This window comes from Bacteroides sp. Marseille-P3684 (genome assembly GCF_900291465.1).
In the GTDB taxonomy this organism is placed as follows: domain Bacteria; phylum Bacteroidota; class Bacteroidia; order Bacteroidales; family Bacteroidaceae; genus Phocaeicola_A.
Genome location: NZ_LT985808.1, coordinates 2,373,194 through 2,430,864 on the forward strand (window position 1 = coordinate 2,373,194; position 57,671 = coordinate 2,430,864).

44 protein-coding genes and 1 pseudogene (2 of these 45 running past the window's edge) are annotated in these 57,671 nt (G+C 50.9%); 14 read left to right on the plus strand and 31 right to left on the minus strand.

The window, feature by feature from the left end:
• A protein-coding gene (gene ppdK / locus C8275_RS09325) for a pyruvate, phosphate dikinase (RefSeq protein ID WP_106484928.1) crosses the window boundary here: on the plus strand, positions 1 to 2,660 show its 3' portion. Its footprint begins 67 nt before the window's first position; the window shows 2,660 of its 2,727 coding nt (coding positions 68-2,727); the start codon falls outside the window, past its left edge; the stop codon is at positions 2,658 to 2,660.
• Positions 2,661 to 2,745: 85 nt separating this feature from the next.
• Here the strand turns inward: ppdK and C8275_RS09330 are convergent, their stop codons facing one another.
• From C8275_RS09330 to C8275_RS09350, 5 genes and pseudogenes are all read right to left on the minus strand, one after another.
• The gene (locus tag C8275_RS09330; RefSeq protein ID WP_106484929.1) at positions 2,746 to 3,897 is read right to left on the minus strand and encodes an HIRAN domain-containing protein; all 1,152 of its coding nucleotides are present in this window, start codon (positions 3,895 to 3,897) and stop codon (positions 2,746 to 2,748) included.
• Positions 3,898 to 4,067: 170 nt separating this feature from the next.
• Entirely contained in the window at positions 4,068 to 5,216 is a 1,149-nt protein-coding gene (locus C8275_RS14980) for an NADAR family protein (protein ID WP_369861213.1), read from the minus strand.
• Positions 5,208 to 5,606: pseudogene (locus tag C8275_RS14860) on the minus strand (hypothetical protein); the annotation flags it as partial. The gene C8275_RS14980 and the pseudogene C8275_RS14860, both read right to left, overlap by 9 nt.
• 150 nt (positions 5,607 to 5,756) lie before the next feature.
• Positions 5,757 to 7,196 (minus strand): tagaturonate reductase, encoded by a 1,440-nt coding sequence (locus tag C8275_RS09345; RefSeq protein ID WP_022384523.1) that lies wholly within the window; start codon positions 7,194 to 7,196, stop codon positions 5,757 to 5,759.
• Between the two features lie 30 nt (positions 7,197 to 7,226).
• Positions 7,227 to 8,288, minus strand: a complete 1,062-nt coding sequence (locus C8275_RS09350) for a LacI family DNA-binding transcriptional regulator (RefSeq protein ID WP_106625787.1) — start codon at positions 8,286 to 8,288, stop codon at positions 7,227 to 7,229.
• 321 nt (positions 8,289 to 8,609) lie between these two features.
• On the opposite strand from C8275_RS09350, the gene uxaC reads away from it, so the two are divergent.
• The 5 genes from uxaC to cobC all read left to right on the plus strand — a co-directional run bounded on the left by uxaC (position 8,610) and on the right by cobC (position 13,015).
• The gene (gene uxaC, locus C8275_RS09355; RefSeq protein ID WP_106484930.1) at positions 8,610 to 10,016 is read left to right on the plus strand and encodes a glucuronate isomerase; all 1,407 of its coding nucleotides are present in this window, start codon (positions 8,610 to 8,612) and stop codon (positions 10,014 to 10,016) included.
• 113 nt (positions 10,017 to 10,129) lie between these two features.
• Positions 10,130 to 10,639: a bifunctional adenosylcobinamide kinase/adenosylcobinamide-phosphate guanylyltransferase gene (gene cobU, locus C8275_RS09360; protein ID WP_106484931.1), complete on the plus strand. Its 510-nt coding sequence runs from the start codon at positions 10,130 to 10,132 to the stop codon at positions 10,637 to 10,639.
• Between the two features lie 43 nt (positions 10,640 to 10,682).
• Positions 10,683 to 11,723 carry a nicotinate-nucleotide--dimethylbenzimidazole phosphoribosyltransferase gene (cobT, locus tag C8275_RS09365; protein ID WP_106484932.1) on the plus strand — a complete coding sequence of 347 codons (1,041 nt, stop codon included), beginning with the start codon at positions 10,683 to 10,685 and terminating at the stop codon, positions 11,721 to 11,723.
• A 1-nt stretch (position 11,724) separates the two neighbouring features.
• Entirely contained in the window at positions 11,725 to 12,483 is a 759-nt protein-coding gene (locus tag C8275_RS09370; protein WP_106484933.1) for an adenosylcobinamide-GDP ribazoletransferase, read from the plus strand.
• 4 nt (positions 12,484 to 12,487) lie between these two features.
• Positions 12,488 to 13,015, plus strand: coding sequence for an alpha-ribazole phosphatase (gene cobC / locus C8275_RS09375; protein ID WP_106484934.1), 528 nt, complete (start codon positions 12,488 to 12,490; stop codon positions 13,013 to 13,015).
• Positions 13,016 to 13,075: 60 nt separating this feature from the next.
• Here the strand turns inward: cobC and C8275_RS09380 are convergent, their stop codons facing one another.
• The 22 genes from C8275_RS09380 to C8275_RS09485 all read right to left on the minus strand — a co-directional run bounded on the left by C8275_RS09380 (position 13,076) and on the right by C8275_RS09485 (position 37,199).
• The gene (locus tag C8275_RS09380) at positions 13,076 to 14,524 is read right to left on the minus strand and encodes an ATP-binding cassette domain-containing protein (protein WP_106484935.1); all 1,449 of its coding nucleotides are present in this window, start codon (positions 14,522 to 14,524) and stop codon (positions 13,076 to 13,078) included.
• A gap of 52 nt (positions 14,525 to 14,576) precedes the next feature.
• On the minus strand, positions 14,577 to 15,146 hold the full coding sequence (ruvC, locus tag C8275_RS09385; protein WP_022384531.1) for a crossover junction endodeoxyribonuclease RuvC: 570 nt from the start codon (positions 15,144 to 15,146) through the stop codon (positions 14,577 to 14,579).
• A complete protein-coding gene (locus C8275_RS09390) occupies positions 15,143 to 15,448 on the minus strand; it encodes a DUF4286 family protein (protein ID WP_106484936.1) in 306 nt (101 codons plus the stop codon). Before C8275_RS09390 ends, ruvC begins: the two co-directional genes overlap by 4 nt.
• A gap of 448 nt (positions 15,449 to 15,896) precedes the next feature.
• Positions 15,897 to 17,231 (minus strand): nucleobase:cation symporter-2 family protein, encoded by a 1,335-nt coding sequence (locus C8275_RS09395; RefSeq protein ID WP_106484937.1) that lies wholly within the window; start codon positions 17,229 to 17,231, stop codon positions 15,897 to 15,899.
• Complete coding sequence (xpt, locus tag C8275_RS09400) at positions 17,231 to 17,800, minus strand: xanthine phosphoribosyltransferase (protein WP_022384534.1); 570 nt, start codon at positions 17,798 to 17,800, stop codon at positions 17,231 to 17,233. Before xpt ends, C8275_RS09395 begins: the two co-directional genes overlap by 1 nt.
• A gap of 191 nt (positions 17,801 to 17,991) precedes the next feature.
• Positions 17,992 to 21,081, minus strand: a complete 3,090-nt coding sequence (locus C8275_RS09405; RefSeq protein ID WP_106484938.1) for an AAA family ATPase — start codon at positions 21,079 to 21,081, stop codon at positions 17,992 to 17,994.
• Positions 21,082 to 21,116: 35 nt separating this feature from the next.
• Positions 21,117 to 22,328, minus strand: a complete 1,212-nt coding sequence (locus C8275_RS09410) for an exonuclease SbcCD subunit D (RefSeq protein WP_369861186.1) — start codon at positions 22,326 to 22,328, stop codon at positions 21,117 to 21,119.
• Positions 22,329 to 22,368: 40 nt separating this feature from the next.
• Positions 22,369 to 22,782: a secondary thiamine-phosphate synthase enzyme YjbQ gene (locus tag C8275_RS09415; RefSeq protein ID WP_106484939.1), complete on the minus strand. Its 414-nt coding sequence runs from the start codon at positions 22,780 to 22,782 to the stop codon at positions 22,369 to 22,371.
• Between the two features lie 24 nt (positions 22,783 to 22,806).
• The gene (locus C8275_RS09420) at positions 22,807 to 23,454 is read right to left on the minus strand and encodes a CPBP family intramembrane glutamic endopeptidase (RefSeq protein WP_022384538.1); all 648 of its coding nucleotides are present in this window, start codon (positions 23,452 to 23,454) and stop codon (positions 22,807 to 22,809) included.
• Entirely contained in the window at positions 23,439 to 24,638 is a 1,200-nt protein-coding gene (locus tag C8275_RS09425; RefSeq protein WP_106484941.1) for a hypothetical protein, read from the minus strand. Before C8275_RS09425 ends, C8275_RS09420 begins: the two co-directional genes overlap by 16 nt.
• A complete protein-coding gene (locus C8275_RS09430) occupies positions 24,635 to 25,279 on the minus strand; it encodes an ATP-binding cassette domain-containing protein (protein ID WP_106484942.1) in 645 nt (214 codons plus the stop codon). The genes C8275_RS09425 and C8275_RS09430 overlap by 4 nt, the downstream gene beginning before the upstream one ends.
• On the minus strand, positions 25,266 to 26,789 hold the full coding sequence (locus C8275_RS09435; protein ID WP_106484943.1) for a DUF4836 family protein: 1,524 nt from the start codon (positions 26,787 to 26,789) through the stop codon (positions 25,266 to 25,268). Before C8275_RS09435 ends, C8275_RS09430 begins: the two co-directional genes overlap by 14 nt.
• A 6-nt stretch (positions 26,790 to 26,795) precedes the next feature.
• Complete coding sequence (locus C8275_RS09440; protein WP_106484944.1) at positions 26,796 to 27,497, minus strand: 16S rRNA (uracil(1498)-N(3))-methyltransferase; 702 nt, start codon at positions 27,495 to 27,497, stop codon at positions 26,796 to 26,798.
• A 445-nt stretch (positions 27,498 to 27,942) separates the two neighbouring features.
• Entirely contained in the window at positions 27,943 to 29,127 is a 1,185-nt protein-coding gene (locus C8275_RS09445) for a class I SAM-dependent rRNA methyltransferase (protein WP_106484945.1), read from the minus strand.
• A gap of 4 nt (positions 29,128 to 29,131) precedes the next feature.
• Positions 29,132 to 29,776, minus strand: coding sequence for a 3'-5' exonuclease (locus tag C8275_RS09450; RefSeq protein WP_106484946.1), 645 nt, complete (start codon positions 29,774 to 29,776; stop codon positions 29,132 to 29,134).
• The gene (locus C8275_RS09455; RefSeq protein ID WP_022384545.1) at positions 29,777 to 30,337 is read right to left on the minus strand and encodes a DUF5063 domain-containing protein; all 561 of its coding nucleotides are present in this window, start codon (positions 30,335 to 30,337) and stop codon (positions 29,777 to 29,779) included.
• 89 nt (positions 30,338 to 30,426) lie between these two features.
• Positions 30,427 to 31,767 (minus strand): MATE family efflux transporter, encoded by a 1,341-nt coding sequence (locus C8275_RS09460; protein WP_106625789.1) that lies wholly within the window; start codon positions 31,765 to 31,767, stop codon positions 30,427 to 30,429.
• Positions 31,768 to 31,912: 145 nt separating this feature from the next.
• On the minus strand, positions 31,913 to 33,220 hold the full coding sequence (locus C8275_RS09465) for an acetyl-CoA hydrolase/transferase family protein (RefSeq protein ID WP_106484947.1): 1,308 nt from the start codon (positions 33,218 to 33,220) through the stop codon (positions 31,913 to 31,915).
• Positions 33,221 to 33,229: 9 nt separating this feature from the next.
• Positions 33,230 to 34,537 (minus strand): pyridoxal phosphate-dependent aminotransferase, encoded by a 1,308-nt coding sequence (locus C8275_RS09470; protein WP_106484948.1) that lies wholly within the window; start codon positions 34,535 to 34,537, stop codon positions 33,230 to 33,232.
• Between the two features lie 8 nt (positions 34,538 to 34,545).
• Positions 34,546 to 35,139: an indolepyruvate oxidoreductase subunit beta gene (locus C8275_RS09475; RefSeq protein WP_106484949.1), complete on the minus strand. Its 594-nt coding sequence runs from the start codon at positions 35,137 to 35,139 to the stop codon at positions 34,546 to 34,548.
• An 11-nt stretch (positions 35,140 to 35,150) separates the two neighbouring features.
• The gene (locus C8275_RS09480) at positions 35,151 to 36,749 is read right to left on the minus strand and encodes a thiamine pyrophosphate-dependent enzyme (RefSeq protein ID WP_106625790.1); all 1,599 of its coding nucleotides are present in this window, start codon (positions 36,747 to 36,749) and stop codon (positions 35,151 to 35,153) included.
• A gap of 198 nt (positions 36,750 to 36,947) precedes the next feature.
• Positions 36,948 to 37,199 carry a hypothetical protein gene (locus C8275_RS09485; RefSeq protein ID WP_106484950.1) on the minus strand — a complete coding sequence of 84 codons (252 nt, stop codon included), beginning with the start codon at positions 37,197 to 37,199 and terminating at the stop codon, positions 36,948 to 36,950.
• A gap of 95 nt (positions 37,200 to 37,294) precedes the next feature.
• Between C8275_RS09485 and C8275_RS09490 the strand changes: the two genes are divergently transcribed.
• Positions 37,295 to 39,022, plus strand: coding sequence for a glycoside hydrolase family 10 protein (locus tag C8275_RS09490; RefSeq protein ID WP_106484951.1), 1,728 nt, complete (start codon positions 37,295 to 37,297; stop codon positions 39,020 to 39,022).
• Here C8275_RS09490 and C8275_RS09495 read toward each other — a convergent pair.
• Complete coding sequence (locus C8275_RS09495) at positions 39,005 to 40,216, minus strand: hypothetical protein (RefSeq protein ID WP_106484952.1); 1,212 nt, start codon at positions 40,214 to 40,216, stop codon at positions 39,005 to 39,007. The two genes, C8275_RS09490 and C8275_RS09495, sit on opposite strands and share 18 nt — an antisense overlap.
• 827 nt (positions 40,217 to 41,043) lie before the next feature.
• On the opposite strand from C8275_RS09495, the gene C8275_RS09505 reads away from it, so the two are divergent.
• The 6 genes from C8275_RS09505 (at position 41,044) to C8275_RS09530 (ending at position 52,531) form a co-directional block, all read left to right on the plus strand.
• Positions 41,044 to 42,228, plus strand: a complete 1,185-nt coding sequence (locus tag C8275_RS09505) for an ATP-binding protein (protein ID WP_106484954.1) — start codon at positions 41,044 to 41,046, stop codon at positions 42,226 to 42,228.
• Between the two features lie 57 nt (positions 42,229 to 42,285).
• Positions 42,286 to 45,831, plus strand: coding sequence for a pyruvate:ferredoxin (flavodoxin) oxidoreductase (gene nifJ / locus C8275_RS09510; protein WP_106484955.1), 3,546 nt, complete (start codon positions 42,286 to 42,288; stop codon positions 45,829 to 45,831).
• A gap of 90 nt (positions 45,832 to 45,921) precedes the next feature.
• Positions 45,922 to 46,662 carry a hypothetical protein gene (locus C8275_RS09515; RefSeq protein WP_234395737.1) on the plus strand — a complete coding sequence of 247 codons (741 nt, stop codon included), beginning with the start codon at positions 45,922 to 45,924 and terminating at the stop codon, positions 46,660 to 46,662.
• 186 nt (positions 46,663 to 46,848) lie between these two features.
• Positions 46,849 to 48,915 (plus strand): putative porin, encoded by a 2,067-nt coding sequence (locus C8275_RS09520; RefSeq protein WP_106484956.1) that lies wholly within the window; start codon positions 46,849 to 46,851, stop codon positions 48,913 to 48,915.
• An 18-nt stretch (positions 48,916 to 48,933) separates the two neighbouring features.
• Positions 48,934 to 49,761 carry a transporter substrate-binding domain-containing protein gene (locus tag C8275_RS09525; RefSeq protein WP_106484957.1) on the plus strand — a complete coding sequence of 276 codons (828 nt, stop codon included), beginning with the start codon at positions 48,934 to 48,936 and terminating at the stop codon, positions 49,759 to 49,761.
• 124 nt (positions 49,762 to 49,885) lie between these two features.
• Positions 49,886 to 52,531 carry a transglutaminase domain-containing protein gene (locus C8275_RS09530; protein ID WP_106484958.1) on the plus strand — a complete coding sequence of 882 codons (2,646 nt, stop codon included), beginning with the start codon at positions 49,886 to 49,888 and terminating at the stop codon, positions 52,529 to 52,531.
• 350 nt (positions 52,532 to 52,881) lie between these two features.
• Here the strand turns inward: C8275_RS09530 and C8275_RS09535 are convergent, their stop codons facing one another.
• From C8275_RS09535 to C8275_RS09545, 3 genes are all read right to left on the minus strand, one after another.
• Complete coding sequence (locus C8275_RS09535) at positions 52,882 to 53,283, minus strand: DUF1573 domain-containing protein (RefSeq protein WP_022384560.1); 402 nt, start codon at positions 53,281 to 53,283, stop codon at positions 52,882 to 52,884.
• A 36-nt stretch (positions 53,284 to 53,319) separates the two neighbouring features.
• Positions 53,320 to 53,859: a nitroreductase family protein gene (locus C8275_RS09540; protein WP_106484959.1), complete on the minus strand. Its 540-nt coding sequence runs from the start codon at positions 53,857 to 53,859 to the stop codon at positions 53,320 to 53,322.
• Between the two features lie 98 nt (positions 53,860 to 53,957).
• The gene (locus tag C8275_RS09545; RefSeq protein WP_106484960.1) at positions 53,958 to 56,174 is read right to left on the minus strand and encodes a bifunctional (p)ppGpp synthetase/guanosine-3',5'-bis(diphosphate) 3'-pyrophosphohydrolase; all 2,217 of its coding nucleotides are present in this window, start codon (positions 56,172 to 56,174) and stop codon (positions 53,958 to 53,960) included.
• A gap of 139 nt (positions 56,175 to 56,313) precedes the next feature.
• Between C8275_RS09545 and C8275_RS09550 the strand changes: the two genes are divergently transcribed.
• Positions 56,314 to 57,671, plus strand: partial view of a DUF4301 family protein gene (locus tag C8275_RS09550; RefSeq protein ID WP_106484961.1) — the 5' portion only. Its footprint extends 163 nt past the window's final position; the window shows 1,358 of its 1,521 coding nt (coding positions 1-1,358); its start codon is at positions 56,314 to 56,316; the stop codon falls past the right edge of the window.

The window sequence follows — 57,671 nt, forward strand, 5'->3', positions numbered from 1 at the left end:
TACTAGGAGGTAAAGGTGCTAACCTTGCAGAAATGAACCTCATCGGTGTTCCTGTGCCTCCCGGGTTTACAATTACGACTGACGTATGCAACGAATATTATGCCATAGGTAAGGAAAGAGTGGTAGAGTTGCTCAAAGATGATGTGACAAAAGCCGTCCAACATATTGAAAATCTGATGAACTCTAAGTTTGGTGATGTAGAGAACCCGTTGTTGGTATCTGTACGTTCCGGTGCACGTGCATCCATGCCGGGCATGATGGATACAATCCTCAACTTAGGTCTGAACGATGAAGTTGTAGAAGGATTGGCTCGTAAAACCGGTAACACACGTTTTGCATGGGATTCCTATCGTCGTTTCGTACAGATGTACGGTGACGTGGTATTGGGTATGAAGCCTACCAATAAAGACGATATTGACCCCTTCGAGGCTATCATCGAAGAGGTGAAAGAAGCCAAAGGTGTGAAGTTGGATAATGAGTTGGATGTAGAAGACCTGAAGGAGTTGGTAAAACGATTCAAGGCTGCCGTAAAAGCACAAACCGGACAAGACTTCCCGACCGATTCACACGAACAGTTGTGGGGCGCAATTTGCGCAGTTTTTGATTCCTGGATGAACGAACGTGCTATTCTGTATAGAAAGATGGAAGGTATTCCCGCTGAATGGGGTACTGCTGTCAACGTACAGGCTATGGTGTTCGGAAATATGGGTGACACTTCCGCTACTGGTGTTTGCTTCTCCCGTGATGCAGCTACCGGTGAAGACTTGTTCAACGGTGAATACCTGATCAATGCTCAGGGCGAAGATGTCGTTGCTGGTATCCGTACTCCGCAACAGATCACCTTGGAGGGTTCTCGTCGCTGGGCCGCTTTGGCTGGTATTGACGAGGAAACTCGTGCTGCCAAATATCCTTCGATGGAAGAGGCCATGCCTGAAATTTACAAGGAACTTGATGCCATCCAGACAAAATTGGAGAACCACTACCGCGATATGCAGGATATGGAATTCACGGTACAAGAAGGCAAACTTTGGTTCCTCCAAACCCGTAACGGTAAACGTACTGGTGCTGCCATGGTCAAGATTGCCATGGATTTGTTGCGTCAAGGCATGATCGATGAAAAGACAGCTATCATGCGCGTCGAACCGAACAAGCTTGACGAACTTCTCCACCCCATCTTTGCGAAGGAAGCTTTGGCCAAGGCTAAAGTTATCGCCAAGGGTCTGCCCGCTTCTCCGGGTGCTGCCTGTGGACGTATCGTCTTCTTTGCTGATGATGCAGCAAAATGGGCTAAAGATGGTCACAAAGTCATCATGGTTCGTATCGAGACTTCACCTGAAGACCTCGCCGGTATGCAGGTGGCTGAAGGCATCCTGACTGCTCGTGGCGGTATGACCTCACACGCTGCCGTGGTTGCACGTGGTATGGGTAAATGCTGCGTTTCTGGTGCAGGCATGCTGAACATTAACTATAAGGAAAGAACCATTGAGGTTGACGGATTAACATTGAAAGAAGGTGATTTCATTTCACTCAATGGAACTACCGGACAAGTTTATGAAGGTCAGGTGACGACAAAGGCTGCTGAAGTATCCGGAGACTTTGCCGACTTGATGGACCTCTGCAATAAATACAGCCGTCTGCAGGTTCGTACCAATGCCGATACTCCCCACGACGCACAAGTTGCACGTAACTTTGGTGCTGTAGGTATCGGCCTTTGCCGTACAGAACACATGTTCTTCGAAGGTGAAAAGATTAAGGCTATGCGTGAGATGATTCTCGCTGAAACCTCTCAAGAACGTCAAAAAGCTCTTCAAAAGATCCTTCCCTATCAGAAGGAAGACTTCAAGGGTATTTTCCGCGCAATGGATGGTTATCCTGTAACAGTCCGTCTGCTCGATCCTCCTTTGCACGAGTTCGTTCCTCACGATGACAAGGGCCAGCAGGAAATGGCAGATGCCATGCACGTAAGCTTGGACTACATCAGAAAACGTGTGGAATCTTTGAAGGAGCAAAACCCGATGTTGGGTCACCGCGGTTGCCGTTTGGGTAATACATACCCTGAAATCACTCAAATGCAGACTCGCGCCATTTTGAGCGCAGCTCTTGAGTTGAAGGCTGAAGGCATCAACTGCCGTCCGGAAATCATGGTACCGCTGACCGGTATCCGCTACGAGTTCGAAGCACAGGAAAAGATTATCCGTGAAGAGGCTGACAAGTTGTTCAGCGAAATGAATACTTCCATCGAATATAAGGTGGGAACCATGATTGAGATTCCGCGTGCAGCCCTTACTGCTGATCGTATTGCATTGCATGCTGAATTCTTCTCCTTCGGTACAAACGACTTGACCCAGATGACCTTCGGATATTCGCGTGATGATATCGCTTCCTTCTTGCCCATCTATTTGGAGAAGAAGATCTTGAAGTTCGACCCCTTCCAGGTACTTGACCAGAATGGTGTAGGTCAGCTTATCAAGATGGCTACCGAGAAAGGACGTTCTGTACGCCCCGACCTGAAATGTGGTATCTGCGGTGAGCACGGAGGTGAACCTTCTTCTGTCAAGTTCTGTCACCGTGTCGGTTTGAACTACGTAAGCTGCTCTCCGTTCCGCGTGCCTATTGCACGTCTGGCTGCGGCTCAAGCAGCGGTAGAAGATACTCTCTAAGAGTCTATTAGACATTAGCTTAGGCTGTAAATCTCTCATTATAAAGAGGCTTACAGCCTAAGTCGTTTTTAGGCGGCTGTACATTCTACATAATAATCATGTGCGTAAAAAACAACTCTTTCAATTTGCCAATACAATTTTCAGGCAGTTTTCCTTCTGGTTGGTAAGAACCGATTTCACAACTGTTCAAAAAGTCCAACTCCTGCAGATTAACTATAACCGGGCCTTTTACCAACGTCAATACATACGGTGCGCAGTCATCTACCATGTCCATTTCCTCTTCCGGGTCCTCCAAAAAAGGTATGGCATCCTCGCCTATGGCAATCGTGTGCATCAGATAGAGTTCAGCATCCGCCTCGCGTTTGTGGATGAATACGACCTTGTCACCTTTTCGGGGCAAATCTCTTTCCCAAGGAGGAAATCCACCCCAGCGGAAGCGTGCGACACCATCTTGATAAAGAAATCGCATAAGGTCTTTGGAGAAATTGCTGTTCACCTTTTGTATAAACCAGCTTTCCATACTGTCCTCCTTACTCTTAATATAGATGGTCATGCGCAAGCGTTCATCGTATGCACCACTATTCTTGACAGTGGTAAGTTCTGCAGTGAAAGCATCACCCCATCCCATATCCATCATGTTGGCAATCATTTCATTTTCCTTGCGTGGTACATAGCCGATGATGCAATCAAAGTCTTCCACATCACCGCCTATATCCTCAGCCAATGCCACGGCCACAGCATTACAGTCGTGCTTATTGGCACGTTCGCGGAGTAAGACAAGTTTCGCACCTTCGTACAACTCGTCCCAAAAGTCTTCGGGATGGTGGAAGCTCCAGCCGGCAACGGCACATTCCTTGAAAAATGCCCTTCTCTTTTTGGGTTCAGGAAAATTGAACATTCCTGCAGGAGGCGGTACAGGCATACCTTCTGTAAATTCTATTTTGTCATCATATTCGGATGGAGCGACATCGCCTAGGTCAATGAGGTTGTTGTCCGTATCACCGCCTGGATTGAGGTTTCTCACCATTTCCTCCATCTGCCGGTCAAGTTCAATATTCTCAATGCCTTTCTCCTTTAATTGCTTTTGCAGGTTTTGCAGCTCAGCGTCACATTGGGGGCATGTGCCTGCACAATTTCCTTCGTGATGACACTCTACAGGTTGGTATGTCAGTCCATACTGTTCGGTTATCCGCCTGCGGATTTCTCTGAGCAAGTTGCATTTATCTTTTCCGTTCATGTTACAGTCCTTTTGTTTGAGGGTAGTTCAGACCGAAGCGGACGGCCCATGAAACAGCCCAATGTGATGATTCCATGTCTGTCCGTTCCCATCCGTAAGCGGTCTATGGTGAAGATGGGAGTCATATAATACGTTTGATGTTTATTCAATGATTCCATATGGATGTTTCTTCATTTTATTTTACTGAGTTTTTCCCTCACATCCATCAATGCGAACCCAAGCAGGTTTTCTCCTTTCCATAGACGGGGATTCCGGCAGTCCGGGTCATCTTCTTTCATGCCAATTCCCCAGACTGTATCGTAGGGACTGGCCTCCACCAATATCTTGTCTCTTGTGTTGAGCAGAAATACTTTCAGCTCTTCATTGTCCATGAATTTATGCAGATTGCCGGTAATGACAACCTCCATACGGTACTTTTGCCATTTGAATTCGTCAAAATTCCGCACTTCTCTACCTAATGCTTTTATTTCTTTAGGGTCAGTAGAAGCCAAAATTCTATTTCTAGTATCTTCATCACCCATGATTCGCGCCTTCTCTGCCATCATGAACTGTTCCGCACAGTTGTAATGGATGCCATTTACGGTAAACTTACAAGGAAACCATTGGCTGAGACAGGCTTTGGTTGTTTCACCCGGCTTGCCGTGATGTCCCCAAAAGAACAGGAAATCCGGATTGGAAATCTCATAGAGACCTTCTTTCCTTAATCCTCCATTCACATTCGTATAGTCCAAAGCGCGGTACCATTCCCTGAAAATATCCGAATTCGCGAAATCACCTCCCCAATAAAGCCAGCGGTTAAGCAACAAGGCTTTCATGGACATAGGCACACCATCATCAGGACATAAATCGGCAAGTCCGCATTGTTTGTAATAATCCAAATCCTCTTCTATATGGGGATACTCTTGCGGAAATAGATTGAACTTCACCCAACATCGTTCATACGCAAATAACATGGCCTTCCTATGTGGATGAAAAGGACACAACCTTTCTCCTTTATAATAATGGCACTGTTCCAGCAGCATCAGCTTCTGCGATGGGAACTCTGCCGACATATACATACTGAACACCCATTCTTTATTGACCGGTTGGTGCATGAGATCATCAGTCAGCACCACTCCTCTTTCAAAGTCTTTGTGCAAGCCGTACTTTTCAAAATGCTCGTGCCAGTCATAATAGTCATAGCTATCCCACAAAAGTTCAAAATAGTGCTGATGTTCCCAAATACCGTGAGAAAGCGTACCTGCGGAATAGGGATTCCTTGCTTGCATCCGTTTTGCCAGCACATCTATGGCCGCCTTGCTTAGCGGACGGATTTGCATGATGACCTCCTCAAACGATTCCGGCAACACAATGTTCTCTTCCACTATCGCTTCTTTGAATAAGGGAGCGATGTCCTCTGTCTTGAATCCGGCAATTCCACAACCGATGGGAGTCACCAGAAAGGTCAGCTCCTTATGTTCCTTGGCAAAAGCAATGAACTCCTCTACATAGGGACGGATGGTTTCCACGCCACCTTGCATGGTCGGTATGGCGTAGGATTGCCCTTGTAACCCAACGCCCTTGCCCCAGATGGCACCGAACTTTTCGTATGCCATGCGGGCAGCTCCTCCGCCGTGCATTCCCTGCAGGTTGCTGCCAAACACGAATATTTCGCCTGGTTGAAGGCTTGTGATTCTTTCGGGTGTGTAGATAGGTCTAATGTATTCCATATTGGCATCTTCAAAATAATGAGAGTTACCCCATGTTCGTATACCTGTTCTCCCTTTTATCAGAAAGTATAAAGAAAAAGCTCCTGTACGCATGCGCCAAACGACACATTTGCAACAGGAGCTTATCCGTTAATTTCTAATCCTAATCTATTAGAGGATAGACTTTACAGTCTCCAGCATACCCTTTTCCTGGATAGAATTCAAGAAAGCAACCACCATATCGGTCAAGCCGGGAATTTGATTCAAGTCTTCATTCCAGATAGAAGTTGCGCCAAGTACACCTTCGGCTACCTTACGAGTATCACCGGTTGCCCACAGGTCTTTCAACAATTGCATAATTTCCGGTGCGTCATTCGGAACAATTTCAGCACCATCAGCACGTTTGCCACCTTTATAATAGGTAATGATAGCAGCCAAGCCCAATACCAGTCCCTTAGGCAACTCACCCTTACGTTGCAGATAAGTCTTCAGACCGGGGAGGTCACGAGTTTCAAATTTCGGGAATGAGTTCAGCATGATGGAAGTCACCTGGTGATCAACAAACGGGTTGTTGAAGCGCTCCAATACGTCTTTAGCAAACTTCTGAAGTTCCTCTTTCGGAAGGTTCAAAGTCTCCATCAATTCATGGAACATAACCTTATCAATGTACTTGCCTACCACCTCATGCTGACAAGCATCACGTACAATATTGATGCCAGAGAGATAAGCTACCGGAGAAAGAACAGTGTGCGGGCCATTGAGCAAGCAAACCTTTCTTTCATGATACGGAGCTTCAGACGGAACGAAGAGTACGTTCAAGCCAGCCTTGTCGGCGGGGAATTCTTTAGCAATCTCCTGAGGAGCCTCAATCACCCACAAGTGGAAGATTTCAGCTTGAACCACCATATTGTCATCATATTGCAACTTTTCTTTGATGGCATCAATGTCTTTACGCGGGAATCCCGGAACAATACGGTCAACGAGAGTAGCATATACACCGCAAGCCTCTTCAAACCAAGTCTTGAACTCTTCACCCAGGTTCCACAAATCAATGTACTGATAGATGCACTCTTTCAGTTTGTGTCCGTTCAAGAAAATCAGCTCGCAGGGGAAGATAATCAAACCTTTGCTCTTGTCGCCGTTGAAAGTCTTGAAACGGTGATAGAGCAACTGGGTCAATTTGCCCGGATAGGAAGAAGCGGGAGCATCATCCAGCTTGCAAGCCGGATCAAAAGCAATACCTGCCTCCGTCGTATTGGAAATCACAAAGCGCATTTCCGGCTGCTCAGCCAATTTCATGAACTCATCGTTCTGAGTATAAGGATTGAGCGCACGGCTGATGACATCAATCATCGTCAGGCTGTTTACAGTTTCACCCTTGTCAAGACCTTGCAAGTTAACATGGTAGAGGCAGTCCTGCTTATTCAGCATATCAACCATACCTTTTTCAATCGGTTGAACGACAACAACACTGCTGTTGAAGTCGGTCTTCTGGTCCATGTTGTAAATGATCCAATCGACAAATGCACGAAGGAAGTTTCCTTCACCAAACTGAATAATCCGTTCGGGGCGTTGTACCTTAACGGCTGTTTCTTTGTTTAACGGTTTCATAATATGTGATTTATATTAAATAAATGTGATTTACAAATTATAGGATTCAACATAGTAGTCAATGTTCTCCTTCATGAGAATATCGACAGGCATGTACCGGAGAGGTTCGACTTCACGTTTGAATACCACTTTGTCAGTCAGCATTTTGATACAGCTGTATCCTTGCATGGCCGGTCGTTGTCCGATCAGATAATCAATCACCCCATCCTTGAGTAATGCGATATTCTGCGGCAAAAGGTCATAGCCTATGAGATTCAAGGAACGCCCTCTGCTTTTCAGATATTCGCCGACCCGATAGACCCGTGAGTTAAATACAACTCCCCCACTGACACCGGGGTGATGTTCGAAAAAGGCATCCAATGTCCGGTAATTTTCCAAACCATCTCTTTTCAAGGTGATATCATGCAAGCAGATATTCAGATGACGCTCGTTCATATAGGCATTGAATCCTTCCAAACGACGCTGCATCTGTATTTCCTGTGCGTCCGGGTCCTTTTCGGTACGCAGAAGGACGACTTCCTGACCGTCAAACCCGGTATCACAGAATATACGGGCGGCAATATACCCACTTCGGAAAGAATCCTGTCCGATATAGGTCAATGCACCGGCGCCTTCGACATTGACATCAATAAAAGCAAAGACAGTGCCTTGTTCACTGAGCTGGCGTGTAAAATCCAACGTCTCCAGATTGTAATTGGGAGCAATGAGCACCGCATCGAATTTGCGACTGAGCAGTTTCCTGCTCTCTGCCACATAAGATGCCTTGTCAGAATGGTCGTAATAGATGAAATCAACACTGATATTGAAGGGAGCAACCTCGTCAAGTGCCTTCCTTACGCCACATGCCACTGTATACCAATAGTCGTTGGGCTCATATTTAGGAATGAAACAACCGAAATGATATTTCTTTTTGCGGGCAAGCCCGATGGCATACATGTTCGGTTGGTAGTCAATTTCTTTCAAAATGGCCTCGACCTTTCTTTTACTACTTTCGGAAACCTCGCCCCGCTGATGGAGCACCCGATCGACAGTTCCTGCCGAAACGCCTGCCATCTGCGCAATATCCTTAATCGTATATTGTTTTTCATCCATAGTAACTTCTTCATTCAAAGGTTTATGTCTTTCCCGAAGGCAATAAAATCATTAAATTTTGCTACAAATATACGAACTTATTTTGCTATCACAAATAAAATATCTATTTTCGTGTTCGATAACGGTTAATAAAGTTAAATACATGTTTTAAAGCATAAGCTGGACGTTTCCTCATTGTGTTTGTTTAAATAAATGCAAGTGATTGTTAGGGAAAACGAACGAAAGGAACCGGAGGATATCCTCTCTCCTCTCCCACTCTGCCGGCTGATGATGAAACATAGCAAGAGACTCTAATATATACAACGATTAATTCTAAGTATTATGAAAAAATTTATGGATGAGAACTTCTTGTTGCAGACTGAAACAGCACAGAAGTTGTACCACGAGCATGCAGCCAAAATGCCTATCATTGACTATCACTGTCACTTGATTCCGAAAATGGTTGCCGACGATTATCAGTTTAAGTCAATCACTGAAATCTGGTTGGGCGGTGACCACTACAAATGGCGTGCAATGCGTTCTAATGGTGTCGATGAACGCTACTGCACCGGTAAGGACACCACCGACTGGGAAAAGTTTGAGAAGTGGGCAGAAACAGTTCCTTATACCCTCCGCAACCCGCTTTATCACTGGACTCATCTGGAGTTGAAGACGGCTTTCGGTATCGACAAGATTCTGAATCCGAAGACTGCCCGTGAAATCTTCGATGAATGTAACGAGAAACTTCAAAAGCCTGAGATGTCAGCACGCAACTTGATGCGTCGCTACCATGTGGAGACCGTATGTACAACGGATGATCCTGTAGATTCTTTGGAATATCACATTCAGACCCGTGAAAGCGGTTTTGAAATCAAGATGCTTCCGACATGGCGTCCGGACAAGGCTATGGCAGTTGAGGTTCCGGCTGAGTTCCGTGCATACATGGAGAAATTGTCAGAGGTTAGCGGCGTAAAGATTTCCAAGTTTGCAGATGTAATTGAGGCTCTTCGTAAACGTCATGACTTCTTTGCAGAGCAGGGATGTCGTCTTTCTGACCATGGTATCGAAGAGTTCTATGCAGAGGACTATACGCAAGCTGAAATTGATGCTATATTTAATAAGGTATATGGTGGCGCAGAACTGACACACGAGGAAATCCTCAAGTACAAGTCTGCTATGCTGATTGAATTTGCCATCATGGATTATGAGAAGGGATGGACGCAACAGTTCCACTACGGAGCTATCCGCAACAACAATACGAAGATGTTCAAACTTCTTGGTCCTGATACTGGCTTCGACTCTATCGGTGAATTTACTACAGCCAAGTCTATGGCCAAGTTCCTCGACAAGCTGAATACACAAGGCAAGCTCACCAAGACCATCCTGTATAACCTCAATCCTTGTGCCAATGAAGTCATCGCAACCATGTTGGGTAACTTCCAGGATGGTTCGGTTCCGGGCAAGATCCAGTTTGGTTCAGGCTGGTGGTTCCTCGATCAGAAGGATGGCATGGAAAAGCAGATGAATGCACTCTCACTGCTTGGATTGCTGAGCCGTTTCGTGGGTATGTTGACAGACTCACGTTCCTTCCTCTCCTATCCGCGTCATGAATACTTCCGTCGTACATTGTGTAACCTCCTGGGCAACGATGTTGAAAACGGAGAAATCCCCGTTGAAGAAATGGAGCGTGTCAACCAGATGGTAGAAGACATCTGCTACAACAACGCAAAGAAGTTCTTTAACTTCTAACCGTTGTCTATATAAGCACAGGCGAGTCAACAAGTCGGGAGCCTGCATAATGGGACACTCATTATGATTTAGCCCGGACTTGTTCACTCGCCTTCATTTTATCCCCTCCTGCTATGAAACGTATCATATTCATCACCGGTGGACAACGGTCCGGTAAAACCTCTTATGCCGAACAGTTGGCTCTCTCATTGGCAGAACATCCCGTCTATCTGGCTACTGCGCATGTCTGGGACGAAGAGTTCCGTCAACGGATCGTACGGCACCAGCAAAACCGCGGACCACGCTGGGTCAATGTGGAAGAGGAAAGGGTTCTGAGCCGGCATGACTTCAACGGTCGTGTGGTGGTCGTGGACTGCCTGACACTTTGGTGCACAAATTTCTTCTTCGATTCAAACTCGGAAGTTGAACCTGCGCTGCAAGCCCTGAAGGCGGAATTCGACCGATTGATCACACAGGATGCCACATTCCTTTTTGTATCCAATGAGATAGGATTAGGCGGGGTATCTGAGAATCAGCTCCAACGCCGTTTCACGGATTTACTGGGGTGGATAAATCAGTATGTTGCCCGAAGCGCAGATGAGGTATATCTCATGGTGAGCGGAATACCCGTGAGAATTAAATAACTGTAACCATACATGCTAGAAGCCAAACTGAACATCAATATACATGAAAACATTTCATATAGAACAACCCGACCAACAAATGCGTCCTCTGCTGGAGGCAAAAATCAATGACCTGACCAAACCGAAAGGGGCTTTGGGCAGACTGGAAGAACTGGCATTGCAAGTCGGATTGATCCAACAAACCCTCCGCCCGACTCTTCACCATCCGTGCAATATCCTTTTCGGGGGGGACCACGGCATTGCCGATGAGGGCGTCAGCGTGTCGCCCAAGGAAGTTACCTGGCAACAGATGATTCATTTCGCCGGAAGAAGACGGGCAGGAATTAACTTCTTTTGCCGTCAGCATGGTTTTACATTGAAGGTTGTGGATGCCGGAGTGGATTATGACTTTGAACCCCATTCGGGCATCATTGACAAGAAAGTCAGAAAAGGTACACGCAACTTCCTTCATGAAGCTGCCATGACCTCCAATGAGCTGAACCTCTGTTTCGAACGGGGAGCTGAAATCGTTACCCGCTGTTACAAGGAAGGCTGCAACATCGTCAGTTTCGGTGAGATGGGTATTGGCAATACGTCTGCATCCTCACTCTGGATGCATGCCTTCACGCACATCCCGCTCGACCGTTGTATAGGCGCCGGGAGCGGGCTGGACGATAAAGGGGTTCGACGCAAGTACCACATCCTGAAAGCAGCTTGGGGAAATTATGACGGCGATGGCTCGCCCCTCGACATCATCCGTTACTTCGGCGGTTACGAAATGGCAATGGCTGTCGGAGGAATGCTCCGGGCTGCCGAACTGCACATGATTATACTGGTTGACGGCTTCATCATGACCAACTGCCTGCTGGCAGCATCACGGCTCTATCCGGAAGTGACGGACTATGCCATTTTCGGACATCGAGGGGATGAGAACGGGCATGCACTGGTTCTTGAATACTTGCAGGCACGCCCCTTACTGGACCTGGGTATGCGCTTAGGGGAAGGGACCGGTGCCGTATGCGCCTACCCCCTGATAGATTCTGCGGTACGTATGCTGAATGAGATGGATACGTTTGGCCGTGCATCCATCACCAAATATTTCTAAGATGAACCGATTGCTTGCTGCTCTGATGTTTTTCACGCGTCTGCCGTTGTGGCGCATCCGCCGGGTTCCTGCCGACAGCTTCAAACACCTGGTGGAGTACTGGCCGTTCGCCGGCTGGCTGACCGGTGGTGTCATGGCGGGTACTTACCTGCTGATGTCCGAGGTGTTTCCCCCTTTCGCGGCTGTCCTTTTAGCATTGGCCGCACGTCTGTTGCTGACAGGTGCCCTCCATGAAGACGGACTTGCGGACTTCTTCGACGGGTTTGGAGGCGGCGGTAGCGACCGGCAGCGTATCCTTTCCATCATGAAAGATTCCCATATCGGAAGTTATGGAGTCATTGCGCTGATTGTCTATTTCCTGCTGCTGACATCGCTCGTCTCATCCTTGCCTGCCGACCTTGCATGGCGGGCACTGCTGGGCTTTGACGTGTGGAACAAGTTTGTAGCATCCAATCTGATCAATCTCCTGAGTTATGCACGGAAGGAAACGGAGAGCAAGGCTCGCGTCATTTACGAACGCATGAGCCTGCCCATGTTCCTGCTGGCATTTGCCGGAGGGGTGTGTTGGCTCCTTTTCCCGGACAGCATCGCTGTGCTATGGGGAGGTGCGTTCCTGTCCCTGGTCACATTCATCGGGCTGGTCCTTCTGATGAAGCACCGCCTGCAGGGATACACCGGCGACTGTTGCGGAGCCACCTTCCTGCTGTGTGAACTGACGTCCTACGCAGGGCTGTATCTAACCAATTATTTCTGGCATTGATACTATGAACATCACTTTTATTCGTCACACTTCGGTCAATGTCCCGCGAGGCACGTGTTACGGCCAGACGGACGTTCCTTTGAACGCTTCATTCCCGGAAGAGGCAGCAGCCGTGTCGGCAGGTCTGGACGGACGCTCCTTTGACAAGGTGTACACCAGTCCGTTGAGCCGTTGCGTACGGTTGGCGGAATGGTGTGGTTTCCCCGACGCGGAGCGCGATGTGCGCTTGCTGGAACTGAACTTCGGTGAATGGGAAATGAAACGTTTCGATGACATCTCCGACCCACGCCTGCAACTGTGGTATGACGATTTTCTCCATGTCCGTGCCACCGGAGGCGAGTCATTCGAGGACCAGCGTACCCGCATCTTTGCCTTTCTGGATGAAGTGCGTATCCTCCCTTACAACCAGGTGGCAGTCTTTGCGCATGGAGGCGTACTGCTATGCGCCGGTCTGTATGCGGGATTGGTCCGGGAGGAAGAAGCCTTCCATTCGCTGACACCTTATGGAGGAATGATTGAGATTGAGGTCTGACAGCTCTCCTTCCGCCCTCGTGTCCCGGCATCACACGACAATCAACCGGGATACTTTTCGTCAGTTCCGTTTCAGCTCCAGCCGATGGTCAATCACGGCGGGCAATTCCTCTTCATAATGTGTCACCATGACCAGGGTCTTGTTGGCCCGCCGGCAGAAGGTCTCGATGACGTCTTTCACCAGCCGTCGGTTGGACAGGTCCAGACCGTGCATGGGCTCGTCGAGAATGAGCAGTTCAGGGTCCTTGACAAAGGCACGGGCCAGAAGCACCAACCGCTGCTCGCCGCTGGAAAGCTGGAGGAAGTTGCGGTCCTTCAATGCGGCAATACCGAAAATATCCATCCAGCGAACACACTGTTCCACATCTTCTGCATGCATCTGGCGGTACAACCCGATAGAGTCGTGCAACCCGGATGCAACGATGGAGACAGCTGGAAGATTCTTCAGGTAAGCACGGTGCATCTCCGGGGAGACATAGCCGATGTGGCGCTTGATTTCCCAAATGCTCTCTCCCGAACCACGACGGCGTCCGAACAGGGAAATGTCGCAAGCATAGGACTGGGGATTATCGGCACAGACCAGGCTGAGCAGCGTAGACTTGCCGGAACCATTTCTTCCCGACAGCGCCCAGCGTTCGCCATTCATCACCTGCCAGTCCAGTTCACGGAGGATGGTGCGTTCTCCATAACGGATGCTCACGTGGTGCAGGTCAATCACACAATCGGCTGCAAACTGCCTGTCACTAGCCGGAAGGGTGAGGATGCTCTGCACCTTCTCCTCCGGAAAAACGTGGGGTCGTATGTGTAACGGGGTATGCAGATAGTCCGCACGGGTGAGCTTCGGACCACAGATACGGTCATTCACCTCCACGACATGAGTGATGAATGCCGGAATTTCATCGGGACGCGACAATACCAGAATGAGCTGCATGCCCAGGCGTCCGCTCACAAGCTCCAGCAACGAACTGACAAACTCGCGTGCAGCGGCATCCAGCCCGATAAAGGGGTTATCCAGAATCAGCAGACGTGGTCCGGACAGGAGGGCCTTTGCCAGTTGGAACTTCCGCAGCTCACCACTGGAAAGGAGCACCATCGGCTTGTCCAGCAACGTATGCAGCTCCAGGACCTCAAACAGCCTCTCACGCATCCCGGCAGGGTCGCCTTCCGGAAGGCTGTCACGCACAAGCGGGGAATCTTCCGTGTCCTGTGAATGCCAACGCTGCTGGTAATAATAGGTGCCGTCCGCCTCACCGTAAGAATCGCGGAAAGTGATGGAGCGGATATTCTCGGAAGCCAGCCGCGAAGCTCCCTCTCCGAAGTCATAAGCCGGTTCGTTCATGAGCAGCGGGTATTTCCCCGTCAGCGTGTCGACCAACAGACTCTTTCCGCCGCCGTTGGGACCGACAATGGCTAACTGTTCACCGGCTTCCATGCACAGATTTATCGGAGCGGCAAGCCGGTAGGCAGGATTACGTGCCACTCCGTTCACGATTTCAATAACTTTTCTCATATCTCGTCAAGTGTAAATGTTGTGACCGGAATCCCTCTTTCCGTCGTCCGTGTCAACGCACGACCTTGTCGGGGTTCTTCGCTATAAAATCTTTCCAACCGTGATAGGGCTTTGTCGTGTCGGGACGTCCCATCTGCAGATAGTGGCAGTAGGCTGCCGCCAGTCCGTCGGTGGCATCCATGAAGGGCAACATCGACTCCTGGGGAATGTGCAGGATGCGTTTGAGCATGTCGGCGACCTGTTCCTTGCTCGCCTGTCCGTTGCCGGTCAGCGCCATCTTGATTTTCAACGGGGCATATTCGGTGATAGGGATGTCATGATGGAGTGCCGCAGCCATGGCAACTCCCTGTGCACGTCCCAGCTTCAGCATGGACTGTACGTTCTTGCCAAAGAAAGGGGCCTCAATGGCGAGCTCGTCGGGCATATAAGCCTCGATGATGCCCGTGACGCGCTCGAAGATGCGGTGCAACTTCAGGTAGTGGTTTCCGTACTTCCGCAAGTCAATGACACCAAGGGTCACCAGCTCCGGCTTCACTCCCACTACACGCAGTACTCCGTATCCCATGATGGTCGTTCCGGGGTCGATGCCCAGGATGACCTTCTCCTTGACCGGTTGTATCATTCGATGACCTCCATCAGGGTCGTAAAGCCCAGCACGTTGTCCTTGAATATCCTGGTAATCTCTCCGTCCAGCTTCTCGCCCTGCTTCACATACCACCGGTGCAGCGCCGTGCTGTCGTCGACCTCCCATTGCAGGGAGAAACATTCAGAATCGGGATCCTTGTGGCTGAGGACACGCACCAGCCGCGGATTGCGCAGGCTGCCCTCCTCGACCACCTGAGGTATGTAGGCCTCGTGAAGCCAGATGACAAAATTGCGGGCTTCATCCATCGAGGTGTGATAGGTAGTGTTATAAATCAACATGTAGTTCTGCTTTCTTTGAGGTTTAGAAGGCTACTCTTCGTGAAATAGCCGTACAAAGGTAGGATAAAAAAATGAGATGACCTGCAAGTACGCGATAAGTCCGGTAAAAGTACGGCTTAGACAGACCAAAGTATAATACTTAGACCCCCTAAGTATTATACTTAGGCTGCCAAAGTATTATACTTAGGTCTGTCTAAGCCGTACTTTTACGTCGCTTCTCCCAGGCATGTACCGGAACTATCCCCGGCTTCCCTCGTCTCGGGTCCGGGGAGCACGGACAACGGGGCGTCCGTCATCCCGGGAAAGGAACAAAAGAAAGGCGCGAAACCACCGGATTTCATCGCCTTCATCAGACGATGGCAATCTCTGTGGTTTCGCGCCTTCCTGCTCCGGAATCCGGATGAGCATCTCCGGACCTCCGGACGGACGACTGTCTGTCCTCTAATATTTATTCTTTGATACGAATCAGCGCATTGGCAAGGATGGCTGTCAGACCGCCGGTCGTAATGCCGGACGAAAAGATGTTCCGCAAGGCATCGGGCAACTGGTTCAGGATTTCAGGAACCAGCTCGACACTCAGTCCCAGGGAGAAACTTAATGCCATCACCAGCGTCGCTTTGCGGTTAATCTCCTGAGAGGCGATGATGCGTATACCGGCAGCGGCTACGGTGCCAAACATCAGCAGGGTGGCTCCACCCAGGACGGGGTCAGGCATCAGCGAGAACACCAGACCGACAGCCGGGAACAAGCCCAATACTATCAGGAAACCGGCAATGTAATAACCGACGTAACGGCTTGCTACGCCCGTCAGCTGAATCATACCGTTGTTCTGTGCGAAGATGGAATTGGGGAACGAATTGAACACTCCTGCCAGCATGGAGTTGAATCCGTCGGCAAGGATACCTCCGGAAGCACGCTTGACAAAGGTCTCTCCTTCCACAGGCTGACCGGATATCATGGAGTTTGCCGTGATGTCGCCGTAAGCCTCGATGGCAGTAATCATGTAAATCAGTCCCAACGCGATGAAGCTGGACCAGTCGAATGCCAGACCGTAACGGAAGGGCACGGGAACGTTGAACCCGCCATAGCTCTGGATGGAGCTGAAATCGACCATCCCCATGAACCAGGCGACAACATAGCCAATCACCAGTCCGATAACGATGGAACTCATGCGCAGATAACGGTTGTTGCTGCGGTTGAAGAAGATGATAAGCACCAGCACCATTACAGCCAGTCCGACGTAGCGGAACGCACCGAATGAGCCGTCGGCTTTCGCAGCCTCTCCTCCTCCGCAAGCCGTGATGCCGACCTTGATGAGGCTCATACCGATAAGGGTCACCACGATGCCGGACACCAGCGGAGTGATGATGCGGCGTGTGTACTTCAGTACCCGGCTAATCAACATTTCCACAACAGATGCCGACATACACGTTCCAAAGATCAAGGGCAATCCTCCTAAAGTACCTGCAGAAATGATGGGGCCGATGAATGAGAAGCTAGTCCCCTGGATGCACAGCAGTCCGGTTCCGATGGGACCGACACGGCGACACTGGATGAACGTGGAGATACCGGAGGCGAAAAGTGCCATAGACACCAGGAAACCGGTCGTTTCCAAGTCCAGCTTCAACGCACCGGCAATAATCAGCGGCGGCGTGATGATTGCCACAAAGATTGCCAGCAGGTGTTGAATAGCCGCAAAGAAGGCATCCTTGAACGGGGGACGGTCTTCCAGCCCGTAAATAAGTCCCGACGGACTTACTTGTTCACTTGTTTGTTCTTTCATTAATCACGTATTTTGATTTGACAATTGTCCAGACTGTCAATGATGGCCAACGATTCGACTTTGATGCCCATCTCCCTCAACATGTCACCGCCGTGCTGGAAGGATTTCTCAATGATGAACCCCATGCCTACCACTTCGGCTCCTGCCTGCTGCACCAGGTCCAGGATGCCTTTGGCAGCATTGCCGTTTGCCAGAAAATCGTCAATGAAGAGCACGCGGTCTCCCTTGCAGAGGAAGTCCTTGCTGACACAGACGTCGTAGGAACGGTTTTTCGTGAATGAGTAGACGGAAGTGACCAGCATGTTGTCCATGGTGCTAGGTTTCTTCTTCTTGGCAAACACCACCGGCAGCTCCAGCAGGTACCCGACCATGATGGCGGGGGCAATGCCGCTGGCTTCGACGGTAATCACCTTGTCAATGCGGTCGCTGGCAAAGCGACGTACAAATTCCACACCAATTGACTTCATCAGGATGGGGTCCATCTGATGGTTGATAAAGTTATCGACCTTCAAGATGCCGCCTTCCAAACATTTTCCATCGCGGAGAATCCGCTCCTTCAGGGCTTTCATAATACTTTTTATTTGAACAGTTTTCTAATAAGTCAATTCAGATTCCGCAGGCTCCAGGGGATAGCACCTTCGCTCCTTCCTCCAATCACCGGATGCGGAATGTAATCGTAAAAGATGTGCAAAAATACAAGAAATATTTATTGCCTCCTTTATTCACACCCTTTTTTCCATGACCGGCAAGGAAGGCGGATTCAGCGGACGGCAACTTCAATCCGACTTTTTCCATTGTCTTCCTTGACCACACGGATTTGGGTTGTAATGCGTTCCGTCATTTCAGGGACATGTGAGATGACACCAATTTTCCGTCCTTGGGTCTGCAGACTTTCCAGTGCCTCCATCGCCACGCGCAGGGTATCGAGGTCCAGTGAACCGAATCCTTCGTCAATGAACAGCGACTCTACGTTCATCCGGTTTGATGAGAGGGACGCCAGCCCCAATGCCAACGCCAATGAAACCAGGAAGGATTCGCCCCCGGAAAGTGAATGCACTGTCCGGACCTCTCCCAGCATGTCCTGGTCAACGACCTGAAGTGCCAGGGTGTCGGGAATACGTTGCAGCAGATAGCGTTTGGACAGTTCCTCCAGGTGCTTATTGGCGTATGCGACCAGGATGTCCAGCGTATAGCCTTGCGCTATCTCCTTGAACTTGCTTCCTGTCTGTGAACCGAAGAGGTCGTTGAGCTTCGCCCAATTGATGTACACCTCTTCCTGTTGTTCCAGTTCCTTCCGATAGTGCGCCAGCTGCTTTTCGTTTTTCTTGTGAGTCTCCAGTGTCAAGTGCAACTCCAGCTTCCGCTTGTTGCGAACTTCCAACTGACTCTCCAGCTCTCTGATTAGTTCTGTCTGCTGCTCTGCGGTGACTCCGTCTTCCGGTCTGTTCTTGTCTGACAGGTGCTTGTCCACACTCTGCCGCCGTTCTTCACAGACAGCCATGCGGGACGTACGCAGCTCTTTGAGTTTTTCCAAGGCTTCCTTTTCTTGCCGGTACCAGTCCGCATCCCTGGCAAACAAACGGTCCAGGGCATTCCGTCCGTCCAGTGCGGGATGAAGATGCAACCACTCCTCGATTTGCTTCACAGCACCTGCCTGAAGTTCAGCGGTCCGTGCCTGCTCTTTCACCAACTGTTCGTGATTTCCCTTGCAATGCTGCAACCGGGAGAGACACTGTTGCACTTCGGTAGCCAGCTTTTGGACGGCAGCCTCCAGGTCCTTCAGATGCTGTTCCTGCTTCTGCTGAAGCTGCTTGACGGATTGTCCGCCGAACAAGGTCGCCCTATCCGCCTTCACTTGGGCGTAAGTCTGCTCCAGCCGGGCATGTGCCGCCACTTTCCGGTTCAGTTCCTCACGTCGGGCACCCCTCTCGGACGACAGTGCCTCCAGGCGGCTTTTCACCTTCGCCAGCCCTTCCTGTATGACATGTCTGCGTTGCGTCCGTTCATTCCACTGGCTGACAAACTTCCGGATGTAGTGCTCCAGCTTCCCTTCTTCCAGCCATTGTTTCCAGTCGGGCAGCAAAGCGACCTGTGATGCCAGGTGTGTAGCTCCCTCTTCAGCTTGCCGGGTATACGTCTCTATCAGGGCGGTCAACCTGGACAGCTCGTTCGTATGCCTGGCAATGGCTTCCTGCAACAAGGTCAGCGAACGGTTGTTCTGTTCTTTCGCCCGGTTCAGTTCTTCCTCTTGCAACGAAGGGACCTCTCCTGTCCCCGTCAGCGGATGATGCAGACTACCACATACCGGGCACGGCTCACCTTCCACCAACCGGGCACGCAGGGTTGCTATTTCTGCCGGAAGAAGCGCATCGAGCCGTTGTGCCTCCTGTTGCAGGACAGTCAGCCGTTCCTGCTCTTCCGCCAACAGCTGGCGGTTCTCCGTCAGCAACCGTTCGTTGGAAGCCTTCATCTCACGGGCGGCACGAATGTTTCGAATCAAATCGCCGATCAGGTCTACCTTCGGTATCAGGGTCTCATACGATTTATATTTATCCAGCCACTCGGCAGCCAGCTTGTCCTGCTGTTCGGCTTCCGCCTGCTGTCGGGCAAGGTCAGCCAGCTCCTTTTCACGTTTTTCTACTTCGACAGATGCCTGTTGCCTCTGGCTTGCGGCATCCAGTACCTGCTTCCTGATTTCCTCCAGTCGGGCATCCAGCCGGTGTGCTTCGTCAAAGCGAGGACGCAGTGCCTGCAACTCCTCTTTATAGGCAGCCAGTTCTGCATCCGACTTTTCTTTGGAAGCCTGCAGTTCCGTCAACTGACGGGACAAAGTGGCTTCCTCCCGACGGAGCGACTCCAGCTGACCGGCAAGCTGTACGGCCAGTTCCCGGCAACGTTGCTCCTGCGCATAAGATTCACGGATGCTCTGTGCCTGCTCCCACTCCTCCTGAACCCGGAAACGCGGAGCAGCCTTTTCATACGCTTCATCTGCCGCCGCCCGTTGTTCCATCGCCTCACGCAGCAGGGTAAGCATCCGCTCCTGCTCGTTCAGCCATTGCAACCGCGCCTTTTGCCGGTCCCTCTCGGTCTGCTCCCGGCGGATGACGTCATCCAACGTGCGGTCCTCCTCCATCAGCTTTTCCAGCTCTTCCCCGGACAACAGGACCACATCCTGCATCTTTGCCTTCAGCTGTTCATAGCCTGTCTTCGCCTGCCGCCAGTGTTCATAGATGGATGCCGATATGCGTGAATAGATTTCCGTTCCGGTCAGCTTCTCCAGGATTTCAGCTTTCTCGGACTGACGCGCTTTCAGGAACGTGGCAAAATCGCCTTGTGCCAGCAACACCGAACGACTGAACTGTTCGAACGACAGTCCTATCAGTCCGGCAATCTTCGCCAGCAATTCGGTCTTGGTACCGCCTACCTCCACACCGCCTGCAGTCAGGTCAGTCAGACGCATCTCGACCTTCTGCAACGAGCCATAGACTTGTCCACGCGAACGACGTACCATCCAGCGTGAACGGTAATCGTGTCCATCTAATGCCCGGAAGTCCACCTCGGCATATCCCTCAGCCGTTCCCCTCCGCAGGATGGTGCGGCTATCGTTCTGCGAGAGTTGCCGGTCAGCCACGTCAGGCACCAGCACATTGTTTTCCCGTGCCTTGCTCATGCGCGGTGTGGCGTCAAAGAGTGCCAGGCACAGTGCGTCGAGTAAGGTGGATTTCCCGGCACCCGTACTACCGGTAATGGCAAAAATGCCGGCCGACTTCAAGGGTTCTTCGGTAAAAGAGATTTCAAATTCGCCTTCCAGCGACGCCAGATTCTTTCCTCGGATAGCCAATATCTTCATGTCCTACTCCTTTCCTTATATTATATATAGGGTCATCACACATTTTCCCGCGCCACTTCGTTGAACAGTTGCTGCAAGGCGTCCGGCATCTCACTTCCTCCGTATTTCTGCTTGTAAAAATCGAGTGCGATATCGATGGGGCGCAGTTGCTGCACCTCTTCATAGGTTGTCAAGCGGCGGGAACTTTCAGCTTTCGGGGGAGCTACTGCCACAATACGTGCCAACCTGACCTGCTTCCCTTTCAACGCCTCCTGTATCTTGTATTTTAAGGTCGGGTCCGGCTGTGTCACCTTCACCTTGATTTCCAGATAGGGAGAGCTATCGTCCGGTTCGCCTTCAGGCAGACCGGCAATTGCTTCCAGCACACCTTCTATCTCAGCCTCTTCTGTCGGCAGGCTCCACAAGGACACAGGCGGTTCATAGAGGCGGCGTTCGACAACCGCCGGCTTCCTTTCCTCCTCATCCAGTGTCACCAGCATCACGCCCTGCCGGTAATGCTTCTCGGCAAACGACATCGGCAACGGTGCACCGGCATAACGCACCAGTTCCCGTCCGGACACCCGTTGTGCCCGATGCAGGTGACCCAGTGCCACATATTCCACCTTCCCGTCAAACACTTGTGGAGAGACCGCTTCCAACCCACCTACGACCGTACGCTCCGAACGGTCATCCACCGAAAGTTCCGAACCGGTAGCTTGCAGATGCCCCATGGCAACCAAGGGCTTTCCCAGTGGCAACGCCTGTTCAATCAGCTCCGTATAGAATGACTGCACTCCTTCAGCATAACTGTCAGCCTGCGGATAGTCCCCCTGGCGCAGGTAAGGGACAGCCAGGCAATAGGCCGCAATGTCTCCCTCCTTTCGCAAGGGGACAATCAAATGGTCCGTGTCAATGCTCCCGTCGCTACGACGACGGACGACACCCCGCACAACAATGTTCATGCTTTCCAGTAAGGGCGAAGGGGCTTCCAGCCGGGCTGCGGAATCATGATTCCCGGCAATGATGACCAACTGCAACTGCGGATTCTCCCGGGTAATGTCATGAAGGAAGCGGTAATAAAGCTTTTGCGATTCTGCGGATGGATTCGGACTGTCAAAGACATCGCCCGACACCAGCAGCACGTCTGCCTGACAGATTCCGACTTCCCTCCGCAACCAGTTCAGGAAATCAAGGTGTTCCAACCTCCGGTCATAACCGAAAAAAGTCTGTCCCAGGTGCCAGTCCGCTGTATGGATGATTTTCAGCATAAGCAAATAGAGGTTTCAGGTTTGTCATACTCCCAGCGTGTCATTCTCCCAAGATGGTAGCCACCACCCTGCGGCTTCCGCCGTGATTCCGGAACTCGCACAGGTAGATGCCTTGCCAGGTCCCCAGGTTCAACCTGCCGTTCGTGATGGGAAGAGTCAGTTCGACACCGACCAATACCGATTTGGCATGAGCCGGCATGTCATCATCTCCTTCCAGCACATGCTCATAGTAGGATTCTCGCTCCTTCACCAACCGGTTGAAGATTGACTCCAAATCAGTCCGGACATCGGGGTCGGCATTTTCACAGACTGACAGGCCACAACTGGTATGCTTGATAAATAAATGCAAAAGCCCCATACGGGGCAGTTCCGGTAACTGGCGAAGCACCTCGTCAGTCACTAAATGAAATCCCCGCGGACGGGGACGTAACGCAAATTCGACTTGTTGAAGCATCTTAAAAAAGGATTTGAATGCCGTTCAAATGGGAAATAAAACAAAGACAATGACATTGAGCAACGCATGGGACAACATAACCGGAGAAAGCCAGCGGGAGTCCAAACGGCAAAGTCCTCCCCACAACATACTCAGCAACAATGAACCCACAATCAGCATCCAGTTGAACGACCACACGTACATCGATGCAAAGAGCAGTGTGGTCAGCACGTAACCGGTGTTGGCTCCCCAACGTTCAGAAAAGACCTGTTGGATATACCCTCGCCAGAATATTTCTTCCGACGCCCCCATCAGGAACAAAATGAGGATGGACAGCAGATAGTAGACAGGATCATCATAAAACAGATGGATACGCTCCAAATCAATCTCCAGGACCGGAATCCAGTCAACCAGGAACTGACTGCCCACATGGCATCCGATGCCCAACACTCCTGCCAGCACCGTCCCGATCAGGATATTCTTCTTATCGACATCCAGGTCAAGGGTCCATTCCGGATGGAAATGTCCCGCCAAGATAGAGATTAGCACCGACGAGATGGAGAGTATCCACCAGAAGTTGACCAACGGACGTGTCCAGGGTGAGAACAGAATAAACCAACAAACGGCTATTACTGCAATGGAGAACATCGTGCCCTCCGAGATGTGAATCTGTTTTGCTATTTTCCGTTCCAAATTTGTCTCAGTTTATAATGAATAATACCTATATTTATAATGGATACGAAAAGGAAGAGAAATCCTGCCACCGCAAGGACCGTCTGTACGCTGCTTCCCTCCAACGAGGGGAATAATGTTTGCAGGTTATTCAGATACATCCTGCGCAACCCGTAGAGCAACACACAAGCAATGCCTGTAACTCCCAAATTAAGTCCGACAGCCAGTACCTGATAAGGCAGGGCTACCTGCACGGGCGAATAACCAATCAGCAGCAGAGTCTGCATCTTCTTCGTATTCTTTTGCAAAAGTAGAAAAATACTCAATATCAAAATATAAAATGACAAGAAGGTTATCACAATTCCGATAAAAAGTACGATTCCGACCAGTATCTGCAGGAACCAGACAGTCTTTCCGGCATCCAAGGTGTTGCCTTCCACCTCATAGCCACGAGCTTGTATGTACTTGACAATCTCCTCGTCAGCCGGGTTGTTCACTTCTACAATCAGCCGTGAAGGCTCGGCTTTCTTTCCCGGTGCATAGTAGTGATTGGCCCAATTCATGAACGCTTCAGGCACCAGGATGGTATTCAGCCGATTGGAGAAGCCTACAATCCGTCCGTCATAGACCTCCACATGTCCCCCGCCGGACAAACGTATCTCCAACCGAATCATGGAAAGTACTCCTTCGGACAGTTTCGGCAGATTACGGCTCTGAGCAAAGCCGAAGTTATACAGATTCAGGTAGTTGCGAGGAAGAATAATTGGAATGGTCCTGCTCCCCTCTTCATACGTCCATGCTTGGGCATTGACATCGATGTAATCATCCGGAACCGATTCGAAGAACATCTCCGTCCCGACCTGCATGCCCGTCCCCAGCATACCGATAGATGCCGACACATCATAGAGCGAGGAGGTGAAAGTTCCGACCTGCCGGGTAAAAGGCTGGTCACGGAATCCCTGTATCTCACGGGCAGAAAAGGTCCCCTTGCCTCCCAAAAGCGAGCCCAGTGTGCTCACCGGTTTAGACACAATCAGGAACTCACGCTTGAAAAAAGCATCTTTGCCCTGGAACAAAGGCAAGATGTCGGCATAAAATTGCAATCCGAACAAGATGATAAGCATCCCCAACAGATTTGCCACAAAGAAGCCCACCAGCTGGGTAACGCTTACATGTTCGCGTAAAAGTTTCCACAACAGATTCATAAATGAAGTATCTTCGAATAGTTCAACGGCAACTGTTTTCCAATGGAAGTAACGATGATTCCGGCGTTCCGAGCCTCTGCCTCCTCCTTCAACAGGACAGCCATCGCTTCTGCATTGGCATCATCAAGATGACTTACCGGCTCATCGAGGAATATGAAGTCAAAGGGCTGGCAGATAGCCCGGACAAATGCCACCCGCTGTTGCTGGCCGAAAGATATCTTACCCACCGGAGTCCGAAGTTTATCGGAGAGTCCCAGTCGCTCCAGGCATTCTTCCACTTGTCGGTGCGTCTTGTAAGCGGTCAGCTTGTTTTTCAGTTCTATATTTTCCCAGACCGTCAGTCCCGGGAACAGACGCAGCTCCTGAAACAACATGCTGAGACTCCGTTTCCGCAACTGTACCCAATCGCCTGTCTTCAAACGGCGAATATCCTTTCCGTCAAAACAAATCGTTCCTTCATAATCCTCCCGATATCCATATACATAACTGCACAACGAAGTTTTTCCCGTACCGGAAGCAGCTTCTATCAGGACATGTTCCCCACGCCGGAAAGACAACTCCCGATGCCATACATCGGAAACAGGCTGTACCTGTCCGCTGAATGCCATCGGGAGTGTATGATCCAATTTAATGAGTTCCATAAAGCGATACCACTTTAGCCAAGATTTGCTGCAAGAGATTTGCATCCTTGTCCACAGCCGTCAGCTCCATCCGGCATTCGTTGGCATCTTTTGCATACAGGGTCACTGCATCAAAGAGTTCAATAATCGGCATGGATACCCGGAGACGGGGGTCGCTTTTCAGCATGCTCGACTGCTTCTCCACTGACCGGTGAATATCCATCCGCATGTAGAACAGGCAACCTTCCGCATCAGCTGCCCAGTCGGCTGCCTTACCGTCCGGCTGCAACACATTGGCATCACTTGTGCAATAGAAATGATTCTCCTTGTCGACTCCCAGCCACAGCTTCATCTTCTGCTGTTCCAGGCTGTATTGACGAGGTGAATCCTTCTGCATGTTCAGCCCCAGCATATTCAGGGTCTGTTGCATCACGTCCATATCCTCCAGAATGGAGTCATTGTCAAGCTCCGCCTGCACGGTAAACAACGGGAAAATGCCAGCTGACGAGTCCGGTATGATATCCGCACTTACTGCCACATCTCCATCCATAGAAGATATCAGCTTCTGGATATTGAATCCAAAGACGGCACCTTCCAAAAGCTGTTTGACCGGAGCGTTTTCTTTCAGTTGTTGATACAGTTTCGGTCCGTCAATGCCGACACCGGCCCAAATCCATGGCGAAGCATTCCCGGTTGGGAAGAATTTTCCATCCAGCGGTTTGAGTATCTTTGCCTGTTCTTCATAGTGCTTGGCTGCAGCTTCATTGGCTATCAGCACTTCAGAGTGGAGCACTACTTTTCCTTCTTCAAAATCCAGATTAACCAAGTAGTGGATATCATCCAGCTGCACATCACGCGGAAGTCCCATTTGAGGAACCATTTTTTTAATCTCCTCAGGTACAATCTCCATGCTCATCCAACCGGAGATATCTCCCTGTTCCTCGTCCATCTTCTCACAGTCCTCCGTTGCCTGGAAACTGTCTTCCGGACGCTGATTGATCCATCCCATGGAACGCAAACGCAACGCATCCGATGTGGCGGAGCCTGATGACGCCATCGTGATCATGGCTAATTCATCATTCATTATAACAACTCCGTCGCCCTGTACATCATAGTCAAATCCATCTTCAGACTTCCATGCTACTTCCGTCTCCCCTCTCCATATACGGGAAAAAAACTCTTTGAAATCACTTTTGTCCGCCAACTTGGCAACTACGGCTATTTCGTCTTTCGCGGTCCTGAAGGTATAAACGGGTTGGTCGAAATCAATCCCCATACCGGCAGGGTCATCCAGCAACTCACCGGCAAACGCACGGTCCTCTTCCGGAACATTCTCTTCAATCAGCTTTTTGACGGATTGTGCCATCTTCGGGTCAGTCAACCCTCCTTTCTTGACCAATGCTTTAAAATCAGTTGCAACAACCATCTTTACATCCGAAGGAATCGCAGTACGGATGTCTCTCTCTTTGCTACATGCTGCCAACAATAGTAAAAGGAATAAGCAGGCAGCTCCTGTGAACTTGTTTTTCATAGGCTATTAGTTTTGGTGATACAAATTCATCAAATGAACGGCAACCAATGCGGCTGTCTCTGTACGCAAACGCGATTTGCCCAGACTGATTGGACGGAAACCTTGCGAAACAGCCAGCTCCACCTCTTCCGGACTGAAATCTCCTTCAGGACCGACAAGTACCAATGTATCTCTATCAGAGGTCAACACATCTTTCAACAAAGGCTTCTCTCCTTCATAACAGTGAGCAATAAATTTATCTCCGGGAAAATCTTGTCGAATGAACTTCTCAAACGGAATCATCTCGTTCACCTGCGGCTTACGTGCTTTCAATGACTGTTTGACGGCTGATACGACTATCTTTTCAATGCGCTCGGTCTTAATTACCTTCCTTTCAGAAAAGCGGCAATTTAGAAAAGACAACTCGTCCATACCAATCTCCGTCGCTTTTTCAGCGAACCACTCCGTCCGGTCCATATTCTTAGTAGGTGCCATAGCCAGGTGCAAATGCCCCCGCCACAGAGGAGGCTGCGTTTCCTGTTCAAGGATGGTAAAAAGGCAACGTTTACCGGTAGCTGCAGTAATCTGTGCCTTATAAAAGCATCCCCTCCCGTCAGTCAGTGTGATCTCATCTCCCTGCGACAAACGCAACACCCGAAGACAATGAGCAGCTTCTTCTTCAGGAAGCTCTTGCCTAACGCTTATTTCCGGTACATAAAATACATGCATAGAATATCATTTTTGCAGACAAAAGTAATGAAACATTTTGGGAAGTCAATAGCCGGAAGGGAGTAAACAAACACGTTGGGAAGGGTATATAAAAAAAGAAGGGAATCTCACGATCCCCAATCTTCCTTAACCTTAAATCTAATACCATGAAAAACACAGTGCAAAGATAGGCACATTTATGTTATGCAACACATAATCGGGTAAAAAAGTGCGTTATATTAACGCTTTTTATGCTGTAGAACATATTTTCAGGGATGAAGGCTTTAAGAATGTGTTGTATTAACACTTGTTTAATCCAAAGAATACCTGAGAAGGCATTTTCAGCATCATTATGCTGTTCCGTGTTCGTTACCGACAAACATTGATGGCATAATTCTAAAGAAAGCCCGACCTATTTGTCGTTTTGACAAACAAGTCGGGCTAAATCCTATCTTCTTTTTCCTTTTTACTCTACATAGAGCACCAGACCTTTCAGATATTCCCCTTCGGGATGATAGATGTTGACGGGATGATCGGCTGGCTGTGTCAGCTGATGCAAAATACGGACACTGCGACCGGACATGGCTGCTGCCGTAAAAACGGCTGTACGGAAGTTCTCTTTGGTCACGACCTGTGAACAGGAGAAAGTGAAAAGGATACCACCCGGACGTATTTTCTCAAATGCCTTGGCATTCAGCTTGCGGTATCCTTGCAGTGCATTTCGCAAAGCATCCTTATGCTTGGCGAAAGCAGGAGGGTCCAATATAATCAGGTCATATTGATGTCCCATACGGTCAAGGTACTTGAAAGCATCTTCTGCAAACGCTTCATGGCGCGGATCTCCGGGGAAGTTCAGCTGCACATTCTCGTTTGTCAAATCAATGGCTTTGGCAGAGCTGTCCACCGAATGTACCAGACGGGCTCCTCCACGCATCGCATAGAACGAGAAACCTCCGGTATAGCAAAACATATTGAGTACATCGCGCCCTTTGGCATATTTTTCCAGCAAGGCACGATTCTCGCGTTGGTCGACAAAAAAGCCGGTCTTCTGCCCTTTTAACCAATCCACATGGAACCTGAGTCCATATTCCATGGCCACATTGTCCGTACTTCCACCCTTGATAAAACCATTCTCTGCATCCAGTTCTGCTTTAAAAGGTAAAGTCGTCTCTGACTTATAATAGATGTTCTGCACGACATCACCCATCACTTCGGCCAATGCTTCGGCTATCTGCATGCGACAGACATGCATTCCGACAGAATGAGCCTGCATGACTGCCGTATGGGCATAAATATCGATTACCAATCCGGGCAGGTTGTCACCTTCTCCATGTACCAATCGGTAGGTGTTGTTGTGTGGATTCTCCGCCACACCGATACTGCGACGCAAATCGTAGGCTATCTGTAACTTGCGTTTCCAAAACGCAGAGTCAATCACTTCGTCCCGAAAGGTCAGTACACGGACGGCAATACTGCCTACCTGAAAATGACCAATAGCAATGAACTCCTTCTGTGAAGTGTAAACACTGACGATTTCTCCTTCATCGGGTTCTCCTTCAATATGATGGATGGCCCCCGAAAAAATCCATGGATGGAAACGCTTTAAAGACTCCTCTTTCCCTGCTTTCAGAAATACTTTCTTATAACTCATAGATTTATTCATGTGGTACTACTTCGATGTTTTCAATGGTGGTGCACTCCAGATGGTAGTCACCGGAGCCTTGCAACTCTTCCAACAGATTGTAGATCTTCAGACATGCCCAAGCATCAATGGCAGCATAGACCTTCTGACCATCAGACAATACATCCGCTTCCCAATTGGAAAGACGCTGGGACTTCGATATTTTCTGTCCGAACAGGTTCGCATATATCTTCTGAAGGCTCTGATCCTTGATACCGAATTGGTGAACATAGTCCTGCAACTCGATAAAGTTACCTGGAACAAAGTCACTTCTCCGTCGCAAGGCTCCAAAATCATCCTTCAGCGACAGTCCGATTTTCTCCACCGTCTCATCTTCCAGAAAGCGCTTCAACGATTCTGGAAAACCTATATAGTTCAAGCGGAACAAGAAGCAGGTATCGGCAGTAGATATCTGGACCAATGCAACCTTATGCACTTGTCCGCTTACAAAAGACGGACGTGTCTCCGTATCTACTCCCACCCGTGGATAAGTCATTAAATAGTCTATTGCTTTGTTTGCCTCTGCTTCAGTCTGTATGCAGACGATACGTCCTTCAAACATCACTTTGGGCAAAGCGGCCAATTCGGCCTTTGGAAATACATCTCTTATTGTCTTCATTCAGTCGTTGTAATCTTCATGTAACTCTTCTGCGTCATCCTCATCGGCAGGTGCGTATTTCACTTCATGCAAGGCACGCATGGTGTTGACCAATGTTTGTCCCCAATATAGTGCAAAATTCTCCTCACAGATAGCCAGCGCATCGTTCATGGTCTCGTCAAACCCCAAGCGGTAAACGCTGACAAAGTTCTTCACATCCTGATAGATGTCAGCCAAGTCTTCCGAAATGGTCTTGCGGATGGGGGTATCGCTGTAACGCATATCATCCAGAAAGACATCCAGATAATCGTCGCGTTCGCCCATCACTCCCGCCACACTAAGACGCACCACTTCATAATCTGATTCGTTCACAAACGTCTCCGGTTCCGTCATTCCTATGGATTCACAGGGAGGGAGCATGGAAGCTTTCAGATAGAGCAACGGCAGAATCTTCAGTGCCGTGTCTACAAACTGACGGCGAGGTCTGGTATTTGCACGCTCCAGAAAGCCACAGAACTCAGCAGCTACCGTGACAAACTCAACCGTATCACGATGAAATATGACAGAATTGTTAGTGTCCATAATTTCTTATTTTGAGTTGCAAAGGTACTAAAAACACAGCACCCTACAAGCTGTTTCCGCAAAAGAGAAGACCGGACAAAGCTTTCTGTTCAGCTCCCGACAGGCTTGAGACGGTTCAGACACAGGATGCCGACTGCATCTGCCAGGAACCAGCCGATAGGAATAGCCCACCAGATACCCACAACACCGACAGACGGAACGGCAGCCAGCAAATAGGCCAGCACGACACGGGTACCCAACGAAATGACTGTCAGCACGACCGACATCCCAGGCCGTTTGATTGCTCTGTAATAACCGTAAAGCAGGAACAGGCATCCGATACCTACATAAAACACTCCTTCTATACGCAGATAGCCGGCACCTGTACGGATCAGTTCTGTTTCTCCGGCATCCACAAAGCACATCATCAGCTGCTCTGCAAACATGAACACTGCAACGGACACGACTGCACAAAACAGAAAGGTCGTCCAGGCTCCACTGCGGATACCGCGACGGATACGGTCAAACCGTTTGGCTCCAAAATTCTGGGCAATGAACGTAGAAAAGGCATTCCCAAAATCCTGAGCCGGCATATATGCCAAAGTGTCTATTTTCACAGCGACCGTAAATGCTGCCATTACCACCGTTCCAAAGCTATTGACCAATCCTTGCACCATCAGGATGCCCAGGTTCATGACCGACTGCTGGACACAGGTCAGCAGGGAGAAAGAAGCAATCTCGCCGGCTATGTCGCGACTAAAATGCATGTCGCTACGCCGGATGCGCAATTCGGGCACTCGTCCATAAGTATATATCATGAGTGAAAATGCAGATACTGCCTGCGCAATGACGGTTGCCCAAGCTGCTCCGGCGACTCCCCAGTCCAATGGAAGGATGAACAATAAATCCAACCCAATGTTCAGCACCACTGAAATCGCCAGAAACAAAAGAGGTGTCAGAGAGTCTCCGACTGCACGCAACAGCGAGGCATAATAATTATAAAGGAAGGTAAAGCCTATTCCCCAACAGACCGCCCACAGGTATTCACGCATCAGGGTATAGATGTCTGCCGGTACATGCATCAGCCCCATCAGGGGATCAAGCCACAGGAATACGGCAATATTGAGCACGAGAGTCAGCAGCCCAATGAGTACAAAGGCGACAAAGCGGCTGCGATGAAGCCTGGTGAAATCCTGCGCACCATAATAAATGGAAAATGCCGCCCCACTGCCCATGCAAAGTCCCAGCTGTATCGAGTTGAGAAAGACCATCAGGGTATAGGATGCTCCCACCGCAGCCAAAGCGCCGACTCCCAGAAAGTGTCCGACAATAAGTGTATCTGCCAGGTTGTAGACTTGCTGAAAAAGATTGCCCAGAATCATGGGAACAGCAAAACGGAGCATGGTAGGCGTGACACTTCCGGTAGTAAGATCGATATGCGTTAGCTTCATATATTCAGAATCGGTTTCGGATGCAAAATTAAAAAACAGTTTCGAATTTCTGCCATGCCCGATCCAAGAGAGCAGAAGCGGGTCGCCGGAAGGAAACATTCTCCTCCAGCAGACCCGCTTCTGGCTCATTTGACAGACTGCGTGATTATTTCAGGCGTAGGAAACTATAGCCGAATCGCTCACAGGCAGCCCGTTCCAATTCTTCGCGTGCCGAGGGCTCGGCAATATCAATCAGGGCCCGTGCCCGCTGTGCCAGGTCTTTTCCCTTAAGGAACGCCACGCCGTATTCAGTCACGATGTATTGAGCCTGTGCCCGTGTCGTCACGACCCCGGCTCCCGGCGTCAGAACCGGCTGAATCTTCGAACGTCCCTTATTCGAGGCAGCCGTCATGGCGATGAAGGTCTTGCCACCCTCTGAAAGCCATCCTCCGTACATGAAGTCATGCTGACCGCCCACACCGGAGAACATACGTGTACCGATGGAATCCGCACAAATCTGTCCCGTCAGGTCAACCTCAATCGCAGAATTGATAGCCATGACTTTGGGATTCTGGCGAATGATGAACGGATCGTTGGTCCATGCCACATCCTTGATGACAATGTCCGGATTGTAATCCATATAATCATACAGACGTTGTGAGCCCAAAGCCAGACACGCTACACTCTTGCCGGGCATGATGACTTTCTTGGAGTTATTGATGACACCGCTTTTCAACAAGGGGACTACCCCATCAGTCATTGCCTCCGTATGCAATCCCAAGTCCTTATGGTCATGCAACGCGTCGAGTACTGCATTCGGGATACCTCCTACCCCAATTTGCAGCGTCGCACCATCGGGGATAAGTTCAGCAATGTAACGTCCGATTTTTTGCTCTTTCTCATTCGGTTGCGCAATGGGGAGTGTCACCAACGGGTCATCGACTTCCACGCACGCATCCAACTTGGAGATATGTATCACCGGATCTCCATAAGAAAACGGCATTTGCTTGTTCACTTGCGCAATCAGTATCTTGGAGCACTCCACAGCCGACACGGCCAGGTCTGCTGATATGCCAAAGCTGCAGTAACCTTCATCATTGGGTGGGGATACATTGAGCAAAGACACATCCAACGGAATGATTCCTTCGCGGAAGAAACCCGGAATCTGTCCCAGGAAGCCCGGTATCGCCTGCGCCTCACCGCGGGCAACGGCATTTCGCAGACAGTTTGCAATGAACAGGCTACGAGGAATAAACGCATCTCTCAGCTCATGCACGGCATACGGGGCATCCCGTCGTCCGACGGCAAAAGCCGAGTACATTTCCACGCCTTCCAGCTCGTGCCCACGTGCCGTCAGTGCATCCAAGAGGACCTCCGGGATGGAAGTACTGCCCTGAATATAGACTCTGTCATGCGACTTGATCAGTTTCACCGCTTCTTCGGCGGTCATATAATTCGCTTTTATCGCTGCCATAAGAGTTTGCTATTTTTCCATTCGGTTAAAGATTTCCAATCGTTCGTCCAGCAATGCGTAGTGTGCTTCCTTCACCATCGATGTGCAGACCCGTATGCCTTGTTGCTCACTTCCCGTCGTCCGCAGAGAAATAGCCGACACGCCGTAATACAACAGTCGGTCCAGCAACTCATCGCCGGTATATCCTTTGCGCCCGATTGTGAAGAAGAAGCCATCGCTGACCGGTTCATCCAGATCCTTGTCATACACGATGTGGAAGCCATGGCGCAAGAATATTTCTTTCAGGCGGGCAGCCCGACGGGCATATTCACGCGTCTCTTCCACAAAGTCCAGCGTTCCGTCACACGCAGCCTTATACATGGCTGCCAATGCATACTGCACCGAATGTGTCACACCTGAAGACAAGGTATAGACTACCACAAAGACAAAGAAACGCCCCAGTGTGTCAATGCCGAACTCTTCTTTCAACTTCGGATAAACCCGGTTATACAGTTCGTCAGAAATCGCCACCGTAGCAATCCGTTCTCCGGCATAACTGAATATCTTGGAAGCCGAAAGCATCAGCATGTAGTTTTTGGTGTACCGCGCCACAGTTGCCTGATAAGGCGGCTCAAAGGGGTGTCCCAGCTCTTTCCGGAAGTCCATGCCCAGGTAAGCGAGGTCTTCAATGACAATGGCATCATACTTTGTCGCCAGTTCACCGACATAGCGCAATTCTTCTTCCGTCAGGCAAACCCAGGAAGGATTGTTCGGGTTGGAATAGACAATGCCTGCAATGTGACCTTTTGCCAGAATGCTCTCCAGCTTATCACGCAAGCGCTCTCCCCGACAGTCGTATACATCAAATGCTTCCCGTTTATACCCCAGCACTTTTGCCTGCAAAGGTTGTACGGAGAAACCGGGATTGATAAACAATATCGTGTCTTTTTCCGGCGACAGGTGCGTACATACAATGAAAGAAGCAAACGTACCCATCATGGAACCCACCGTCGGGATACATCCTTCCGGTTTGACATCAATATCCAGAAAGGCTTTCACAAAACGCGAAGCCTGCTCTTTCAGTGGAGTGATACCTGAGATATTCGGATAAGACGAAGCTACTCCGTTATCCAAAGCTTCCTTCTGTGCTTCTATGCCGAAGCGGCTTGCCGGCAAACCGGGAGACCCCATTTCGAGATGAATGAACTTCTCACCGGTACGTCGCTCCAACTCTTCGGACAGAGCGACTGTCTGGCGGATTGTGGCATCCCCCACTTTGGATATGCGCATACGCTGCAGCACATCCTCCACCACGTCACGTTGAAACGGTATTCCCATAGCTGCTCCTATTTAGTTTGACCGATTGATGCATGAGCATGCTCCAACCCCGCACGGAAAGCTTTGAGATTCATCTCTACGATGTCTTCTCCCTTCCGTCCGAAGATACGACGTATACCTTCTTCTATCTTGTCCACATCAATGCCGATGAACGGTGAAGCGGCACCCAGCAGGACAATATTGGCAGCCCGCGGAGATGCTACCTGTTTGGCAATGGCATCCACGTCAATGGCAACGGCATGTTTCAATCCCTGAATGGCGTCCATCAGCTTCCTTTCTTCCGGGTAGTTGGAAATATTGATGAAAGGAACCGTATTGGTAATCAACCAACCGTCTTTGCGCAAATAAGGCAGATAACGAAGAGCTTCCATCGGTTCCAGAGAGATGATAATATCAGCTTTTCCCAGTGGAATCAAGTCAGAAGCAATGGGTTCGGAACTGATGCGGAGATTGGATTGCACATCACCTCCACGCTGGCTCATACCGTGTACTTCGGCCTGCTTGATATAAAGTCCTTCATTGATGGCTGCCGAACCTATGATAGTAGCGATGGAGAGGATACCTTGTCCTCCCACACCGGAAAGTATGATATCTGTACGCATGATGTTGGGGATTATTGCTTTTTTTGTTTACTATGGCGGCGAGCCGTCTGAATACACTCTCTACGCGGGATGATGACGCTCACTCCACGATACTCTATTTCTTCCCGGATGATATTCTTCATCTCCTCCATGTTTTTCGGAAGGGGTACAACCACCCGGATATGTTCCGGAGCCACACCGATACCTTGACAAATCTGTTCCAGACGTCCCGTTCCGGCAGAATCCTGTCCGCCGGTCATACCTGTCGTCAGGTTATCAGAAATGACAATCGTGATGTTGGAGTTCTCATTGACCGCATCCAGCAAACCGGTCATGCCCGAATGGGTGAAGGTTGAGTCGCCGATGACAGCCACTGAAGGGAACTGCCCGGCATCTGCTGCACCTTTCGCCATCGTAATGGAAGCTCCCATGTCAACGACTGAATGAATGGCACGATAAGGAGGCAGGAAACCAAGCGTATAGCAGCCGATATCACTGAATACACGGCTGTTCTCATATTCACGCAACACCTCATTCAAGGCGGCGTACATATCGCGGTGGCCACAACCTTTGCACAGGGCAGGCGGACGGGGGACTACCAGTTCACTGGGCGGATAGACTTCCTCGTCCTTCAGCCCCAGCGCAGCAATGATATTATCCGGTGTCAGTTCACCCGTACGAGATACTTCTCCGGTTAACCGTCCTTTGATGGTCTTACCGTTGTCAAGCACACCACGAATCATCTCTTCTACCACAGGCTGGCCATCTTCCAGTACCAGCAATGTATCGCAGGAGGCAGCCATGCGACGTACCAATGCTACGGGAAGCGGATATTGGGATACCTTCAGAACAGGGAAAGGACAACCGTCCTTAAAATGTTCCATCAGGTAATTATAAGCGATGCCACAGGCAATCACACCCAACGAATGGTCCGAACCATCGGTATATCTGTTATAAATGGAATTCTCCGCGTCGGCGAGGAAGTCAGCCTGTTGCACAATCAATGTTTCGTTACGTTTGCGCGCCACAATGGGCATCAGCACCCAGTCACCCGGGTTGGAAGGAAAACTCATCGGATTCGGTTCACGCACTTCCCCCGTCGTCACCACGGCACGGGAATGAGCCATGCGGGTCACCAGACGCATCAGCACGGGCACTTTATGACGTTCGGAGTAATCAAAGGCATACCCCATCATGTCATAAGCCTCCTGTTGTGAGGAAGGTTCGAAGACCGGAATCATGGCAAACTTTCCATAAAAGCGTGAATCCTGCTCGTTCTGGGAGGAGTGCATGGAGGGGTCATCAGCTGCAACGACAATCAGTCCGCCATTGGTCCCTGTCATGGCAGAGTTTACAAACGCATCTGCGGCCACATTCATGCCTACATGCTTCATGCAGACCATGGCACGTTTTCCCATATAGGACATACCCAACGCAGCTTCCATCGCAGTTTTCTCGTTCGTGGACCACTGACGGTGGATATTCCTCTCGGCAGCCAACGGATGTCCTTGAATAAACTCTGTGATTTCAGTAGAAGGAGTACCCGGATAGGCATAGACTCCGGAAAGCCCGGCATGGATTGCACCCAACGCCACGGCTTCATCTCCTAGAAGAAGGTGTTTATCATTCATAATCTTGTGTTTTTTCATGATGCCACAAATGTAGCTTTTCTTTTCGGAGATTCCAACAAGACGGAGAAAAGCATTAGACATATTTCTATTAAAAATACATAATACTATATCTTTTCGTCCGCCTTATGTATCTTATGCCGCCGCATAAGACTAAAATTTTATCAAAAAGTCATCCTGTCCAGCTATTGACAGCCGATCCTACTCCTCTTTCTTCAGGCGGTTGACCTGCTTCTGTTCTGCCAGTTCCTGCTCCCGCTTCGCAGCCAGCTGCTCTTTCTTCCGCAGCACATATCCCAACAATAATATAATAAGGTAAGAGGCAACCACCGTACACCACTTTTCCAGTTGGCTGATCTCCGTATTTTGGGGAAGGAAATAAATCGCCATGGCAGTCGTGTACACAAACAAAATAAGAGGCAAAACCCGGGATTTCTTATACTTTCTTTTCATTCGCATAGATTTTTATAGTAAAAATGACGGGGCAAAAGTAGCAAATAAAACGTACCTTTGCGCCAATTTAGTTTGAAGATATTATGTCACATTGTATGAAACGTCTTTGCCTATACGCCCTCTCCTCGCTTTTCCCTGCGTTATTGCCGCTACATCCTGTCAAGGCCCAGTCGGAGGTATTCTCGCTGACAGAAGCGTCATGCCGCCCTAAATACGAGACGCGTGCAGTATGGATCACGACGCTTGCGGGACTGGACTGGCCACGCATCAAAGCGACTTCCCCAGCCAGCATGCGACGTCAGCAAGAAGAGTTGTGTCGCCAACTCGACTCCTTGAAGGCTGCCAATTTCAATACCATTCTATTCCAGGTCCGTTCACGCGACAATGCGCTCTACCCTTCCCGGCAGGAGGTTTTTACGGATGTCCTGACCGGGACGCCGGGACAGTCTCCGGGATACGATCCCTTGGAGTTTGCCATTCGTGAATGCCATAAGCGTGGAATGGAACTGCATGCCTGGGTCGTAGCAATCCCTTTGGGAAGTGACCGACAGGCAAAAGAATTGGGCGAACGCTCTTTTGTCAAGAAGCATCCGGAAATGTGCATCCGTTTCCGGAAGAACTGGTATCTGGACCCGGGACATCCGCAGACCAAAGAGCATCTGTCCGGGATTGTGCGGGAGATTGTTACCAACTACGAGGTTGACGGTATCAACCTGGACTATATCCGCTATCCCGATCGTCCCAAAGGCTTTCCCGACCAGCGTTCCTTCCGGAAATACGGTAACGGGAAAAGCCTGAGTCAATGGCGCCGTGACAACATCACGGAGATTGTCCGCAGCATCTATCACACCGTGAAATCCATCAAGCCCTGGGTCAAAGTGGGCAGCTCCCCCATTGGGAAATATGAAGATGTGGCACGCTATTCCTCACGCGGCTGGAATGCTCGCAACGAAGTTTTTCAGGATGCGCAGCAATGGGTAAAGGAAGGCATCCAGGACGTGATGTTCCCCATGGTCTACTTTCGCGAAGATAATTTCTATCCTTTTGTCCTTGACTGGCAGGAAAACGGCAACGGACGTACCGTTGCACCGGGACTGGGCATTTATTTCCTTGACCCGAGCGAAGGCAACTGGCGGTTGCAGGACGTTTTGCAGCAAATCTATTTTACACGCTGCGCACGTGTTCCCGGACAAGCGTATTTCAGGTCCCGTTTTTTGCTGGACAACACCCAAGGACTGTTTGACGAAATCAAGCGGAATATCTATACTCATCCGGCCCTGACTCCTCCCATGAGCTGGCTGGACAGCATTCCGCCTGTCGCCCCGACGGGTCTTCGGACGGAGGTACAGGGAGACAGCCTGATACTCTCCTGGAATGCTTCTACCGACCCGCAGACCGACGGACGTCCGGAGGGTCCTGTACGCTATAATCTATATGGGAGCAAAGAGCGGGAAATAGATATCGAGGATACACGTAACCTGCTTCAGCCCTATATCTATGGCACACGCTATGCCCTGCCTCTCAGGCAGGTGCAAGGACTGCATTTCACAGTCACTGCAGTAGATGCCTACGGAAATGAGAGTATCCTTCCTCCCACCCATCATCCGATAAAGGCCCACTTCCCCTCGAAATTGCCTCCCCTGGAGCTGCCGGCACTCCCCCAGGCCACCCATCTGACGGTTACAGACCTGTATGGAAGAATCATATGGCAGGAGCCTTACACACGGGAACTATCCATCGGACGCTTCGCTCCGGGAGTCTACTATGTGCTGATTCAGGATAAAGCGCAGAAAACCCTGCAAAGACTACAGTTTACCCGATAAAGGAATTGCCCAAAGGGCGGCGCGGTAACAGGTGCCTTCCCCAATGGGAGTCAATGACAAATAACCGGACTCCATACGCCCATCCTTCACGACCGGAGGATGGGCTTTCTCTTGTCGGCGATGGTCTTCCTGCAAATCCGAAGGAGTCTTGAAACAGTCTACTCGGAATATTCCTTCACTTCGGGGAGAAAGCCAGCGGGTATACAACCGATGAGCCACCATCCCCATATTCATCCGCAGGTTTATCTCCACACAAGGGTGAAGGCGATAAAATGGAGCCTGTTCAAAGGCACAAACCATCATATCTACTCCCAAATAGCCGACATAGGATTGTCCTAGCATCGCCGCCAGCCTGACACACAATTCCTGCTGTACCTCTACCAACAGCGCTGCGGGAACATGGCCGGACAGTGCTGCAACAATCCGTGCATCCGACTTCAGAAAGTTTTCTTTATAGGCCCCGTTGGCATCCGTGTTAAATAAGGAATAACCCTGAAAGGATACCTTGCCTGCCCCGTCGGCGTAGAACTCCATGGCAAAATCTGCCACCTTCTGATAGTAGGGTTCCACGACGACAGCTCCTTGCGCGGACAGTATCCGGTTGCACCAGTTTGCCACAGGCTCCTCCAACTTTCCGCTGTCCAGACGACGCAGCCCTTTTCCACTCCCGGACCAGGGAGCCTTCAGTAACTTCCGCGGCGTCGGGCAACCCTCATAGGAAGGTTTCAGCTCTTCATTGATTTCCTCCAACGAACGACAAGCCCGGGAGACTCCACACCTCCCCGGCGCATCTGCCAATTCGGAAAGAAGTTCCACGGCCCGCAAGCGGGAAGCCAGGAACCGACGTTCCTCCAGAAACATGTCCCCAGGCAACAAGGCATCCGCTACTCCCTGTTCCTTCAACCGATGAACCAGCGCACGGTTCCACCCCCAAGGATGTATCTCCCGGCAACGGCCCCATCCGTCCGTCAGACATCCCCACTCTACACGCGGACATACCGGCAGGGTCTGTACCCATTCTTCAATCCTTCCGGTAGAAGGAAGGGCCACAAACGAATCGGCGTCCGGCACCACCCATGCCGGTAGCCAGAACAGGTCATTTGCCATTTTCAAGGCTGATGCCGGAGCCTGATAGTAGGCGCTGTTGTTGCCCAACGCCATATCATGGTCCGGATTGAACAGATAAAGATTCATCTTCTTACAGGTTTCATGATTGCAAAGGCAAATATACGCAAAGAATACAGACTCTCCGGTTTCGACAAAATCAAAAAGAAATCATTCCAGCCCGTTTGCTTGACAGAATTGCCTAAATCGCCTCTTCCCGCTAACCGGCATTTGTCGATATCGACACCAACCAGCGTTCAACCGCTAAACAAACTTAACAGATATGCCTGTAAAGACGTATTATTTTAGAAAACTAAACATTTTATTCTCGAAAAACAGACAAAACGTGCCCGGAACAATATTGTTTCGCGAGCCAAACAATATTGTTTACCGCGTCAAACACATTAGTTTCATGCCCCAAACACTATTGTTTCGTGCCCGAAAGTCAAATCTTTGGAAAATAGAGATGAAGAATCGTGAGTTTCACTCTCTGGAAGGAGTGCGGAGTCAACAAATCGGAAGGTATCATAAAGCATCATGTCTCAGGCATAAAGTATCCCAAATAGAGATTTGCAGGGTAGTATTCCTCCAGGATGAAAGCATTAGAGCATAACCAATGGAAATGTGTATTTTGCGAATCGCCTGAGATGGCCTGTTTTGGGCACCGAATCGTCCTTTGCGCCGAGAATTGCCATTCTGGAGGCTTTCATTTGACATTCTGACACTTTATCCGGATACACCAGTTTGCCCTGATTCGGGAATCCGGGAAGTCCGCTCCATCCTCTGTTTCGGCAGGCTCTCTAACGTACGAAAGCCTATCGGAAGCATTCGCAGTTTCACAGATTTTTTTTTGCAATCTCCACTTTGCAATTCTTGAAATATGTATTACCTTTGCAACAAACTAATTAAGCAAGGGAATGGAAGCCTTTTACCAAACGCATGCCTACTTGGTGGAACATACAAATGCCCCGGTTCGTCGCACTCTCATGGATGAGATTAACTGGAACGATCGCCTCATTGGCATCAAAGGCACGCGCGGCGTAGGCAAGACAACCTTCCTCCTGCAATATGCCAAAGAATATTTCGGGAGTGACCGTTCATGTTTGTACGTCAACATGAACAATTTCTATTTTCAAGGTGCAAGTCTTGTTCAGTTTGCCGGAGATTTTTATCGAAATGGAGGCAAGGTGCTGTTGATCGACCAAGTATTCAAGCAGCCGGGATGGAGTGAAGAGTTGCGTCAGTGCTACGACCTCTATCCGGGATTGAAAATCGTCTTTACGGGTTCGTCCGTAATGAGACTCAAGAGCAAGGAAGAGAATCCGGCACTTGTTGATATTGTCAAATCTTATAACCTGCGAGGTTTTTCCTTCAGGGAGTTCCTCAACCTTCAGACAGGGAATCATTTTCCAGTATATACACTCGATGACATCCTCGCCAATCACGAGCACATAGTAAAAGAGATATTGCCCAAGGTACGTCCACTCAACTATTTCCAAGATTATTTACATCATGGATTCTATCCATTCTTCTTGGAGAAGCGTAACTTCTCGGAGAATTTGTTAAAGACCATGAATATGATGATTGAGGTGGATATCCTTCTCATAAAACAAATTGAGTTAAAATATCTCTCCAAAATCAAGAAATTGCTATATTTGCTCGCTGTAGACGGTCCATCTGTTCCGAATGTCAGCCAACTGGCTGCGGACATACAGACTTCAAGGGCGACAGTCATGAACTACATCAAGTATCTGGCAGATGCACGACTCATCAACATGGTTTATCCGAAGGGAGAATCCTTCCCCAAGAAACCCAGCAAGATCATGATGCACAACACCAATCTGATGTATTCCATCTACCCGGTCAAAGTCGAGGAACAGGATGTACTGGAAACCTTTTTTCTTAATACTATGTATAAAGACCATAAGCTTTATAAAGGCGACAAGGGTACCTCCTTTCTGGTAGATGGCGAGCAACCGTTCCGCATTTGCAACAAAGGATGTAAATTCAAGAATAACCCGAATGTGGTATATGCCATGCATCACACGGAGGTGGGGCATGACAATCAGATTCCGCTTTGGCTCTTTGGGTTCGTATACTAGCAACCACTGAAAAACAAGATAATTAAACTGAGATTTTTTACTAATAATTTAACTGTTATGACTAAACAAAAGAAATTTATCACCTGTGATGGTAATGAGGCTGCTGCACATATCTCGTATATGTTCACAGAAGTAGCAGCTATCTACCCCATCACTCCGTCGTCTACCATGGCTGAGCACGTGGACGAATGGGCTGCGGCTGGTCGTAAGAACATCTTCGGCGAGACAGTCTTAGTGGAAGAGATGCAGTCAGAAGCCGGTGCAGCTGGAGCCGTTCACGGTTCTCTGCAAGCCGGTGCCTTGACTACCACTTACACGGCGTCACAAGGTCTCTTGCTGATGATTCCTAATATGTATAAGATCTCTGGTGAGTTCTTGCCTTGTGTCTTCCACGTTTCAGCCCGTACGCTGGCTTCTCACGCACTCTGTATCTTCGGTGACCACCAGGACGTGATGTCTTGCCGTCAGACCGGATTTGCCATGTTGTGCGAAGGCTCCGTACAGGAAGTGATGGACCTCGCAGGTGTAGCTCACCTGGCTTCTATCAAGACCCGTGTTCCGTTCCTGAATTTCTTCGACGGTTTCCGTACTTCTCACGAAATCCAGAAGATTGAAAGACTGGACAACGAAGACCTCGCTCCGCTGATTGACCAGCAGGCGTTGGCTGAGTTCCGCAACCGCAAGTTGACTCCGAACAAGCCGGTAGCACGCGGTATGGCTGAGAACCCCGACCACTTCTTCCAGCACAGAGAAGCCGGCAACACCTTCTACGAGAGCGTTCCTGAAGTAGTTGAAAGCTACATGGACGAAATCTACAAGATTACCGGCCGTCGTTATCACTTGTTCGACTACTACGGTGCTGAAGATGCTGAACGCGTCATCATCCTGATGGGTTCCGCTACCGAAGCAACCCGTGAGGCTATCGACCACTTGGTTGCCAACGGTGAGAAAGTCGGTATGGTGTCTGTTCACCTCTATCGTCCGTTCTCAGCCAAACACTTCCTGGCTGCCGTTCCCAAGACTGCAAAACGCATTGCCGTACTCGATCGTACGAAGGAACCGGGTGCCATCGGCGAACCTCTTTACCTGGACGTAAAAGAGTGCTTCTACGGTCAAGAGAATGCCCCCGTTATCGTAGGCGGACGCTATGGTCTGGGTTCCAAGGATACTACTCCTGCTCAGATTCTGTCTGTATATGAGAACCTGGCATTGCCGATGCCGAAAGACCACTTCACCATTGGTATCGTTGACGATGTAACCTTCACTTCTCTGCCTCAGAAAGAGGAAATCGCTTTGGGTGGCGAAGGCATGTTCGAAGCCAAGTTCTACGGCTTGGGTGCTGACGGTACTGTAGGTGCCAACAAGAACTCTGTAAAGATTATCGGCGACAACACCGATAAATACTGCCAGGCATACTTCTCTTACGACTCCAAGAAGTCGGGTGGTTTCACTTGCTCTCACTTGCGTTTCGGTAACCACCCCATCCGCTCTACCTATTTGGTGAACACTCCGAACTTCGTGGCTTGCCACGTACAGGCTTACCTGCACATGTACGATGTGACCCGCGGTCTGCGCAAGAACGGTACGTTCCTGTTGAACACCATCTGGGAAGGCGAAGAGTTGGCAAAGAACCTGCCGACCCGCGTGAAGAAGTACTTCGCAAAGAACAACATCACCGTTTACTATATCAACGCTACCCAGATTGCTCAGGAAATCGGTTTGGGTAACCGTACAAACACCATCCTCCAGTCTGCATTCTTCCGCATCACACAGGTAATCCCTGTTGACCTGGCTGTAGAACAGATGAAGAAGTTCATCGTGAAGTCTTACGGCAAGAAGGGTGAAGACGTGGTTAACAAGAACTATGCTGCCGTTGACCGTGGTGGTGAATACAAGCAGTTGACTGTTGACCCGGCATGGGCTAACCTTCCCGACGATGCCAAGGTTGAGAACAACGACCCGGCATTCATCAACGAAGTGGTTCGTCCGATCAACGCACAGGATGGCGACCTGCTGCCCGTTTCCGCATTCAAGGGCATCGAGGACGGTACCTGGCATCAGGGAACAGCCAAATACGAAAAACGTGGTGTGGCTGCCTTCGTTCCTGAATGGAATCCTGAGAACTGTATCCAGTGTAACAAGTGTGCTTATGTTTGTCCTCACGCTTCCATCCGTCCGTTCGTTCTCGACGCTGACGAGCAGAAGGGTGCAAGCTTCCCGATGCTGAAGGCTGTCGGCAAGCAATTCGACGGCATGACCTTCCGTATCCAGGTTGACGTACTCGACTGTCTGGGTTGCGGTAACTGTGCCGACGTTTGTCCGGGCAACCCGAAGAAGGGCGGCAAGGCTTTGACCATGAAGCACCTCGAAAGCCAATTGGATCAGGCTGCCAACTGGACTTACTGCGCCGACAATGTGAAGAGCAAACAACACTTGGTAGACATCAAGGCAAACGTGAAGAACTCTCAGTTCGCTACTCCGTTGTTTGAGTTCTCAGGTGCTTGCTCCGGCTGTGGTGAGACTCCGTATGTGAAGTTGATTTCCCAGCTCTTCGGTGACCGCGAAATGGTTGCCAACGCAACAGGATGTTCTTCCATCTACTCCGGTTCTGTTCCTTCTACCCCGTATACAACCAACGAGAAGGGTCAGGGTCCTGCATGGGCAAACTCTCTGTTCGAGGACTTCTGCGAATTCGGTTTGGGTATGGAGCTTGCCAACAAGAAGCTCCGCGGCCGTCTGGTAGAAGCCATGCAAGCTGCTATCGCTGCTGAAGGCACTCCGGCTGAATACAAAGAGGCTTTCCAAGAGTGGCTCGACGGTAAGGATGATGCCGACAAGAGCAAGGCTGCTGCTGCCAAGATTGTTCCGATGGTAGAAGCTGCCAAGGATAAATGTGAATTCTGCAAGACCATTGCCGAGTTCCAGGATTACCTCATCAAGCGCAGCCAGTGGATTATCGGTGGTGACGGTGCTTCTTACGATATCGGTTACGGAGGTCTCGACCACGTCATCGCATCCGGCGAAGATGTCAACATCCTCGTACTTGATACGGAGGTTTACTCCAACACCGGTGGCCAGGCTTCGAAAGCAACTCCGCTCGGCGCCATCGCCAAGTTTGCTGCTTCCGGTAAGCGTGTTCGCAAGAAAGACCTTGGTCTGATTGCTACTACTTACGGCTATGTTTACGTGGCTCAAATCGCTATGGGTGCCGACCAGGCTCAGACCCTGAAAGCAATCCGCGAGGCAGAAGCATACCACGGACCTTCGTTGGTTATCGCTTACGCTCCGTGTATCAACCACGGTTTGAAGGCCGGTATGGGTAAGTCGCAAGCTGAAGAGGCTAAAGCCGTTGAATGCGGTTACTGGCACTTGTGGCGCTTCAACCCCGAATTGGAAGCCGAAGGCAAGAATCCGTTCTCACTCGACTCCAAAGAGCCGAACTGGGATGCTTTCCAAGACTACCTGAAGGGTGAGGTTCGTTTCGCTTCTGTCATGAAGCAATATCCGCAAGAAGCTGCTGACTTGTTCGCCGCTTGCGAAGACATGGCAAAGAAACGCTATGCTTCCTACAAGCGTATGGCTGAAATGAATTGGGGCGAATAATCCCAATCTGCATAATCTGAATGAAGGGGTGTGTCGATAACCGATGCACCCCTTTTTTATACCCCGACACAAACCAATCGACTTTAGTATATGATACGGAAAATCCTCCGGATTGCAGGCTTCGTACTGCTGCTCGTGGCAGGAGGTTGCTGTCTCAATTCGGTCCTTCACATCGACAACTATCCGGGAAAAATCTGGCTGCACCGTTGCAATTCGGTAGAGAAATACAGGGAGAAACATCCGCGTTATCCGAACGTGGAAATCGATCTCGTGTTCCGGGACAACCAGCGCTTTGACGTGACACACGACATCGACACCACATTCGGGCTGACACTCGACTCCATCCTTGCAGAAAGCCTTCGCAGGGGAGGCGGGAACTTCTGGCTGGACATCAAGAACCTGGATGCAACCAACAGCCGCCAGGTCCTGTCGGAAATGGAAAGACTCTGCACGACCTACAACGTCTCCCCCAAACAATTTATCCTGGAAAGTCCCGACTGGCGTTCACTCAGCCTTTTTACCCGACGGGGATACTACACCTCCTGCTACGTTCCCTACGACAAGCCTTCCGACCTAGAACGTGCTGAAGTAAAACAATGCATCATGGAACTGCGCAAGGTGGCCGACAGTCATGCCGTCCGTGCCTTGTCCTTCCCGGGGTGGTGGTATCCGGTCCTCAAGAAGTACCTGCACCGCCCGATAGACCTGCTGACGTGGAAGCACCGCACCACGCAATTCGAGTTCTTCCTCACTCCCATCGGCTGGAAAATGCTGAACGACCCTCAACTGAAAGTCATCTTAATCAAGGATAAAGGGAAGTTTCATCGGTAAAGTCACCCGCTCCTCGCCATCCGGCAGACGAATCCAAAGATTGGACACAATCCTACCCTCCTTAAGCCCGAAGAGTTTGACTGACACGGGATAAGGAGTGTTTTGGGTTAAATACTCCAAAACGGCAGGAATCTTCACTACCGCCTCGTTGCTATCCTACTTTTTTAGTTAACTTTGCAGCCGATTATGAAAAGAATACTCTTTATATTAGCCCTGTTGGCAGGCATGTTCGGAAATGACCTGGCTGCACAAAACTATAACCAACTGTATGAACAGACACCGGACGGTCCGCGCTATATCAACGAGAACGGAGACCGCCAGCACGAAGACACGACAACGGTCGACTCGAAAACAGTACCCATCGGACTCAAGATGTGGACCATCGACCCCCGCTTCGGCAACACGACGGAGGTAGAGGTTGACACACTGATGCACCAGTTCCAGAACGTGCAGTTCACCGACGGACTGAACGGTGAGTACAACTACCTGGGAAACATCGGCTCGCCCAGACTCTCGCGCATCTTCTTTCATCGGCAGGAGGCTTCCCAGTTCGTCTTCACCGACCCGTACGATTACTTCATCGTGCCGGTGGACCAGTTCCGCTTCCTCAACACCAAGTCTCCCTTCGCCAACCTTTCCTACTTCTCGGGAGGTAACCAGCAGAACGGTGAAGACCGCTTCACGGCTTACTTTGGTGTAAACGCCAACCGGAAGCTGAACTTCGGCTTCCGCTTTGACTATGTATACGGGCGGGGCATGTACAACAACCAGGCAACCTCACTGTTCAACGGGACGCTCTTCTCGTCCTACCAGGGAGACAAGTACGACTACCACTTCCTCTTCAGCAAGAACCACATGAAGATGGCAGAGAATGGCGGTATTGCCGACGATACATACATCACCAATCCGGAAGACCTCCCCAACTCCAGCTCCTACACACCGTCGGACATCCCGACCAACCTGGAGCAGACCTGGAACCGCAACGACAACTTCCACGTCTATTTCAACCACCGCTACAACCTGGGATTCTATGAAGCTCCGGAGGATACGTCTCAGCACTACGACAACTTCATCCCGGTGACCAGCTTCATCCATACCCTCCAATACAGCAACTACGAACGGCAGTTCATCGCTTACAACACACCTGCCGACTACTATGCCAACGACTTCTTCGGCAGTGAGTACCAGCGTGACGTCACCCGCCACACCTCCTTGAAGAATACGTTCGCCATCGCCCTGCGCGAAGGCTTCAACAAGTGGGCAAAAGCCGGACTGACCGCTTTCGTCAACTACGAGATGCGCAACTATCACCTGGTCGACACCCTCACTGCAGCTACCGACCGTTACGACCGGAAATATACCGAGAACATCCTGAGTGTCGGTGGTGAACTGCTGAAAGAGCAGGGCAAGACGCTGCACTACCGCGTCTACGGAGAGACCGCCCTGACGGGAGAAGACATCGGTACGTTCAACCTGACAGGACATGCCGACCTGAACTTCCGCCTGTTCAAGGACACCATCCAGCTGGCAGCCATGGCGTACACCCGCCGCATCAATCCGTCGTTCTACTACCGCCACTACCACTCGCGCCACTTGTGGTGGGACAACGACCTGAGCAAGGAGTTGCGTACACGCATCCAGGGCGAGCTCCGCTCCAAGAAGGCAGACATCCTGCTCAGTGTCGGAGTGGAAAACATCAGCAACTATACGTACTTCGACAACGCTGCCGAAGGTTATGACAACAACGGGACAACCGCCTACCGGCACAACGTACGCGTCAGCCAGTGTGGCGACAACATACAGGTGCTGACCGCTTCGCTGAAGAAAGACCTGGCACTGGGCATCTTCCATTGGGACAATGAAATCACCTATCAGAAGAGCAGCAATCAGGATGTATTGCCCCTGCCCGACCTGTCGCTCTACAGCAACCTCTACCTGAAGTTCAAGCTTGCCAAGAAAGTACTGTCCGTAGAGCTGGGAGCCGACGTCCGCTACTTCACGAAGTATTACGCTCCGGACTATGCACCTGCCATCGGACAGTTCTACCTGCAAAACCCGAACGACCGCATCGAAATCGGCAACTACCCCATCGTGAATGCCTACGTCAACCTCCACTTGAAACACACACGCATCTATGCCATGATGTATCACGTGTCGGAAGGCATGGGCAAGTCGAACTACTTCCTGGCACCGCACTACCCGCTCAACCCGATGTGGTTCAAGTTCGGTCTTTCGTGGAACTTCTTCAACTAACCAGCCTGCCGCCATGCCATGAAGAAGAAATTCCTGACACCGTGTTTCATTGCCGGAGGCGTCCTGGCACTGGCTGTCGCCTTTCTCTGGCCGGCGGCACCTGCGGCTGATTCCGGCAGCCCCCGCTCCTATGAAGACATCATCCGTTCGGGTGTCCTGCGTGCCACGACGGAATACAACTCCATCGGCTACTTCGTGGAGGACGACACGCTTACCGGATTCCATTACGAACTGCTCCAGGCTTTCGCACGTGCCAAAGGGCTGAAGGCGGACATCAAGCCGGAGATGGAGCTGGAAACACAGATGGAGGGCATCAACCACGGCACCTTCGACCTGATTGCCGGGAGCCTGCTCATCACCAGCGAACAGAAAGACTCGCTCCTGCTCTTCACGGTCCCCATCCTGCGCAACAAGCAGGTCCTGGTACAGCGCAAGCCTCAGTCGGAAGACGACAGCCTCTACATCCACACCCAGCTGGACCTGGGCGGTAAGACTGTCTACGTACCGGAAGGTTCACCCGTCCAATACCGCATCCGGAATCTTGCCATGGAGATTGCCGACACCATCCGTATCGAGGAAGTACCCAAGTACGGCAGCGAGCAGCTGCTCGCCCTGGTGGCACACGGAGACATCGACTATGCCATCTGTGAAGAGAGCATCGCCCGCAAGCTCATCGGCCAGTTCCCTCAACTGGACATCGACACAGCCATCAGCTTCAACCAGTTCTACGGGTGGGGCGTCAGCAAGGAGTCACAAGCCCTGCGCGACACGCTCAACACCTGGCTGAAAGGGTTCATGAAAACAAAGGCCTTCCAACGACTGGTAAAGAGATATGTAGCCGACTGACGCACCACCCCGTCAACTTGTCCCCTTGTCAACTTGTTTCCTTGTCTACACTTTCTTAACTTTGGCAGCGAAAGCCGGATGGCTTTCACCTTATGTCCTACCATTAAAAAACAACAACAGACTTATGAACCGTATTCCGTATGCGTGGGGAACACTCATCCTCCTGCTGCTGACAGCCTGCCAACAGCACTTCATCAGCGACACCAACGAACGGCAGGAAGCCCGACACTTCTTTGAAGAGAGGCAGAACGCCTTGCAACACACCGACATCTTCCAGGTCTTTTCCGAGACAATGACTGTCCGGGAGCAGGAAGCCATGCAGTTCATGTATGCCTACATGCCACTGGGCGACCTGACCGACTACTCCGGCGACTTCCACCTGCAACAGGTGCGTGCCGCCCTGAAGGCACGGGAAGAAATGCCCTGGGGAAAGGACATCCCCGAACGGGAGTTCCGCCACTTTGTCCTGCCCTATCGCGTCAACAACGAAAACCTCGATTCTGCCCGTACGGTGTTCTACCGAGAGCTGCAACCGCGGCTGCAGCACCTCACACTCCGGGAAGCCGTGCTGGAAATCAACCACTGGTGCCATGAGAAGGTAGCCTATACGCCGTCGGACATGCGCACCAGCGCTCCCTTGGCGAGTGTCCGCACCGCCTATGGACGATGTGGAGAGGAATCCACCTTTGCCGTGGCAGCCTTCCGCGCCATGTGCATTCCTGCCCGTCAGGTCTACACGCCCCGGTGGGCTCACACCGACGACAACCATGCCTGGGTGGAAGTGTGGGTCGACGGACAGTGGCACTTCCTGGGTGCCTGTGAACCGGAACCGGTGCTCGACCTGGCATGGTTCAACGCTCCTGCCAGCCGGGGCATGCTGATGCACACCAAGGTCTTCGGCCACTACTACGGACCGGAGGAGGTCATGGAGATGAATGACAACTATACCGAAATCAATGTCATCAGTAACTATGCCGACACGGCGACTGCGACAGTGACCGTCCGTGACACGGAAGGACAGCCCGTGGAAGGGGCCGTGGTGGAATTCAAGCTCTACAACTATGCGGAGTTCTATACCGTCGCCCGCAAGACGACGGACCGGGAAGGGAAGGTGACACAGACGGCAGGGCTGGGCGACATGCTGGTCTGGGCTTCAGCTGACGGACGCTTCGGCTACCGGAAATGTTCGTTCGGGAAAGACCGGGAACTCGTCCTCACGCTCGACCAGTCCGCCGGACAGCTGCAGACCGACATCGACCTGGACATCGTCCCTCCGGCTGAGAAGCCACGCATCCCGGAAGTCACGCCGGAGCAACGTGCCGAGAACGACCGCCGCTTCGCTTACGAAGACTCCGTCCGCCATGCCTACATCGCTACTTTCCCGACAGAGGAAGACTCCCGGGCATTCGCTGAAGCACACGGACTGGATGCCCGCCTCGTGGTCCCCTTGCTGACCCGGTCGCGCGGCAACTACGCTACCCTCCAGTCTTTCCTTGCCGACGTATCACCGGACGAGGCTTCCACTGCCATCCGTCTGTTGCAGATGCTGTCGGAAAAAGACTTGCGCGATGTGGAACCTGCCGCCCTTGACGAGCACTTCCGTCTGCGCATCAAGGACTCCGACTGCGCACCTGCCATCTACGACCCTTACCTGCTGAACCCGCGCATAGCCAACGAAATGCTGCTGCCCTACAAAGAGGTTATCCGTCAAGCCTTCACGGAGGAAGAAGCCGAAGCCATCCGTCGGCAGCCCTCCCTCCTCGCCGACTGGTGCCGGGAGCACGTGCAACTCCATAACGAATGGAACCCGCAACGCATCCCCCTCTCACCTGCCGGTGTCTGCCGTGCACGGGTAGCCGACGACTATTCGCTGCAAATTTTCTACGTGGCGGCAGCACGCAGCCTGGGTGTCCCGGCACGCATCGACGAGGTGACCGGGAAAGTGCAATATTTCGAAGGGGAACGTCCGGTAGATGTCGACCTGACCGGAGAGAGCCAGGCTACAACCGCCAGCCAAGGCACACTGAAAGCCGCCTACACACCCTCCTCCTGGCTGGACGACCCGAAGTACTACAACCACTTCACCCTCTCCAAGCTGGAAGGCGGCAGCCTGCGTCTGCTGAACTATCCGGAGAACGGTACTTCCTGGAAGAGCCTGCTGAAAGAGGGAACACCGCTCGATGAAGGCACCTATGCACTCGTCACGGGAACACGCATGGCAAACGGCAGCGTGCTGGCACACCTGAAGTTCTTCACTATCCGCCCCGATGAGGAATGTCTCGTCGACCTGACCATGCGCGAGAGTAAGGACGAGGTGCAGGTCATCGGCAATTTCAACTCGGAGAACCTCTACCTGCCTGCACAAGGCGGAGCGGCAGTCTCCCTGCTCTCTACCACCGGACGGGGCTACTACGTAGTCGGGCTGCTGGGCGTCGGTCAGGAACCGACGAACCATGCCCTGCGTGACATCGCTGCCCTGAAAGAGGACTTCGAGAAATGGGGACGCTCCCTGATATTCCTGTGCCCGGATAAGCAGGAATTGAACAAGCTCCGTCTGTCAGACTTCCCGCCACTCCCCTCCACCGTGACCTGGGGAACGGACCCGGATGGGAAGATACGCGCGGAAATCATCCGCGAAATGAAGCTGGATGCGTCCAAGGGTCTGCCCATCTTCCTGGTTGCCGACACCTTCAACCGGGTGGTATTTGTCTCCCAAGGCTACACCATCGGACTGGGTGAACAGCTCATGAAGACGATTCACAAGCTCTGAACAGACCGTCTGCCTGTGCCTGGGTCGGGAAAGCGGCACTTGTACCGTTCCCACCCCAGGGACAGACGCAGACAACCCCCGGCTTAGATGGACCAAAGTATTATACTTAGGCAGGCTAAGTATTATACTTAGGGGGTCTAAGTATAATACTTTGGTCCGTACAAGCCGTACTTATATCTCATCTATCCCGGGCATGTATGACATGCATCCCGGCCCCGTCAAACGACGAAGGCACAGAGAGCCATCGTGTCTACTCACCGATGGACTGCTCTGTGCCTTCGTTTGCTTCTATCGTCCGGCATCTGCAGAACCCTTCATGTCGGTCTGCACCGCCGGAGGTGGGAAGATTGTCAATTGTCCGCAATCATGCTTCCCTTGATTTTCAGACGATGAATCTGTGCCTTTGTGTTGGTACGGATGGTGATGGACTTCTCGAACTCTCCGGCACGACGTCCTTTTCCGTTGTAGGTCACCTTGATTTCACCGCTCTCCCCGGGCTTAATCGGCTCCTTGGGATAGATGGGAGTCGTACAGCCACAGGTAGCGATTGCCTGATGAATGACCAGCAGGCCCTTACCGGTATTGGTAAATTTGAACACACACGTGACGGGTCCGTCGGACTCTTTAAAGGAACCGAAATCGTATGTTGTCTTTTCAAAAGTCATTTCAGGCTTGTTTGCGTCGTTGTTCTGTGCCAGAAGCACGGTGGTCGTTGCGAAGAGCAACACCAGGATGGTCAGTAGTTTTTTCATTTTGTTATGTTGTTTGGTTGGTTAAATTTCAGTCTGTCATTTCGTCTCGTCCGTGTTCACCGGGAAGCGGTCTTCACAGCACAACTGCTCCATCGGCTTGCGACGGGGCTCGGGGCGTTCGGTTTCTGCCGGATAGCCGATGGGGACTATCGCTACGGGATGGGCACCGGAAGGAATCTGGAAAAGTTCCTGCAACATGCTCTTGTCGAAATTGCATACCCAGCAACTGCCCAGTCCCCGATCGGCAGCTGCCAGGCAGATGTGCTCGGTCGCAATGGCGGCATCGATGTCCGCATGGTTCTTGCTGTCGCACGGACGTACCCAGGCTTCCGTCTCTACGGCACATATAATGATGTATAGGGGAGCTTCCGCAAACCATTCGCGCGGATAGCAACGCTGCACCTTGGCGCGTGCCTCTTCACTGCGCACCAGGATGAAGCGCCACGGTTGCTTGTTGACGGCGGAAGGTGCCAGACGGGCACACTCCAGAATGTAGTCAATCTTTTCGGGTTCAACGGGTCGTGTGGCATAGTGTCGCACGGAATGTCTCAGTTGTGTCAGTTGTAGGAAATCCATTTGAGTCTTTGTTTTTTAAGGAAGGCAGCCTGATGCCGCCCGGTTATTTTGCCGTTTAACGGTTGTTCAAATGCTGTTTAAATGCTTCTCGAATGCGGTCAGTTCCGCTTGATTTGCTTCACCCCTTTCACGGTCCGCAACTTGCGGATGAGCGATTCGAGCTTCGAGGTGTCATCGACCATCACCGTCAGGTTGCCCGAGAACAGTCCGTCGTTGGAGCTGATGCCGATGGAACGGAGCTGGATGTCGGGTTCCTTGGAGATAATCGAAGTGATGTTGTTCACGATGCCGATGTCGTCATGTCCGACCACCGTCAGGGTTATGGGATAAAGCTGTCCTTTGCTCTTGCCAGCCCAACGCGCCTTGACGATGCGATAGCCGAAGCGGGAACGCAGCTGCGGTGCATTGGGACAGTCGCAACGGTGTACCTTGATTCCGCCATTGACGGTGATGAAGCCGAAGACCTCGTCGCCGTAAATCGGGTTGCAACATTTTGCCAGGCTGAAGTCTATGCCCTTGAGATTCTGGTCGATGACCAGTACATCGTTGTTCGTGTTGGTATATTCTTCAACCGGAAGCTGGATGTTATAGTTCTCGGCACTGCGCAGGGGGAGTTCGGCAGGCTGCTCATTCTCACGCCGGAGCATGGCGACGTATTTGTCAATAAAGTCATTCACATCGACCGTCTCGTCGGCAATGCTCTGGTAGAAGTCGGTCACTTCCTTGAAGCCCTCCTTCTTGATGAGCCGCATCATCACCGCTTCGTCATAATCCAGCTTGCGGTTCTTGAACTTGCGTTCCAGTGTCTCTTTGGCAAAGGCAGCCTGACGGGAGGCAACCTCCTTGAGCGTCTGCCGTATCTTGGTGCGCGCTTTCGAAGTGGTAACGATGTTGATCCAATCCTGCTTGGGGGTCTGTGTGCTCGACGTAAGAATCTCGACCTGGTCGCCACTCTGAAGCTTATGCCGGATGGGGACGTTGCGTCCGTTCACCTTCGCCCCGATGCACTTGCAGCCCAGGTTTGAATGGATGTGGAACGCAAAATCGAGCACCGTAGCCCCCTTGGGCAACTTGTAGAGGTCTCCCTTGGGCGAGAAGATGAACACCTCGTCTTCATACAGCTCCATCTTGAACTGGTCCATTGCCTGGATGTCGTTGTCGCTGTTCTCCAATGCTTCGCGGATGGAGTTCAGCCACTCGTCGAGTCCTCCTTCCCCCTTGACTCCCTTGTAGCGCCAGTGGGCAGCCAGTCCGCGTTCGGCAATCTCGTCCATCCGCTCCGTACGTATCTGCACTTCGACCCATTTGCCTTCAGGCCCCATCACCGTGATGTGGAGCGATTCATACCCGTTGCTCTTGGGGATGGACAGCCAGTCACGCAGTCGCTTGGGGTTGGGCTGGTACATGTCGGTGACGATGGAGTAAGCCTGCCAACACTCCTGCTTCTCCTTGTCGAGCGGAGAATCCAGGATGATGCGGATGGCAAAGAGATCATAGATGCCCTCAAAAGTCGTATGCTGCTTCTTCATCTTCTGCGCAATGGAGTGGATGGACTTGGTGCGCCCCTTCATGTGGAACTTCAGTCCCGCCTCCTCCAGCTTCTTGCGTATCGGCTCGATGAAGGCAGCTATGTAACGGTCACGTGACGCCTTGGTCTCGTTAAGCTTCTCCTTGATGTGATAGTAGATGTCATGCTGGGTGTACTTCAGTGAGAGGTCTTCCAACTCCGACTTGAGTTTGTAGAGTCCGAGCTTGTGTGCCAGCGGAGCATAGAGGTAAGCGGCCTCGTTTGCCACCTTGACACGCGCCTCGTCGTTGGGTGAGTCCTTGATTTGCCGCATCACGTTGAGACGGTCGGCAATCATAATCAGGATGACGCGGATATCTTCGGCAAAAGAGATAAGCAGGTTGCGGAAGTTCTCCGACTCAATGGTCGGACTCTTGGCATAAAGTTCATTGATGCGTATCAGTCCGCGAATGATGCCTGCCACGTCTTCCCCGAACTCTTCCTGTACCCGTTCGGGCGTGTAAAAGCCCCCACGCACACTCTCATGGAGCATGATGCCCAGGATGGAAGCACGCTGCATGCCGATTTCCTCTGCCACGATGACAGTTGTTTCCATATCCTTGATGATGGGGTTCAGTCCGAAGACATCGCGCCGGAGTGACTGGTTGCGGGCAGCCTCAATCAGGATGCCTTTGAGCTTCTTGCAGTCGTCCTCACGGAGCATGTCGTCAGAGAGCCGAAGAAGCTTCTTATAGAGTAAGCATAGTTTCTTGTGTTCCTCAGGAGTGAAAAAAACGTTTTCTTCCATAGCAATAGAAATTTTGCATGTAAAGGTACTTTTTTTATCCATTTTGTGCTTTACTCTTCGGAAATATTTATATTTTTGGCAGAAAAATTAGGTATTTTGTCAACAATTACTTGCATTAACTTTAAATTCTCCATATATAATGTTAACACAAGACGATAAAGCCTTATTGGCACAGAAAGGCATCAGCGAGGCACAAATTGCTGCCCAGCTGGCTTGTTTTGAGAAAGGGTTCCCCTATTTGAAGCTGGAAGCAGCCGCTTCCATCGGCAACGGTATCATGGCTACTGACGCATGTTCACTGGACGGTTATGTCCGTGCCTGGGAGAACTACAAGAAAGCAGGACACAAGGTCACAAAATTTGTCCCCGCATCGGGTGCCGCCAGCCGCATGTTCAAGAATATGTTTGAATTTTTGGGCGGCGACCACAACGAACCTCAGACCGACTTCGAGAAGAAGTTCTTCTCCCAGATAGAGCACTTCGCTTTCTACAACGACCTGAACGAGGCATGCCTCCGCAACCAGGGCAAGGATATTCCTGCCTTGCTTGCCGCCGGCGAGTACAAGGCAGTTGCAGCCAACCTGCTCGAAGCAGCAGGACTGAATTACGGTGCGCTTCCCAAAGGCTTGCTGAAGTTCCATAAATACGAAGACGGAGCACGTACCCCCCTGGAAGAACACCTGGTGGAAGGTGCTCTCTATGCAGCCGGTGCCGACGGACAGGTGAACGTCCACTTCACGGTGTCCCCCGAGCATCGCGCCCTCTTCGAGAAACTGGTGGCAGAGAAAGCCGAAAAATACGCAGCCAAGTACGGAGTAACCTACCACGTATCGTTCTCGGAACAAAAGCCCAGCACCGACACAGTGGCAGCCGACATGGACAACCATCCGTTCCGCGATGAGAAGGGCCGTCTCGTCTTCCGTCCCGGTGGTCACGGAGCACTCATCGAGAACCTGAACGACCTGGATTCAGATGTCATTTTTGTCAAGAATATCGACAATGTGGTTCCCGACCGTCTGAAAGATGACACCGTGACCTACAAACAATTGATTGCCGGCGTCCTGGTAACTTTGCAGGAACGCGCCTTCGAGTATCTGCGCCTCATTGACAGTGGCAAATATACTCACGAGCAGATTGAAGAAATGATTCGCTTCGTTCAGCAGGAACTGTATTGCCGCCGTTCGGATATCAAGAACCTGGAAGATGCAGACCTCGTGCTCTACCTGAAATCGAAGTTGAACCGTCCGATGCGCGTCTGCGGTATGGTAAAGAATGTAGGCGAACCGGGTGGTGGTCCGTTCCTGGCATACAACCAAGACGGCACCGTATCGCTGCAAATCCTCGAAAGCTCACAGATTGACATGAAGGATCCGGCGAAGAAAGCCATGTTTGAAAAAGGAACCCATTTCAATCCCGTAGACTTGGTTTGTGCCGTACGCGACTACAAGGGCAACAAGTTTGATTTGACCAAGTATGTAGACCCCAACACCGGCTTCAT

What these genes read in the sequence shown, in the direction of transcription:
- C8275_RS09330 (WP_106484929.1), bottom strand. Translation starts at nt 3,897, where the DNA reads ATGAACGGAAAAGATAAATGCAACTTGCTCAGAGAAATCCGCAGGCGG.
- C8275_RS14980 (WP_369861213.1), bottom strand. Translation starts at nt 5,216, where the DNA reads ATGCAAATCCGTCCGCTAAGCAAGGCGGCCATAGATGTGCTGGCAAAA.
- C8275_RS09345 (WP_022384523.1), bottom strand. Translation starts at nt 7,196, where the DNA reads ATGAAACCGTTAAACAAAGAAACAGCCGTTAAGGTACAACGCCCCGAA.
- C8275_RS09350 (WP_106625787.1), bottom strand. Translation starts at nt 8,288, where the DNA reads ATGGATGAAAAACAATATACGATTAAGGATATTGCGCAGATGGCAGGC.
- uxaC (WP_106484930.1), top strand. Translation starts at nt 8,610, where the DNA reads ATGAAAAAATTTATGGATGAGAACTTCTTGTTGCAGACTGAAACAGCA.
- cobU (WP_106484931.1), top strand. Translation starts at nt 10,130, where the DNA reads ATGAAACGTATCATATTCATCACCGGTGGACAACGGTCCGGTAAAACC.
- cobT (WP_106484932.1), top strand. Translation starts at nt 10,683, where the DNA reads ATGAAAACATTTCATATAGAACAACCCGACCAACAAATGCGTCCTCTG.
- C8275_RS09370 (WP_106484933.1), top strand. Translation starts at nt 11,725, where the DNA reads ATGAACCGATTGCTTGCTGCTCTGATGTTTTTCACGCGTCTGCCGTTG.
- cobC (WP_106484934.1), top strand. Translation starts at nt 12,488, where the DNA reads ATGAACATCACTTTTATTCGTCACACTTCGGTCAATGTCCCGCGAGGC.
- C8275_RS09380 (WP_106484935.1), bottom strand. Translation starts at nt 14,524, where the DNA reads ATGAGAAAAGTTATTGAAATCGTGAACGGAGTGGCACGTAATCCTGCC.
- ruvC (WP_022384531.1), bottom strand. Translation starts at nt 15,146, where the DNA reads ATGATACAACCGGTCAAGGAGAAGGTCATCCTGGGCATCGACCCCGGA.
- C8275_RS09390 (WP_106484936.1), bottom strand. Translation starts at nt 15,448, where the DNA reads ATGTTGATTTATAACACTACCTATCACACCTCGATGGATGAAGCCCGC.
- C8275_RS09395 (WP_106484937.1), bottom strand. Translation starts at nt 17,231, where the DNA reads ATGAAAGAACAAACAAGTGAACAAGTAAGTCCGTCGGGACTTATTTAC.
- xpt (WP_022384534.1), bottom strand. Translation starts at nt 17,800, where the DNA reads ATGAAAGCCCTGAAGGAGCGGATTCTCCGCGATGGAAAATGTTTGGAA.
- C8275_RS09405 (WP_106484938.1), bottom strand. Translation starts at nt 21,081, where the DNA reads ATGAAGATATTGGCTATCCGAGGAAAGAATCTGGCGTCGCTGGAAGGC.
- C8275_RS09410 (WP_369861186.1), bottom strand. Translation starts at nt 22,328, where the DNA reads ATGCTGAAAATCATCCATACAGCGGACTGGCACCTGGGACAGACTTTT.
- C8275_RS09415 (WP_106484939.1), bottom strand. Translation starts at nt 22,782, where the DNA reads ATGCTTCAACAAGTCGAATTTGCGTTACGTCCCCGTCCGCGGGGATTT.
- C8275_RS09425 (WP_106484941.1), bottom strand. Translation starts at nt 24,638, where the DNA reads ATGAATCTGTTGTGGAAACTTTTACGCGAACATGTAAGCGTTACCCAG.
- C8275_RS09430 (WP_106484942.1), bottom strand. Translation starts at nt 25,279, where the DNA reads ATGGAACTCATTAAATTGGATCATACACTCCCGATGGCATTCAGCGGA.
- C8275_RS09435 (WP_106484943.1), bottom strand. Translation starts at nt 26,789, where the DNA reads ATGAAAAACAAGTTCACAGGAGCTGCCTGCTTATTCCTTTTACTATTG.
- C8275_RS09440 (WP_106484944.1), bottom strand. Translation starts at nt 27,497, where the DNA reads ATGCATGTATTTTATGTACCGGAAATAAGCGTTAGGCAAGAGCTTCCT.
- C8275_RS09445 (WP_106484945.1), bottom strand. Translation starts at nt 29,127, where the DNA reads ATGAGTTATAAGAAAGTATTTCTGAAAGCAGGGAAAGAGGAGTCTTTA.
- C8275_RS09450 (WP_106484946.1), bottom strand. Translation starts at nt 29,776, where the DNA reads ATGAAGACAATAAGAGATGTATTTCCAAAGGCCGAATTGGCCGCTTTG.
- C8275_RS09455 (WP_022384545.1), bottom strand. Translation starts at nt 30,337, where the DNA reads ATGGACACTAACAATTCTGTCATATTTCATCGTGATACGGTTGAGTTT.
- C8275_RS09460 (WP_106625789.1), bottom strand. Translation starts at nt 31,767, where the DNA reads ATGAAGCTAACGCATATCGATCTTACTACCGGAAGTGTCACGCCTACC.
- C8275_RS09465 (WP_106484947.1), bottom strand. Translation starts at nt 33,220, where the DNA reads ATGGCAGCGATAAAAGCGAATTATATGACCGCCGAAGAAGCGGTGAAA.
- C8275_RS09470 (WP_106484948.1), bottom strand. Translation starts at nt 34,537, where the DNA reads ATGGGAATACCGTTTCAACGTGACGTGGTGGAGGATGTGCTGCAGCGT.
- C8275_RS09475 (WP_106484949.1), bottom strand. Translation starts at nt 35,139, where the DNA reads ATGCGTACAGATATCATACTTTCCGGTGTGGGAGGACAAGGTATCCTC.
- C8275_RS09480 (WP_106625790.1), bottom strand. Translation starts at nt 36,749, where the DNA reads ATGAATGATAAACACCTTCTTCTAGGAGATGAAGCCGTGGCGTTGGGT.
- C8275_RS09485 (WP_106484950.1), bottom strand. Translation starts at nt 37,199, where the DNA reads ATGAAAAGAAAGTATAAGAAATCCCGGGTTTTGCCTCTTATTTTGTTT.
- C8275_RS09490 (WP_106484951.1), top strand. Translation starts at nt 37,295, where the DNA reads ATGAAACGTCTTTGCCTATACGCCCTCTCCTCGCTTTTCCCTGCGTTA.
- C8275_RS09495 (WP_106484952.1), bottom strand. Translation starts at nt 40,216, where the DNA reads ATGAATCTTTATCTGTTCAATCCGGACCATGATATGGCGTTGGGCAAC.
- C8275_RS09505 (WP_106484954.1), top strand. Translation starts at nt 41,044, where the DNA reads ATGGAAGCCTTTTACCAAACGCATGCCTACTTGGTGGAACATACAAAT.
- nifJ (WP_106484955.1), top strand. Translation starts at nt 42,286, where the DNA reads ATGACTAAACAAAAGAAATTTATCACCTGTGATGGTAATGAGGCTGCT.
- C8275_RS09515 (WP_234395737.1), top strand. Translation starts at nt 45,922, where the DNA reads ATGATACGGAAAATCCTCCGGATTGCAGGCTTCGTACTGCTGCTCGTG.
- C8275_RS09520 (WP_106484956.1), top strand. Translation starts at nt 46,849, where the DNA reads ATGAAAAGAATACTCTTTATATTAGCCCTGTTGGCAGGCATGTTCGGA.
- C8275_RS09525 (WP_106484957.1), top strand. Translation starts at nt 48,934, where the DNA reads ATGAAGAAGAAATTCCTGACACCGTGTTTCATTGCCGGAGGCGTCCTG.
- C8275_RS09530 (WP_106484958.1), top strand. Translation starts at nt 49,886, where the DNA reads ATGAACCGTATTCCGTATGCGTGGGGAACACTCATCCTCCTGCTGCTG.
- C8275_RS09535 (WP_022384560.1), bottom strand. Translation starts at nt 53,283, where the DNA reads ATGAAAAAACTACTGACCATCCTGGTGTTGCTCTTCGCAACGACCACC.
- C8275_RS09540 (WP_106484959.1), bottom strand. Translation starts at nt 53,859, where the DNA reads ATGGATTTCCTACAACTGACACAACTGAGACATTCCGTGCGACACTAT.
- C8275_RS09545 (WP_106484960.1), bottom strand. Translation starts at nt 56,174, where the DNA reads ATGGAAGAAAACGTTTTTTTCACTCCTGAGGAACACAAGAAACTATGC.